The organism is Streptococcus mitis, assembly GCF_946190065.1.
Classification (GTDB): Bacteria; Bacillota; Bacilli; order Lactobacillales; family Streptococcaceae; genus Streptococcus; species Streptococcus mitis_DE.
On the sequence record NZ_CAMHZD010000001.1, the window covers coordinates 115,343 to 173,013 of the forward strand.

The window sequence follows — 57,671 nt, forward strand, 5'->3', positions numbered from 1 at the left end:
GACACCAGATAGATTAGACAAAAGACAAAATGGTATACGTTTCAAGGATAATCAAGAGACAATGTTTACTTTAAATACTCAGGATCGTCATGGCATTGTCGTTGTTGGAGATTTACCGACTAGCTTTAAGGAGACAGGTCGTGTCTATGGAAGTGAGGGCTTATCTCCAACACTGACTACAATGCAAGGTGGAGATAAAATTCCTAAAATACTAATTCCAGAACCAATCCAATTTCTAAAAGTCCGAGAGGCAACGAAAAAAGGATATGCTCAAGCAGAAATAGGAGATTCAATCAATTTGGAAAGACCAAGTTCTCAGTATCGTCGTGGTAGAGTTGGAAAAGGTATAGCGAATACGTTAACAACTAGTGGTCAAATGGGAGTAGTAGTGGCTAGCTATGAAGGAGAAGATAAACAAGTTTATCATGTAGCCGGTGTCTTGATAGATGGACAATTTTACCGTCTGAGGATACGACGAATCACTCCTAAAGAGTGTTTTCGCTTGCAGGGATTTCCTGATTGGGCTTTTGAAGCTGCTAGAAAAGTCTCTAGTAATAGTCAGCTCTATAAACAAGCTGGTAATAGTGTAACCGTTCCTGTGATTGCCGCAATCGCAAAGAAATTAAAAGAAATAGAGGAAAAAGATGAAAGCGTTAAATAAAGAGTCAATACTATATTGTGATGAATTAGAAACAGAATTACATGATGCAGAAATGATGCAGTTGGATGAACAAATATTTTTGATGCCCAATTATCCATGTGAGTTTGAAGTAAAATTTTTAGATTATTACCATAAAAAACATAATTACCCACTATTTTATGAATCCTATCTTCAAAACATTATGGAATTCCTTGAAAGTCAGGATATAAAGAACGGAGCTGATGCTTTTGTAGATGATAATCAGAATCTTGTTTTTGTTTTATATGGGCAAGGCTATCGAGCCGAGGGAAAAGAGGGAATACTTACAACCCAAGTAACTGTAAAAGCTTATGATGAAGACAAGAAACCGATTAACTTCTCCAATTTATTAGATTCCTTAATCGTCTCAGAATATCAAATGGAACCGAATCTTTGGGAGGTCTCCCATGATTGATCTCTATCTAAGTAAAAATAACCATAGAAATCAACTTCTTTTAGAATTCTTCCAAAACTATGGCATTGAGGTATCCTGTCATTCGATTTCTGAAATGACAAGGGATAAATTAATTGAGCTGATGAGCTATTCTTCAGATTGTTTTGAGTTTTTATCTCCCAATTTATTACGATTTAAGAACCGTGACAATTTAAGATTAACGGATTTCATTGAAATGATATTAAAAAATCCTGAACTAACCATCAGACTTCCTCTTGCGGTTTCAAATAAGAGAGTTTATCCAAATCTAAATTTGGAGGAAGCTAGAGCTTTATTGCCAAGAGATACGAAACAATTGATTTACATGGAACAAACACATTATTTATCTAGTTAAAGGAGAAGCAATATGGCTGAACGATTTTGGGAGAACTTGTCCATTATTTTGGCTGAAAGAAATATTAGCTGGATTGAGTTAACCAGAAAAATGTTTGCGGGAGAGTTTCACTATCCAAGTGAATTGAATCGTTTGTATCAAAAGATTCGCCACTATAAGATGGAACAACGAATGCCTCAAAGTCCATGGGTAGAAAGGATTGTGCAGGTATTAGATTTAGATTATGAAGATTTATTTCGGAGGTAACTATGAAAAGAATAATTCCAGTTTATATATTCCAACAAGTAAATGTCTTATTGGTATCTCTATACTTACTGAAATTTTTTTGTATCGGTGAGTTAACTATACTACAGATTCTCTATGGTGCGTCACTCATTTCATTTTTATGGATATATGGTCAACGTAAAAAAGCGCATAAGGTCAGTATGAAATCTAGGATGAAATGGCTTAGTATTGGATTAGCTATCCTACTGATTATAAGTCTATGTTTTAGCTTAATCCATGCGCAAGGAAGCACGAATCAAGCAAACTTAATTGGCCTACAACATCAGGTTCCTTGGTTTTCATTTTTATTGTTCTTAATCAATGCGAGTATGGTTGAAGAATTTTTGTATAGAGAAATTTTATGGAACTTGGTTAGAAAATTAGATATTCGAGTTGCTTTGACAAGTGTTTTATTTGCCTTAGCTCATCATCCAGGAACCATTCTAGCTTGGTGTTTGTATGTTTCATTGGGAATGTTTTTAGGGATGGTGCGCTATAAATCGGACTTATGGGGCAGTATGGGTCTACATTTGGTGTGGAATCTACTAGTTTATAGTTTGCTGCTTGTTTAAAATAGGTGGTCTGTCTTACTTATAGATTCAGTTTGAAATAAAAAACTAAATAAATTGATTTTAAAGAAATAAAATGCTAACATATATAGAAGATGTTAGCATTTTATTTCTAAGAAAGGAGAATGATATGGTTGATAAAAGAGAGAAACTGATGAACTCTTTCAATCAGTATGGTTTTTTAACTTTTAAACAAGTAATAGATGAAAATTTACACTACAAAACCTTATTAAAAATGGTTACAGAAGGAAAAATCGATGCTGAAGAAAAAGGCTTATATCGCTTACCTGATATTTATTTAGATGAGTGGTTTGTCCTTCAGTATCGATTTCCAAAGGGAATCTTTTCTTTGGAGACAGCACTTTGGTTACATGGTTTATCTTTGACTATCCCTTTTAACATGACGATGAGTTTTCCTTATGGTACGAATACCAAAAACATTAAGGAAGCAGATATATGTCCTATTATTTTACGTTCTCACTATAGTGAGGGAATTATTGAAATAGAGCGTCTTCCTGGTCAATTTATTAAAGTTTATGAAGTTGAACGAGTTTTGGTCGAGTGTCTAAGACCAGTTCATCAGGTGGATCTTCAAATTATTGCACCAGCATTTAAGAAATATTTTCAACAGAATCAAATTCATTTACACAAATTATTTTATTATGCCCAGCTATTTAAAGTAACTGATAAGTTACAATCTTATACGGAGGTGCTATCTTAATGTTTTCAAATGCGAATAGCTTTAAAGCAAAAATCAAAAATATTTCAAAAGATAAGGGAATTCCAGCTCAACAAGTACAACAACATTATTTAATTGAGCAAGTGTTAAAGCTGATTTCTACTAGTTCTTATAGAGATTCCTTCATTGTAAAAGGAGGGTATCTAATAGGTCAAATGATTGGACTAGACAAGCGAACTACAATGGATTTAGATGTCACTCTGAAGGGAACCGAAATGAGCAGAGAAAATTTGATTGATATATTTGAAGAGATTCTTTGTTCTAAAACTGATGGTTTTTCATTTTCAGTAGATAAGCTAGAACCTATTCGCCAAGATGATGAATATGGAGGATTTTCATTAAAATTAAATGCAACTTTTGATACATTAAAGGAGGTTGTTTTTATTGATATTACTACTGGTGATAAGATCACACCAAGAGAAATTACTTATTCAATGACTTCTATCTTTACTAATGAAAGCATCAAGATATGGACATATAATCTAGAGACTGTACTTGCTGAAAAGTTAGAAACAATCATCAGTAGGGGATTAGCTTCGACACGCCCACGTGATCGATATGATCTTTTCACCTTGTATAAACTTAGAAAAGAAGAGATTAATCTAGAAGTATTAAAAAATGCACTTGAGAATACGGCAGAAAAACGTAAAAGTAAAGAAACTATTTATAATTGGGAAGAACAAGTGAGAGGAATTGAAATTTCTGATTATCAGAAAGAGCTATGGATTCGTTATCAACGCCAATTTAAGTATGCTAAAGATGTCTCATTTGATAACTCTGTTCAGGTTATTAGGGAAATTATGCAACAAATATTTTAGTACAAAAGTAACTCATTCGTAAAGCAGTGAGTTGCTTTTTTTATTCCAACAACCTCAAAAATGTGATAAAAATTTCAACTACTCTTGTCTATAATAAAGCTACCTGTTCTTTGAAAATTGAATCCACTCCGTCTTGATTAGCGTGCCTGTGTAAGTAGGGACTGAGAGTATTTCCCTGTGAAGGGCAACTGGCACAAGACGTGTGTGAGAATTTTCTAACAGACACGGAGTTTATCGTTACCAGACTTAAACGATGCGACAAACTAGATAAAGGAGTTAATCATGAAGGTAGTAAACTTGTATGATTTGAAACAAATGGGAAATAAAGGTGGTTGTACCATCCAATTGATTCATCACTTTCCTTTTGGTATGGGCTTAGGACATCTCAAAAAAGACTATATTGAATTTAAACGTGTTGGTATCATTGATGGGAAAGCAGTAGAAGTTACTCTTCGAGAACCTTATTCGAGAGATTTACTGCAGGTTGTCAAGTCGATTAAGCAACGTCAGAAATTGATAGCTTATCGTTATAAAGAAGGAAAACTGCTATTTGTGAAGAAGGAGGGCTCGGATGTCCTCTGAACAACAGGAACGAATGGCAGTTCAATATGCTGAGCGTAGTCTTTTATTTACTGTCAAAAGTCTCTTAAAGATTCTAGAATGGTCTAGACGTCAGGCTTTAGCACAAGACTCTGCCTATAAGATAGGGGTGCAGAAATTAGAAGAATTGCTACAATCTCCCTATGCGATTGATACGATTAATCTGAAAAAAGATTTTTTAGACAAACCAATTGATATAGAGAAATTTAAAGCTTTTTTAGAAAAAGAAGAGATTCCTTTAGCCATCGCTTGGCAAGGGGATTCTCTACATTTCTACACGAAAGACCGTTCGATTCTGGATAATCATTTAGACCATCTGTTAGAAAAAATGGCTAATGATCCGGAGAAATTAGATGATTTTACCATGGATAAGTCATTGGACGATGCAATTGATGAGGCTAAATCCCAAATTACCTTTAGACAAGAAGGAGCCGTCAAACAGAAAGAGATGGTGAGATGATGTACAGTGGAAAGAAATTCCTACTATTCTCACTGTTAGGTATCTTACTAGGCTATCTTTTTCATCGTTTGACGCTTTTGTATGATTCCTATACTGGAAATACCTTAGATAAATGGACTCATCTTCTAATGGAAGGTCAAGATGAAGTTCTTCAGTCGCCATGGAATGTTTCTTTTACTGGAAAATCAAGTGCTTTTTTTCTATTAGGCTTTGTGATGATGTTGCTGGTTTATCTCTATCTAGAGACTGGTAAAAAACAATACCGAGAAGGGGTAGAATACGGGAGCGCCCGTTTTGGAACTCTAAAAGAAAAGAAGCTCTTTTACGGCAAGGAATTTTCTCATGATACGATCTTAGCACAAGATGTTCGTTTGACATTATTAGATAAAAAACCACCTCAATATGATAGAAATAAGAATATTGCAGTGATAGGAGGTTCAGGAAGTGGGAAGACATTTCGCTTTGTGAAACCCAATCTGATTCAGATGAATAGTTCTAATATTGTAGTGGATCCTAAAGATCACTTGGCCGAAAAAACAGGCAAACTCTTTTTAGAACATGGCTACCAAGTAAAGGTGCTTGATTTAGTCAATATGAAGAACTCAGATGGCTTCAATCCTTTCCGCTATATAGAGACAGAAAATGATTTGAATCGCATGCTGACAGTTTATTTCAATAACACCAAAGGCTCTGGCTCCCGTAGTGATCCATTTTGGGATGAAGCTTCTATGACTTTGGTACGAGCTTTAGCCTCTTACTTGGTCGATTTCTATAATCCACCCAAAACAAGAGAACAGCTCATTGAAGAAGGTCGTTTGAGTCAAACAGAATATCAAAACTTGTTGAAACGTCAAAAAAAAGAAGTGGAAGAGCGAAAAAAACGAGGGCGTTATCCAAGTTTTGCTGAGATATCAAAACTCATTAAACACTTATCCAAAGGTGAGAATCAAGAAAAAAGTGTCTTAGAAATTCTATTTGAAAATTATGCTAAAAAGTATGGGACTGACAATTTTACCATGCGAAATTGGGCAGATTTTCAAAATTATAAAGATAAGACTCTGGATTCTGTTATAGCTGTAACCACTGCTAAATTTGCCCTCTTCAATATTCAAAGTGTCATGGATTTGACCAAAAGAGATACCCTTGATATGAAGACATGGGGCAAGGAAAAATCAATGGTTTACTTAGTTATCCCAGATAACGATAGTACCTTTCGCTTTCTTTCAGCTCTCTTTTTTTCAACGGTATTTCAAACCCTAACAAGACAAGCAGACATTGATTTTAAGGGTCAATTGCCTCTTCATGTCAGAGTTTACTTAGATGAGTTCGCAAATATCGGAGAGATTCCAGATTTTGCTGAACAAACCTCAACAGTCCGCTCTCGTAATATGAGTCTCGTTCCCATTCTTCAAAATATTGCCCAACTTCAAGGGCTCTATAAAGAAAAAGAAGCTTGGAAAACTATTTTGGGGAACTGTGATAGCTTAGTCTACTTAGGTGGGAATGATGAAGATACCTTTAAATTTATGAGTGGCTTACTCGGTAAACAAACCATTGATGTTCGAAATACGAGTCGTTCCTTTGGCCAGACAGGTTCAGGATCCCTTTCTCATCAAAAGATTGCTCGTGATTTAATGACACCTGATGAAGTCGGAAATATGAAACGGCATGAATGCTTGGTTCGAATTGCCAATATGCCTGTCTTTAAAAGCAAAAAATACAATTCCACTAAGCATCCAAACTGGAAGTACCTAGCCAATCAAGAAACCGATGAACGGTGGTGGAACTATCAAATCAATCCTTTGAATCAAAGACAAGAAAATCATCTTGAAGGCCTTAGAATTCGTGATTTAACTTTTGAATCTAGTTTAAAATAAAAATAGAAAAGAGGAAATAGATGATTACGCATTTTAAAGGTTTTGTTTATGGAGTAGACGCAAGTGCCATGTTTGCACAAGCTATGTCTTTGTTACAGAAGGGATTGATTGCGGTTGGTGCCTTTCTCGTTGTTGTGGGGATTGTCAACCTTGCAACCAACATTAAAGATGGTGGACCAGGTGTTCGGAATGCCATTCTTGAAATTGTCGGTGGTGTTATGGTCGGGGCTGCTGGAGCCTTTGTAACCCAGATTTCAATTTAGGAGGATAAACAATGACATGAATCTTAGTTTAGTCTCACCCTTTGTTTACCTTGCATCTGAAAAAATATCAGCTGAAAATTTATTTGAAGGATTTAATGTGGATTTACAATCTACGGTAGATCTGATTAAATCTCTATCTAGCTATAATCCAACCGTTTGGACTTATATGTCTAGTATTACTAAAAGTGTCATGCAGCCTCTTGGAGTTGCGATTTTATCTGTTGTTCTCATCCTAGAATTTTCGAAGATGGCAAAGAAAATTGCTAACTCAGGAGGAGCGATGACCTTTGAAGCATTAGCGCCGATGTTGATTAGTTATATTATGGTCGCAGTGGTAATTACCAACACTACCGTCATTGTAGAAGCCATCATCGGGATTGCGAGTCACGCCATTGAACAAGTGGCCTCGATTGTGGCTCACGGTGGGGCAAAGTATGATACAATCTCTGGATTAAAAGGTTCAGGATTTATTGGCCGGATGATTGTGGGATTTTTCGCCCTCCTCATTTGGCTAGTTCGGATAGTAAGTGCAGCCATGGTTAATCTTTTGGTATCTATTCGATTTATTCAACTCTACCTTATGATTCCATTTGCCCCTCTTACGATTCCAACATTTTTAAGTGATGAGTGGAAGTCTATTGGTATTGGCTATTTAAAAAATATTATGGTCTATGCGGTACAAGGGGTTCTTATTTTTCTGATTGTTTCTCTTGTTCCTTTGTTTGAATCTGCTGGGAAAATAGCTGTTTCAAATGGTGCAGGAGTCTTGCAATCTCTTGCGATTATGTTTGGTAGTTTAATACAAGCTATCTTACTGATTATTGCCCTCGTTGGTTCTCAACGTACGGCTCGCTCAATCTTAGGTATGTAATTAGATAAAGGCTAGGAAGTGATTGCTTCTTAGCCTTTTTAGAAAGGAAAGTCATGAATACACGTGTCTTTAAAGACATCTCAAAATACCAACACAGGGCTTGGTTAGGTTTCACCACAAGACAAATCATCTTTGTTTTACCAGCCTTTATTGTCACAATTATTGTTTTGGGCTTGAATCTCTTTTTCTGGCAATTTGGAGATTGGTTTGTTTACGGTTTTGTGTTTGCTTTTACCATCCCCCTCATGCTTTTTGGAGTCTATAAACCCAATGATTTATATTTTGAACATTATTTGAAATACCGTCTTCATTTTGAATTAACGGTTCCCCTACGCACAATTACAGGAAAGAAAGGATCTGAACATGAAAAGAAAATCAAATACATTAAAGAAACAAAAAACTTCAATGACTAATAAAAAGGAAAAAGTTAAAGATAAAAAAGAGGAAGTGTTACCATCTACGGCTAATACTCTTTCCTATCAAGCCCTGTATCAAAATGGTCTGATGCAGGTGAAAGAAGATTATTTCTCACAAAGCTATTTACTTGGTGATGTCAATTACCAGACCGTTGGTTTGGAAGATAAGGGGGCAATCATTGAGAAGTATTCTGATTTGATTAACTCTTTAGACGACCAAACCAACTTCCAATTGACCATCTTTAATAAAAGATTGAATTTAGAAAAGTTTAGACAAAGTGTTTTGTATGAGGAAAAAGAAGATGGATATGATACCTATCGTAAAGAATTGAATCGGATGATGAATCAGAATTTAGACAGTGGTGAAAATAATTTTTCAGCTGTGAAACTGATTAGCTTTGGTAGAAAGGATTCTAATCCCAAACAAGCCTATCGTTCCTTGTCCCAAATAGGAGAATATTTCAAGAGTGGTTTCTCAGAAATTGATGCACGATTTGAATCCTTGGCTGGAGAAGAGCGTGTCAACTTGTTGGCCGATATGCTTAGAGGAGAACACCATCTTCCTTTTTCTTACCGTGATTTAACGAGATCTGGTCAGACAACTCGTCACTTCATAGCACCTAATCTCTTAGATTTCAAAAACAAGAATTACCTACAAATCAATGACCGCTTGTTGCAGATTGTCTATGTCAGAGACTACGGTATGGAGTTAGGAGATCAGTTTATCAGAGACCTCATGCAAGGAGATTTGGAATTGATTGTGAGCCTCCATGCTCAAAGTTCGACCAAGGCGGATGCCATGAAGAAACTACGAACAAAGAAGACCTTGATGGAATCCCAAAAGATTGGGGAACAACAAAAACTTGCTCGTACAGGTATCTATTTGGAAAAAGTAGGTCATGTATTAGAAAGCAATATCGATGAAGCTGAGGAACTCTTAAAAACCATGACAGAGACAGGAGATAAACTATTTCAAACAGTCTTCTTGATTGGTGTTTTTGGTCAGGATGAAGAAGAACTTAAACAAGCTCTAGACACGATTCAACAAGTGGCCGGCTCAAATGACCTAATGATTGATAAACTTCCATATATGCAAGAAGCAGCCTTTAATAGTTTGCTGCCATTTGGTTGTGATTTTTTAGAGGGAGTATCACGGAGTTTATTAACGTCCAATGTAGCAGTGAACTCACCTTGGACTTCAGTAGATTTACAAGACCGTAGTGGGAAATATTATGGTATCAATCAAATCTCAAGCAATATTATTACTATTGATCGCAGCCTATTAAATACACCGTCTGGTCTGATTTTAGGAACATCAGGAGCTGGGAAAGGGATGGCAACCAAGCATGAAATTATCACGACTAAAATCAAGGAATCTGGTGAAAATACTGAAATTATCATCGTGGATCCAGAAGCAGAATACAGTGTCATTGGACGGGCTTTTGGTGGAGAAATGATTGATATTGCGCCAGATTCCCAAACCTATCTCAATGTCCTTGACTTGTCTGAAGAAAATATGGATGAAGATCCTGTAAAGGTAAAATCAGAATTTCTTTTATCCTTTATCGGCAAGTTATTGGATAGAAAAATGGATGGAAGAGAAAAATCGATTATCGACCGAGTCACCAGACTCACCTATCAGTCATTTAAAGAGCCTTCTTTGGAAGAATGGGTCTTTGTCTTGAGCCAACAACCAGAAGAAGAAGCGCAGAATTTGGCACTTGATATGGAACTGTATGTCGAAGGTTCTCTTGATATTTTTTCTCATAAGACCAATATTCAGACAGGATCTAATTTCTTAATCTATAATGTTAAAAAGTTAGGAGACGAGCTGAAACAAATCGCTCTTATGGTAGTGTTTGATCAGATATGGAATCGTGTTGTTCGGAACCAAAAATTAGGGAAGAAGACCTGGATTTATTTTGATGAAATGCAGCTTCTCTTATTAGATAAATATGCCAGTGATTTCTTCTTTAAATTGTGGAGTCGTGTCAGAAAATATGGAGCTAGTCCGACTGGGATAACCCAAAATGTCGAAACCTTATTGTTAGATCCAAATGGTAGACGGATTATTGCAAATAGTGAATTTATGATTCTCCTCAAGCAAGCAAAAAATGACCGAGAAGAACTAGTTCAACTCTTAGGTTTGTCAAAAGAACTTGAAAAATACTTAGTCAATCCAGAAAAAGGGGCAGGACTAATAAAAGCTGGTTCAGTTGTCGTACCTTTTAAAAATAAGATTCCTCAAGGTACTCAATTGTTTGATATCATGAGTACGGATCCTGATAAAATGGCTTCTAATTAAGGGGAAGGTAAATGAAGGATAAAAGAGAAATCATACGTGCCCGAAAAGCATTTAGAAGAAGCCTAAAAGATGAGAAAAAATTCTTTAAAAAAGGAAAGAAGGAGGTGAGGAAACAGAAAAAAGATTCCGCTGTACTGGATGAAAAAGCATGGAAAAAAGAGATAAAGCAAAAGCTAGAGGAGATGAGAGAAGCTTCAAAGGCTAGAGTAAAACAAGCAAATGAAGACTACAATCATATTCTTCAAAATAGTCCTCCATCTCTTTTGAAACGGAAAGAATTAAGAGACAGACGATTACCACATGCTAGGAAACGATTGAAAATAGCCAAGAAGCAATTTAGAGAAGCCAAGGTAGAAGCAAAAGAAGAAAGAAAAGAGAGTCGTAAAGAAAGAAAAACCAATCAAAAATTTCTCTACGGTCAGGAATCGAAAGCAAAATCTAATTTTTTCTTTCAAGGGAAGAGTTTAGAAGAATTAAAAGCTAAGAAAGAAGTCAAGGCAGCAAAAGAGAATCTAAAATCGACTAAACAAGCCTATAAGTCCAAAAAAGTCAGTAGGAAAGCCAAAACTTTTCTTTATGTCCTTGGACGTGAAGGTGGAGAGTTAGCTTCAGAAAATGAAGATTTAGAAGGCTATCGCACGCTACAAGAGACCATTAGAAAAGGAAAACGTTACAGTCGCCTTTCTTATAACCTTGGAAAAGCTAGTGTCAAACCAGGACAAGCAACAGGTCGTTTTACCAAGAAAAGACTGACCAACACAAAAGAGCGATACCATCATTTTAAGGATGGAAAAGGATGGAAACTAGCGAAAGATAATCCAAGTTCCTTTAAAAATCGGTTTCGAAAATTAAAGAAACAAGGTCTTACAAGTGTCCGAAATATCTATCAAAAACTAAAAGCAGCCTTTTCCTTCTTTACATTTGCGGCTGGAAATCCTGTAACCTGGATAGTTGGAGGAATAGTCTTTCTTCTTTTACTTATGATGAGCTTCTTTTTAGGATTTTCATCTGCTAGTTTGATTCAACAAGATGAATTTGAATTAACAAAAGCTTATACCCACCTAACTTGGGAAGACGCAGAACATACTCGTACAAATGACAAAGGAATTACCTATTACACAAAAGTTGATGATGTGATGGGGTATATGAACTTTAAATTCCATGACTATGAGTTAAACAAACCAGTTCACTTATTTAGTTCCGAAACTTACAAGGATTATCTGTCTACTTTGTGGCATGATTTAAACGATGGGGATGATTTGAAATCCATGCAAGACCTTTATGAAACTCCTAAGTATAAACTATCGAAAGACGATCAAGAGGAAATGAAGGAACTAAAAGAAGAAGGTGTCTATGCTTCCATGCAGGAATTGGACAATCCGTTTGAGGGACAAAGCAACGAAGATAGTTTAACCATGACTTATCGTTATGGATACTATGATTTAGACGGAAAACCTACTCTTCAGGAGTACATTCTATTAGAAGCGAAGGCTCACCAAACGATTGTCGCACCAATGGATGGGATCGTATCACTAGATGGTGACAATATAATTCTCACTAATGGAAAAGGAGAGAATGAGAGTCGATTGACCTTGTATTCTATTCATAATGGCCGTGCGATTGAGGGTACAAGAGTCCTAACGGGTGATATTATTGGTGAAACATCAGACGATACAGGTTTGAAAGTTTCCTATCAAAAGTATAAGAACAAGAAAGAAAAATTGGTGTATGTCAATCCGCAATTTTATTTTCCCAAAGTCATTCAACTTCAGACAACTATCTTACCTGCCATTGGTCAGTTTGGTGGGGATGAGTTTGAACGAGCAAAACATATTTATGAGTTTTTGAAATCTCAAGGAGCAAGTCCCCAAGCTATTGCGGCTATTTTAGGAAATTGGTCGGTAGAATCTTCTATCAATCCTAAACGAGCTGAGGGAGATTATTTATCTCCTCCAGTTGGCACTACCGATTCCTCATGGGATGATGAAAACTGGTTAGCGATAGGAGGGCCAGCCATTTATGGTGGTGCTTATCCTAATATTCTTCATAGAGGTCTAGGTTTAGGGCAATGGACAGATACCGCAGATGGGTCAACACGTCATACAGCCTTGTTAAATTATGCACGCACCCAAAATAAGAAATGGTATGATTTAGACCTCCAACTTCATTTTATGCTTCATGGGGATAGTCCTTACTATCAAAGTTGGTTAAAGGATTTCTTTGGAAATACGGGCAGTGCAGCCAATTTGGCCCAACTCTTCCTTACCTATTGGGAGGGAAATTCTGGTGACAAACTACTAGAAAGACAAACCAGAGCAACGGAATGGTATTACCAAATTGAAAAAGGCTTTAGCCAAACAAATGGAGGACAGGCAAAGAGTGACCCGCAATCCCTTGAAGGGGTTCGTGGGGACTTGTATGATCATTCTGTTCCTGGTGGTGGAGATGGTATGGCCTATGCCTATGGACAATGTACATGGGGTGTTGCGGCTCGTATGAACCAGTTAGGATTAAAGCTAAAAGGTAGAAACGGAGAGAAGATTTCAATCATTAATACCATGGGAAATGGTCAAGACTGGGTTGCGACAGCTTCAAGTCTTGGTGGGGAAACGGGCTCTACACCAAGAGCAGGTGCTATTGTTTCTTTTGTAGGAGGTACACATGGTACACCAGCCAGCTATGGTCATGTGGCTTTTGTAGAGAAGGTCTATGATGATGGTTCTTTCCTTGTGTCTGAAACCAACTATGGGGGCAACCCTAACTATACCTTTAGAAAAATCTCTCAAGCAGATAGTGCCATCAGTTTTGCTTATACGACCAAATAGAAGAGTTTACACTTGAAATTGTAGCTATTTAAAGATACAATATGTCTATAAATGAGTGGTCGGCTCATGGTCAATCTGATAGTAATCTTGGACATAAGGGCCAAGCGGTGGCGGACACCAGAACAAAATCCGATAGCAATCTTGGACGTACGGGCCAAGCGGTGGCAGACACCAGAATAAACCGACTGATTAGGTGGCTTACAGGTTCAGTAAGTCATCTTTTTTATTTGAAACAAAGTATAAATTTCTAATTATCTTTTTATATTTTCTTAAATGCTCGTAAAGCCTTATTCTATGTGCTTTCGAGTATTTTTACTGTAGGAAGATACTTCACGTTTCTTTGCATATTTCCTCATGTCTTAGCTGTCAGAAGTGGTAAATAAGTAGTAAATTCATTTGTACTACTAAGCAACAAGACGCTCCTGTTGCTTCTCTTTATTCAAGCGTTTCATTTCTGCCATTGCAGAATCGAATGTTGCATGTGCGTAATAGTTCAGCGTCATGGCTATATTAGCATGTCCCATAATGTACTGTAATGCCTTTGGATTCATTCCTGCATTTGCATAGTTGGTACAGAATGTATGTCGCAAACTATGTGGAGTGATGTGTGGCAATTTATCCTCGTTATACTTATTGTATTTCTTAACAAGACCTTTCATCATGCCGTTGTAATCACTTGCCACTTTTGGATAGTTCTTTCTATTAAGAAAGAGGAAATCACTATATCCATCAATCTCAACACGCTTATCATTCTTTCGATTCGCTAACACTCGCTTAAATGCTTGATAGGCTTCTTCAACCATAGGAACTTGACGTTCGCCACTTTTGGTCTTTGGTGTTTCAATGTAGTACCCAATTTCAGTATCTCTCAATAGCTGATGGTCTATATTGACAAGACGATTCTCAAAATCTAAATCTGGAAGTGTCAAACCACCAAACTCTGAAATACGAAGACCTGTTTTTAAGAGTATCAGAATTTCATCATAATTTTTGCTGTAGGTTTTATCAGCTTTTGCAAAGGCTAACAGTTTTTCTTCCTGTTCTTCTGTTAGTACGGTCTTAGGGACAGTATCATCATCAAGAACTGCTTTCAGTTGAAAGTCAAATGGATTCTTCCGAACACAATCATCTTGTATAGCAATATAGAATGAAGCCTTTAAAGAACGTTTGTAGTTATTGATGGTTTGATAAGCATAACCATTTTCACTCATTCTAATAGCCCATTCTTTAGCGTCTGATGGCTTAATACTGTCAATACTTCTTACACCTAACTTGTCTTTCTTCAAAATATCCATAAGATATTTGCGTCCAGTTTCAGTGTTTTTTCTAACCTTTGGTCTTTGAGCGTTCTGTTTTGCGTAAAGCTGGCAGAGTGTCATTTTCTTTCCTACAACATCAATACCATCATGAATGTCTTTCTGTAACTCTGCGATTTTCTCTCTAAGTGAGATACAATCACGCTTTCCTGCTGGTACTCGGTCTGTAGCCACAAGTTTCCACGAGTAAACAAATTGCGGTTCTCCAAATGAATCTATATATTTGTATAAGTATCTTCCGTCTTTTCGTTGGCTCTCTCCAGTCTTTAAGATTCGACCTTTATTGTCACGTCTTTTTTCTGACATGGCATTTGCTCCTTTCCTTTATGGAAAGAGCCTTGATACGACTTAATACTATTTTATCATATACAAGACCCTTTGGCGACGCTAGATTGCGTCCAATGTATCTATAATTTTTTCAAATTGTTTTCGTTTAATCTGAATACGATTGCCATTCATAATCAGCCAATTTGCATTTTTATTTTCCTCTGCCAAGCGTCGTAGCTTGTTTTCGCCAATACGAAAATATTTTGACGCTTCTTCAATGGTTAGGGTATAACGTTCCCAAATAGGAATGTCAGTCTGCTTCATAAAATCCTCCTTTCCAAATCACTTATTTGGATTTCATAAAAGTTGTTTTACCAGCAATCGAACAGCTTTAGCAAAGCTCACGGGAGTTCCACCCCTGCATGGTTCTCATGTAGCCATACTCATTGCCTGCGACGGTTTTATCACGCTCGGACTATTGACTGTATGGGAGTATCATTATCACGATAAGAATGTCGTTGCAGGCAATCCTGCTAAAGATTGCTTCTCGGATCACTAACATGAATCGCTCGCTATCTTTATAAGATAGGTCATGGCGGTTAGTTCCGTTGGCTCTTTTCTTATCGAAACGTATTCGATTACTTTTATTCAGTTTTCAAAGAACAATGGCTCGTTAGCCTATCAAAACACATTGAAAGCTCAATATGCTTTGGTGGAATAACAAACCTCCCTGTTCGGGAAGCGTGGAATGGTTTAGCACGCTTCCACGAAAGGAGAGAGGATATTACTTAATTTCAAATGACAAAATCTTTGTAATCAGTCTGGTTTCCATTCTTCCACGTAAGACTTCATCAACGACCATACTTTGATTGCCATATTCATCTTTCATAAGTCGTAGGGAACGCTTCGTTATGTACCCTCTGTAATGATGTAGAATCTGGTTAATCGCTTCGGTATCGCCATCTGTTGCCTTTACAATGAGAGGAAAGGGAATCATAGGATATTGTGTTTTCATTCTTCAAATTCCTCCATAAACTTTTTAATTAAGGCTAGTCCACTGGTTCTATGCCGATAGACAGTAGAACGGTTCAATTTCAACAGGTCTGCAATTTCTGAATCGCTCATGTCCATAAAGTAAAACAGCAGTAGAATTTCACGTTTCTTGTCTGGCAACTCACGTAATGCTTCACTCAACAAATCATTTTCAACGCCTACTGATAACCCATTGAGTGTAAAAATCTGAAAGTCAGTTGAATAGTTATCTGTTGTCGCAAACTGGCTAACAAGATAATCGCCAACATCCGAAAAGGACACCTCACGCTTTGCAATCCTTGAAAGATAAAGCATATAATTCTTTCGCTCGTCTTCCATAGCACGTTTACAGATATAGTCAAACTGATTTTCTATTGTGGTCTGAAAAGAAGATGGTTTCATGTTTCTCACCCCCTTTCTGTCTAGGAAAGGAAGTGAGCCTTGCTCGTTTATCTCCTTTCACTCTTAGTCCCAATGTGAAAGGGGGATTTGTTGCATTACTGATAAATAAACTTTGTAAAAAAGTTCTGAATAGCCAAAAAAGCATATAAACAGATTTATTTCTCTGTTTACATGCTTCTGTTATTCTATCTATATGATTTATAAAACCACATTGGTGGACGTACTTATCTATTGCAGATAGACGACTTTTTTTGACAAGAACCCAATGTAAGGAAATTTATTGTATATGATGTACTTCATGGCGACGTTGACCTCCAACAAACCGCCATTTGGAAGTAATATACAATATTTTAACAGCGTAAATAGCACTACCATATAACGGTTTTTTTTATTGGCGTTTAGTAGTGCTTTTTATTAAATATAAACCTATAAACCATATAACACGTTTTTCTATACCTGTTTTTAATTCAGTAGGAACAATAAAATGTATAGAGGTGGTCTACTATGCGTAAAAAAGAAGATAAATATGATTTTAGAGCCTTTGGTTTAGCCATTAAAGAAGCTCGATTGAAACGAGGTTTAACTCGTGAACAAGTGGGAGCATTGATTGAAATTGACCCACGGTACTTAACTAATATTGAAAATAAAGGGCAACACCCCAGCATACAAGTTCTTTATGACCTTGTATCGTTACTTCATGTTTCCGTTGATGAATTTTTCTTACCTGCTAATAACTTGGTAAAAAGCACCCGACGATTACAGATAGAGAAATACATGGATAGCTTTACAGACAAAGAACTATCCTTAATGGAATCTTTAGCCAGCGGTATCAACGAAGCAAGAAACATCGAAGACTAATTAAAAGAATCCATACATAACGGAAAGAGCCGATAAAATGAGATTGTATTAATCTCATTTTATCGGCTCTGCGTCTTTGCGTCTGGCTCTGTAATCACAGTTACTTTGAACTGCTTTATTTCAATTAAATTTTCTTGTCTGCATTTCGGACAATAGAGGGGGAATTTTTTTAATTCAGTATCTTCCCTTATCTTTAATCGTGTTTTATTTCCACATACAGGACACAATATCCACTTGTAGTTTATAATAACTATCTCCTCCTTTACACTTTAATTCAAATCTTTATTAAAAAATATTTCATCTTATTTAACAAGAAACCATATTTATATAACAACATAAAATACACTAAGTTATTTTATTGAACATATATCGTACTTTATCTATCCGACTATTTGGACGACGGGGCTGGCAAACAGGTTCACCGGTAGTAACATGGTACCCTTTTAACTCTGTTAAACAAACACTACGTCCATTTGTAAAGAAAGTTAAATCACTACGATATTCTTGAATACACCGAGCAGGGATTTCTCCACTAAGAATGACCTCATTATTTTTCAATTGAGTGTCTACGATGTTCGCACAATATTTAGGAGCATCGTTGTATGCTCGTGAAAGATATTCCTGTGGCGCATAAATTTTAAAACTAAGATATGGCTCTAACAATTCTGTTCCAGCTTTTTTTAAGACTTGTTCCAATACAATAGGAGCAAGCATCCGAAAATCTGCTGGGGTACTAACAGGGCTATAGTATAAGCCATACTTAAAACAGATTTTACAGTCCGTCACATTCCAACCATACAATCCTTGTTCACAGCCATAGCGTATCCCCTCCATAACTGCATTTTGAAACGATTGATTTAAGTATCCAAGAGAAACCGAGCTCTCATACTGTACTCCGCTCCCTAATGGAAGCTGTGCTACAGATAGACCAATGGAAGCCCAGAAAGGATTCGGTGGAACTTCGATGTGAATGGTATACTCTGCTTTTTTTAACGGTCTTTCCATATAAATGACTGTAGGCTCTTTTATTTCTATCTCCACATGATACTTTTCTTGCAGCAGAGCACAAGTCACTTCCATTTGTACTTTCCCTAAGAAAGAAAGTATGATTTCATGTGTCGCAGAATCCACATAATATCGCAGAAGCGGGTCACTGTCGGAGATTTCTAAAAGTGCATCAAGTAACATTTCCCTTTGTTGAGGTTTGCTCGGTTCAACAGTCGTTTGCAGCAGAGGGAGGGGATTTTCAATTCTCTCTCTCTGTGGCAATAGCTTTGTATCTCCAAGAACACTATTTAACTTCAAAAACTCATTCTGCAAAATAACAATTTCCCCGGAATAAGCCTTATCGATTTTACATAATTCACCATTTATTGAAGTATACATTTCTGTAATTTTTATTTTTTCCTTTTCCGATATTCTAACCGAATCTCGCAAATGCAGTACGCCACTATAAAGACGTATATATGCAAGACGCTGTCTTTTTTCCGAATACTCAATTTTGAAAACTTTTCCGCAAAGTTCAGACTGACCTCGATGTGTTGATGAATAAAATTTATTAGTAATAACTTCTATAAGGTTATCAATCCCTATATTACTTTTTGCACTTCCATGATAAAGAGGGAACAGAGAACAATTCTGAAATCTTATGCTTTCCTCTTGTTCGAGTTCCAATGCTTCTAATGATTTACCGGACATATATTTCTCTAAAAGGTCATCGTTTCCCTCTATTACCGTATCCCATTGTTCAGATTCGGTAAAGTTCGTCACACACATATTAGGATACAGTTCTACCTTCTGTTTGATTACAATTTCGGCAGAAAGTTTCTCTTTAATATCCTGATAAACCGTTGATAAATCAATTCCATTTTGGTCAATCTTATTGATAAAAAAGATTGTGGGAATCCCCATTTTCCTAAGTGCATGAAATAATATACGAGTTTGTGCTTGTACGCCATCTTTTGCAGAAATCAGTAGAATTGCCCCATCTAAAACTGATAATGAACGATATACTTCTGCTAAGAAATCCATATGTCCTGGCGTGTCTATGATGTTCACCTTCGTATTTTCCCACTGAAAAGAGGTTATTCCTGTCTGAATTGTAATTCCTCTCTGACGTTCTAAAAGCGTATTATCCGTCCTCGTTGTACCTTTGTCCACGCTTCCTAATTCTGTAATCGCTCCACTGTTATATAATAAGCTTTCTGTTAAGGTAGTTTTTCCCGCATCAACATGAGCTAAAACTCCAATATTAATAATTTTCATGTGATTTTCCTCCATTCAAAAGCCCAAAAGGGCATAAAAATCCCAGTGATAAATACTCTTATCACTGGGATTTTTATGCATAACCATAGGCATACAAAGCATACAGATATTCTCCGGATACTTTAGAATCACATGATAAAGGTATTCTTAAACTGGGTACAAAAAACTAAGCCCTCCTAAAAAAGGACATCCAATTATTTGTTCCCACTATCAAATTGACAGTTTATTTAAGAATACCTTGCCGCATATTTATTAACTCCTTTTAAATAGATACTTAAATTATAGCACGTAAGAGCATATTTGTAAAGGAATCTCCAATTTTTTATCAAAGAGAGTACGTGATTACAAAATAGCTGTAATAATGTACCAATATTTGTTATTCTATAATCTTCCAATTACTCCCGTTCTTTTCAAGTACCAAATCAAATTGAGATACCTGCGTTGCTTTGGTCTGCTGGTCGATATACTCCACTGTCAGCGATACCGTGACTTGATTATCCTTACGATTGTGAATAGGATTTACCAGTTCTTGAAAGATGTACTCTTTTCCGATTGGTTTTAATATCCCGTCATTCACATAGTAGGAAAGTTCACTGGCTGTCGCTGTAGGATAGAGCTTGAAGAACGTCGTTAAAAACTCATTGATTTCATTGGTTGTAATGGAATCAACCGTCCCCTCACTTTCAATGGCTTTTGGTTTATAACTTGATTTCTTAGGTATGTTGGTAATGGTCGGATTCTTAACCAGTACCATATTTCCAGAACCATCTACATAGACACTCACTATATAAGCAGAGTGGACGGTCTTTGTATTTTCTCCCTCTGTAATGAGCTGGTCTACACTGTAGGTTACATTAAACTCATTGTCGCCAGTTGGCTCTACCGTCCATATCTGAAATCCTCTTACAGAAGACGATACAGGAATATCTTTGCGTACTGTATCAACATTGAGAGCTTGAAGTTCATCTGTCAGATAGCCTTTTAGACTTTCCATTCGATTATCAATGGACTTATCGGATTGCTCCCATGAATAGTAGACTTTCGCAAAGTTCTCTACAAAATTTTCTACATGATGAGTATCAACGTATTCCTTTTCTATGATAGTTGTTTCGTGAATAGTATGAGTATCTATAGCTGTAAAGTGCTTGAATATCGCAAAGCTGAAACTAAGCCCTAAAAGTACCCACAAGGCAATCACAACCTTTTTATGAGGATTGACCTTATAGTAGACACGAGGTTTCTTTTCCTTTGGTATCTGTTTTTCTTTATTCTGATTTTTTCTAAATTTCATCATTAAATCTTCCTTTCTCATTGTTTGATTCGTCCTGCTCCCACTAAATGCTGTTGCCAGTAGGGGCTTGTTAAGTCGGCATAACCGATTGGGTCGCCTGCATGAAACATACGGTTATTGCCAAGGTATATCCCAACATGAGTAATATAAGAGCCAGCGTTATAGGTAGAATGAAAGAAAACCAAATCGCCAGCTTGTGCTTCCGATAGTGGGATATGCTGGGTCACATCATATTGCTGTTGTGCGGTTCGTGGTAAGTTAATTCCAGCTTTTCCATACGTCCATTGTGTCAGTCCGCTACAATCAAAAGAAGTAGTCGGGGAAGCTCCACCGTAAACGTATCGCCAGCCCTCATATTTCAGTGCTTCGTCCATGATGGCTTGTACCGTATCATCATCAAACTCTGTTGTGACAAGATACTGCGTTACCAGTTGCACATAAAACATATTGCCATAGTTGTATCGCCAGCCCCCATTGATAGGTATGGCTATGGGATTGGGGTAAGACACTTTTTCGCCACCTGAATACTCTTTTGAGAAACTTTGAGCCAGTTCAAAGGTATATTTATTTCCACGATTAGCCACATACCCTAAGAAACCACCACCATAATTGTAGGACTGGATAACCGATTCTAAATCTACACTGAGCCTTTCGCTACTGGCTAATAATTCACTGAAATACTTCACACCTTGCTTAATGGATTCTTCTGTACTCAATGAATTAGGTGGAAGACCGAGGGATTCCGAGGACTGCATAACATCTTCCGCAGTACCGCCCGATTCCACCTGTATAATCGCAAGAAGTATGTTGACATATTCTTCAACGCCATATTCTTTGGCATATTTTTCTACCATAGGCTTATGAGCCAGCACTTCTGCGGAAACATTCACACCTCCATAATGAATATTGGAAATTCCGCTGTCCTGTTCATCTGAAAATAAAATGGCAACAAACAGAAGCAGTGAGAAGACCATCAAGAATAATCCAGAACCACCAATCACTAAAGTTTTCAACTTCATGGTTTCTTACCGACTTTCTTAATGGTGGCGGTTTTGATTGGTGGTCTACTTCTTGTATTTTGTAGTGGTACTCTTTGAACAGTAGACGGACGTTCTTTTGTGATTGGACGTTGTGAAGTTCTATCTGCTGTAGTGGTTGAAGTTGCTGGCTTTTGAACGGTTTTTTCTTGAACGGTATTGCCTTGGCGTTCCACTTTTGGACTTGAAAAATCGGACTTAACTGCTGGACGCTCTTGTTTGGCTTGTTGAGATTCCTTATATGAAGTCTGAATATTAGACTGTTTTGAGGTCTGTTCATCATGATATTGTTCTTGTCTTGTAGTCGGTCTTTCATGAACAGAAGAAGCAGGCTGTTTTTTCTGTTTGACCTGTTCCATTTCAGAGCGACGCTTCGCAATGGTTTTTCGCCTTTGTTCCTGCTGTTCCTTGCGTCCACTGGCTCTGTCCGCTTTGGTTTGAGAAATACTACTGGTTAAATCACGGACATTCTCTTTTACTTTGGATTTTCCTTGATATACTGCATATCTTGCATTGGTCGGCAAATCTTTAACCTGTTCTTTCAAACCACTAGCAGTGTCTACCATTCTGTCTTTAGTATCAGCTACTGTACCGATGGTTTGACCGATACGTTTTCCAAGTGTTGATTTTTCCTTTCCGTCTGGTCGGGAGTGATCTGCTTGTGTCCTTGCAGAACTCCCCGAACCCGACTGTCCTTTTTTACCTGTAACAATGGCAGACCCAGCCCCTAGAGTAGTCATGGAACGTCCAAGTTTCCGCTGTAGACGGTGCATGTGAGCGTGCATAAGCATACGAGGTTTTCTCATCACACGACTTCCCACACTTTGAGAATCGTTACTCTGTAGAGAAAACATACTCATTAAATCGCCCAGCTTGAAGTAGATTCCTGCAAAGGTCACAATCTGTAGAAAAGCAATCAAAAAGAACGGATAACCAGCCGATAAGGTATAGAGCATGGTTGAAATACTAAATGCTGTCGTAATAATCAATGTGATTCCAGCTCGTGTCAAAATGGTATTAAAGAGCTTTGTTATGGCTCGTTTTGACATACCATCAAATGATGGAATCATGCTTAAAATAAAGCTCACAGGCAGAAACATAGCATAGATGATAAAAAGTACCTGCGAGAAAATCATGATTCCTGTTAATAGGAATACAAATATGGAAATCCCAATATTGAAGACAAATAGGAAGAAGACTGTACCTAAACGGTTAATGGTCTTTGTAATGGTTAGATTGGTATTGCTTCTGTCTTCAATTTCTTCCGCAACAATTTTTTCTCTGTCTTCGCCATTGTTGGAATCTGGGCTGGTGGAGAGCAGGCTTTCCACACGGTCAATACCGATACTTTCAATGTCTGAACTGTTGTATTGAAGCAGTAGCCACGGTTGCTGAACCTGTATGGAAAACAGGCTATCTCTGATTAAGTCCACGCTGTCCTTGCCTTGACTATCGGAATGGGGCATGACAATCTTCGTGCCAAGTGATAAACTGGCATTACTGATGTCTGATGAAAAGTCATTGATTTTTTTAATGTAGTCGGGAGCGTAGGCAATAAAGGAAGCCGATAGGATAAACACCAGCACAAAATTCATAATGGCATGAATTGCCTTTGTGGTTTCTCTCTTTATCAGTCCCGTATAGGCAACATAAACCCCAAGAACCAAAATCAAGAGTAAGAGGAATCCAACATAGAAACCCTCTGTTGAAAATCCGTTTGCACTCACACCAGCTAAGGTCTGCATATTCTTACCAATGGAATCTGCTGTAGCGGAAATGAAGTCTAAGGAATAGGCTTCCTGTACTAAGTAACCTGTCGCATTGGAAACATACAAACTGATTGTCCAAATAAAATTGGTAATGGCATATAGTCCATACATGACCTGTTTTCCAATCCCGTCCGACCAGTTCCACGGAAGCCAGCCCCAGCTATTATCCACATAAAAATCCAGTTGATAGTTTTCAAGTGGGTATCGGCTGTATTCATTTGCCACATTGACCGTATCATCTACCAAGCCCGCAGCTTGAACCACCGTTCCCAGCATGGCTAAAAGAAAAATGGCAATCACAAGTGTGAAAGCCACTGTCATTGCCACTTTACCTAGACGTTTCAGCGTCCAGTTTGATTTTATTCTGTTTACTATTGATGGTTTCACATTTACACCTCTTTTCGCACAGGTGGTCTGGTATCAAAGGCATGGAGCAGTTCTTCAAATACAGGGTGGAACTGTATCACACCGACACGACCATATAAATCACTGATAAGGCATTGCCCGTTTTCCAAATCACGCAATCGCTTCTGATTGTTTTCGTCCTCTGGGTCTACACCAAAAAAGGCTAAGGTCTTTTTAATCTCGTTAAGGTCAGTGGAACGAAATGCAAATTTTAAGCCGAGGTTATTTTTCAGTTTTTCATCTAAGAGGTCGTCTGTATTTTGGGTCACGAAATATACCCCAGCGTTCATAGCACGACCAGCCCGAACCAGCTTCATAGATAGTGTTTTTCCTTGTGCTACCTGTAAAAAGCTCCATGCTTCGTCTAAATCTACAATCTTGAAAATGCTTCGGTCTGTATGGATAAAGTCTAAAGCAAAGGTACTAATGACAATCAGCATAGCAACGGATAAAAGCTCCATAGTGGTATATTCCTCAAAGGAAGTTTCCTTGTCGGGAAGTACCAAGTCCGCAACCTGTATAATGTTCAGTTGTTTTTCTAAGCTGATAGACTGCTCCACATAACCATTACTGAATAATAAATGTGCAAAGTCATAGTCTGTAAAACTTTCGATATGGTCGGCTATACTGGTACTTAGTGGCGTATTCTCAACCCGTAATTCCTCAATCACTTTCATCAACCCTCGTACTTCACTATTGGTTACTGCACGAATGGCTTTTCTAAGGATTGGGAAGCGTTCCCCATCACGAGAGGAAATCCCCGTAAGGAATGTCAGAATATCAATAGCCAGTGATTCAGAATCTTTGGGATTTTTCATAATCACATAAGGGTCAAGTAAGCCTTTGTTTTTCTCATCAGAAGTCAGAGTGACGATATTGATTTCATGGGAAATCTCTGGCAAGGTTTCTTTCCATCTGCCACGTTCTGCTTTTGGGTCTACAATCACTGCTTGTGCCCCATAAAGCACCGCATAATAGACGATAAGGTTATTCGCAAAGGATTTACCACCACCCAGCGAACCAACAAAAGCCGACGCTAACGCATTGGTTACTGAACCCTTAACCCCTTGACTGGCAAGAGCAGGTTTCAGATAGACATTGCGTCCAGTATCTAAGCTGTAGCCAACATAAATCCCCTCATTTTCCCCCAGCATTTGAGTAGCACCAAAACCTAAACCAGCGAGGAAATCAGAGGTCACGTATTGAATATAATCATTCATATAACGCTTGCTGGCAGGTAAAAATTCTTCATGTAAGCCGAGCATATCCCCAAATGGTCGTACCAGTTTTACGCTTAAATCGTCATAAAAATCTTTCACTTCATTACAACGACGTTTGAGTTCGTCAAGATCATTTGCTGATACCCTTACCACATAAGACAGCTTGTACATAGATTCCTTGCTTTGGTCTAAATTGGTTTCCAGCTCATTCACACTTTCCAGAGCTTCCGCCACATTGGAGCTGGTTTCATTATCACTTTGCCAAGCGTGGTTATCCAAGTCTTTCAGTTCTTTCTTTTTATTGCGGACAGTAGATAGGGCTTTACGATTCGCTACAATTTCCACATTCATTGACGTATCAATCGGGAATGTAAATTGCTGTTGCTGGTAGTAGAAGATTTCAGAGGACGGGAAGTCCAGTTCTCCGACAATGCTGTTAATGGTAAAGTAAGCTACATAGACGGTTTCATCTTCCTGCTGGATTTTCAAATATCGCTGTTTTTCTTCCACCAAACAGCGAGTAGGCTTAATCAAGTCATAGTATTTAATCAGCGTTTCATTATCCAGCTTTTTCTTTGATAGATGGTACTCATACTCTTCATAGGCAGTGCCTGTCTGTCCGTAAAGGTGTTCAATCAGATAGCCGAAGTCGTCCTTATCTAACCTGCGGATTTTGAAACGACGAGAGATTTTATTTTCTAAGAGCTTTTCCATCTTCTGAAAACGCAGAATTTCATCATTACTCATACTAACAAAATCGCCCATCAGCTTATGGTTCACATCATAGACAAAATCAGACAAAGCATTTTTTGCTTCAACGGTAAGACTTTTCATAGAAAACTCCTGATCGTTGAGAAGCAACTTAAAGCCGATAAAGAAACGGTAGTTCACTTGATTTTCGCCAATCATGGATATTAAAGCGTCTGTCTGTTGGTCGATTTTGTCATAGGCAACCGCTTTGAGCTTGCCAGTGACTTCATTTTTGGAACGCTCTTGTGCAGAACGTATGCTGGATTCTGTACTGATTTGTAAAGCATGAATTTTGCCATCACGATTTTGTGCGATAAGCTGTCTGAAAGAATCATGCACTTGTATTTTCTGTTCTGGACTTAGAAATGAGTAATTGTAAGGAACAAGCTCATAGTAAGCATAACATTCCCCGTCTTTATTCCAGACGAGATTGTTTTCAATGTATTTAATTGGATATGCCATAAAATTCACTCCTAACTGCTGTAATGGCTTCTTGTGGCTGGTTTCTGCCAAGCGTTACTTTTTTTCCTGCATAGGTCAGCTTTGGTCGCAGTGCATAAGCAATGACAGACTTCAAAAATCCATAAGGCTTTTTACCATCAAAAGTTTTTGTAGACATAAACCATGTGAAAGCCACAGGAATCCCAAAGTATTTGAGAAATGCTCCCTCTATCATGGAAAGAGGGGGCAAGTTGCCAAGTATCATCACTGCAAAGAGTGACACGACAAACCATGTCATTTGCGTAAAGGTTATGGGAAACGGAAGTCTAAAATCATTGATAGAATACAGTACCTTTTCCACAGACCAGATACTGGTATAGCTTCGTATTTTCTTCATGTAATCAATCCTTTCATAAAAAATAGGGGTAGCTGATTGAGCCACCCCGTAAAATAGAAAATCTGCCAGTAGTAATGTACCGACAGATTTAATAGACGATTTCAAAAATCCCATGATTGGTTGAGATAAACGTTCCTGAAAGGTCTAAATCCCGACCATAGGCTTGATAATCAATATAGTTTTGAAGACTAGCTGGTACTTCGCCTAAAGCACCCGTTTCTTCAATGTAGTAGCGTGCCACGTCATACATATCATCACAATCGGAATGAATGATAATATCCTCTTGATGTTCGCTTAGTTCTTCAATGCTTGAAAAATGAGTGAGCAGAGCAGATAGCTCCGATTGTAATTCTTCGGGTAATTCCGATACCATTTCCCATAGTCGATTGAGTTCGCCAATGGAAGTGTATTCGTCAACCGTAAAGGGTAACTCGTAGTCATGAATGGCGTATTCCTCATATTCATCATTCAAGCCGATTTTCTCTTTGACTTCCTCAAAGTCAATGGGAAAGGTAAACCACGCACCGACCAATTCGCCCTCATTGTATTTGCCTAAATTCGCAATATAGACTTGCATATCGTCCATATATTCACGTCCTTTCTTTGTAGAGATTCAAAAATCCCTACCGCACTTCGTTTGGTGTACCATTCCTTTGCGGAACATAAGAAAACCACTTATATTCCACAAAAGAACGGTTTTATTTAAGCACCAATAATGCGATTGAATAGCTCTAGTAAAATGTCTTTTACTCCAGCAGCGTTGAAGACTAAGCCAACCGCAATAATCGCAATAATTAAAAAGCCAATCAGTTTGCTAAACTCACGCTTGAAGCCAAGATACAAGCCAATCACAACGATTGCTAAAAGCACCAGTGATTGAGCGTTTGATAGAAACCAGTTATAAAGGTTTTGTCCAAAATTCATAAAAATGTTCTCCTCTCTATATTCAATGAATTTGTATTTGAGTTATTTTTTTGTTGTTATCACGTCCTGTTCTTTTACTGACTGTTGCTTCAAAATCTGCTTGTGTCGGTCTGTCAGTTTCGCATGGTCGAGAATGTCTTTTACAACCTGCGTCTGGTTGATTTCATCAAGTTTAATCGCAACCTTTAAGGTCGGGGCAACTTGATGAGATAGCCAGTTCAGCGTCCTTTGGAAGGAGTAAGGCTCTGGTTTTGTGGTTAGTTTTAATCGTTCACGATTGTTCCCAATAAACCAAGCCCATTCTTCATTCAGTTTCCAATCAGAACGAGGTTTGGAATCGTCTTTATCTACAAAACGGATATACCGATTGATAATTTTAAAGGCGGTATGCTCTGGATTGTCATAGACGAGTAAATCACGGACTGCATAATAGGCACGCTCATTTTTCAATCGAATCTCAAAACGGTTTTTTACTTCTGCGTCTTCAATGGGAATATCATTTTTCTTGTACTGCTCGTAGTCCTTTTCATAGATACAGAAATAAACTTCACTTTGTAATGAACCGATATAGAGGGTGTTTCCCATACATTCCTTTTCCTCTTTGCGTACCAGTTCGCCACTGCGATAGCTTTTAAAACTGCGGAAGACGGAGATACATTCTTCCTGTTGGCACTTTTCAGTGAGTACAGGGATATTCAAAATCCCTGTCTTATCGTTAATGGCAAGGTCAAGGCGTTTCATCACACCGCCAGCCACCAAAACGTCCATAAAGAACTCATACCAGCTTCTTTGTTGTGCCAGAAGATAGCTTTCAAATTGTCTGCACCCACGACCTTTCAATTCCACCAGAACTCCTTTGTCCAGTTCATGGGAGCAAAGGACGAATATGTCGCCTAAAGCATAATGCTCTGAATAAGAATAGAAACCATAGTCCTCATGAAGAAAATAGGACAGTTTCAGTTGTAAGATGTTTTCGACCACCTGCTGTACGTCTGTTGTCGGAAAGCGAATCCTTACATAATCAAACAGCATTTCAAGGGGAGCGTCGGGATTGAAGCGTTCCAGAGCTTCCCAAAGGGACTGCTGTAAATCCTCTGATGGCTTGACTTTTCCTGTTTCAATATCGCTTAGATACTGCCTTGTAATACCAGTCGCAACAGCTAAACGGTTTTGAGATAGTCCATAAGCCAAGCGTTTTTCTTTTAAATGCTGTAACCAAGTTTGTTCATTCAGTAAAAATCCCTCCAATCAAAAAGGCGTATGTCAACTTTTAAAGCCCATTTGACATACGCTGAAATTTTGTAAATCCCTTGTAACCAAAGGATTTTCTAATGTTTTTTTTATAGTGTATAAATCCAAAATAAGTTTTTCTCTTGCGTTTGTAGCTCATATTCGTTAGAATAATGGTGTAGATGAGTGGTCGGCTCATGGTCAATCTGATATTAATCTTGGACATAAGGGTCAAGCGGTGGCGGACACCAGAACGAAATCCGATAGCAATCTTGGACGTAAGGGCCAAGCGGTGGCAGACACCAGAATAAACCGACTGACTAGGTGGCTTACAGGTTCTGTAAGTCATCTTTTTTACTTTGATAGTAACGTTTTATCATTTTCAGGAGAACGTAGTTTAGGCTCGTTCTCTTTTTTGTTGTGATACTTCTTTCAAGGAATATTTGGTAGGATTGGAGTGAAAAAAGATTAACTAGGAAAGAAGGAAGTATATGGAAGCAATTTATCAACGTGATTCGGATCAAGATGGATTAACTGATGCTCAAGAATTAGCGCTAGGAACCAATCCTCTTAGCGCAGATTCTGATGGTGATGGTCGTTCAGATTTAGTGGAAGTAGAAGAAGGAACCAATCCCTTAGAAAAGGATTTAAAAGACATAGACCAAACAAATATAACTGAACCGTCTTCAGTATTTATGGAAATGAAACAAAAGATTTCAGATATGATGGAGAGTCACTACAAGGAATTTATACAGGCTCTGATTAGTATTGAAACAGGGATTGAAAACCAACAAGACCTTGAAGACTTATATACTTACTACATGAGAACAGATGCCGTTTCTCTTTTGTCTAGTGATTTAGAAACCAGTCCTCAAAAGGTTGAAATGGAGATAGAGTTGTAGGGGAATCATGTGATTCTCCTATTTTCGTATAGATGAAAGGAGCGAGTATGGAAGTAATACAATTATTGGCTATGTTTCGTGGAACAATTCCAAAAGATAGTGAGAAAATGGACCTATTTCTTCGCTATCAGGCGCAACATTTTGATGAGAAATGGCAGGACTTGGTAGAAAGTTTTTTGGCTGAAGAGGGCAAGATAGAAGAGATACCTCATGTCTATTCGTTTGATCAAGATATTGTTTCTTTCCTAGAGGCCAGTTCTGAAAATAATGACCAAGATTTAGAAAGTTACACAAGAAGTTTTGGACAAGCGGGTCTAGATAAATTATCTCAATTAAGTAATTTTGAGAAATACTTGGTGCTAGAAGTCGCAATCTATAACCTTTCCACTCGATTTTACATCCAATCTGAAAAAGAAAAACTAAAACAACTAAGTGAGCTTGTATTTCATCAGAATCAGGATGTCAATTTAGTCAATGTCTATCGGGTTGCGAATAATCTATCTGACCGCATTAGTAGAGATATAGAGGAGTTTCTTCTAATGGTTGATTCCAAAGAGGTTAAAAAAGAAGTTCTTGAGATTCATTTTGAAGGAAAAGAGGGAGATGTTCTAGCCTATTTGGGTTCAGAATTAATGGCTACTTTAGATACCGTTACGGATCTTGTCCATCATGAAGAACAATACCAACAACTCCCACTGACACAAAAGCTGAAGATTATTACTCACTTTGATGATGTAAAAGCTAAAATCGAAAAGTCTAAGCAAGTAGAGGAAGTTTTATCTCCTTCAAGTGATATTGAACAGGAAATGGAAGAAACGAACTCTTTTTCTAATGTCGATAAAATTGTAGAAGAAGCTTTGAGGGAATATTCAATCGGTTCACAAGTAAGTTATAAAGGACAAGTATTTCAGTTGGTTTCGATTGAAAATGCACACTTAAATGACTTAGTTCGCCTAGAGCTATTCAATGATTCCAACCAGTTGTTTGAAGAAAATCCTATCTTATACTTGAACAGTTTGGAAGAGATTGAACAATTATTGTCTCATGTAGAACTTGAAAAAGAAGATTCAGAGATTGAGATTGAATCACCAAGTGAAAGTCAGGAAATAGATTTGTTTTCCTACCTGGAAGAAGAAAATGAAAAGGATAAGGAAACAGAAACGCTTATTGTAGGCATAGAAGAGACGGATGTCCCTGTTCTAGATTTTGTTTTTCCAGATGATTTAGAGGACTTTTATCCTAAGACAAATCGAGAAAAAATTGAAACGAATATCGCCGCAATTGAACTTGTTAAAAGATTAGAAAAAGAGGGACGACAAGCGAATCCAGAAGAACAAGAGCTACTCGCCAAGTATGTCGGCTGGGGTGGTCTTGCCAATGAATTTTTCGATGAACTTAATCCAAAGTATGAAACAGAACGTTTAACTCTTAAGAGTTTAGTAAGTAAATCAGAGTACTCCACTATGAAACAAAGTTCTCTCACAGCCTATTATACAGACCCAATGATTATTCGCCAGATTTGGCAAAAATTACTGGATGATGGTTTTGAGGGAGGGAGGATATTAGATCCTTCTATGGGGACTGGGAACTTCTTTGCGGCTATGCCTAGAAGTATACGAGAAAAATCAGAACTTTATGGGGTTGAATTAGACAGTGTGACAGGCGCAATCGCAAAACAACTCCACCCCAATACCCATATTGAAGTGCGAGGATTTGAAGAAGTTCCCTATCAAAATAATAGTTTTGATTTAGTCTTAACGAATGTTCCTTTTGGAAATTTTCGCATTGCCGATAAAAACTATGATAAACCTTATATGATTCATGACTACTTTGTCAAACACTCACTTGATTTAGTAAGAGACGGAGGACAAGTTTCGATTATCTCTTCTATCGGAACAATGGATAAGCGGACAGATAATGTCTTACAAGAGATTAAAACTAACACTCATTTTTTAGGGGGAGTTCGGTTGCCAGATACGGCTTTTAAAAAGATTGCAGGTACTCGAGTAACCACAGACCTCCTCTTCTTTCAAAAGAATCAAGCAAAGAATCTTAATGAAGATGAGCTTGTCTTTAGTGGTTCTATTCCCTTTGAGGAGGATAAGCGTGTCTGGATCAATCCTTATTTTGATGGGAAATACAATACACAAGTTTTGGGTCAATATGAGGTACGTAATTTTAATGGAGGAACCCTCAATGTTAAGGGGGAATCAGAAACATTAGCTACTGACATAATGAAAGCATTAGAGAATGTAGAAGCACCTAAACCAATTGACAATTCTTTGAAAGCACCTGTTTTTATCCAAGAAGAAGTGGATAATTCTATCCCAAGTCGTATACGAGAGGACTTAGCGCTCTATTCTTTTGGATATGAGGGAAATCAAATTTATTACCGAGATACGCATGGCATTCGGAAAAGTTCAAAAGTAGACGAAATTAGTTATTATGTAGATGAGAAGGGAGATTTTAAAGCTTGGGACAGTTCTTTGTCTGAACATAAAATAGACCGATTCGTGCAACTTCATTTGACAGATGAGGAAGCACTAGATGTTTACAAGTCAGAAGAAGCGAGTAAAAGAGGGAAATATAAGGGACTGTTCAAAAAAACTGTCTTTTATGAAAGCCCCTTATCGGATAAGGACATTAGTCGCATTAAGGGCATGGTTGATTTGAGAGAGACCTATCAATCCTTAATTGAAATTCAACGTCATCCAGATTATAGTCGAGCTGATTTTCAGGAATTGCTTGGCAAATTGAATCATGACTATGACCGCTTTGTAAGTCAATTTGGATACTTGAATGCCTCAGTCAATCGTAACTTATTTGATAGTGACGATAAGTATTCTTTACTAGCAAGTTTAGAAGATGAATACATTGATTCTAAAGATCAGAAAGTAAAATATAAAAAATCTTTAGCCTTTGAGAAAGCATTGGTTAGGCCGGAGAGAGTGATTGCAAGAGTTTCAACGGCTTTAGATGCCTTAAACTCTAGTTTATCGGATGGTAGAGGGGTTGATTTAGACTATATGGTATCAATTTACCCTGAACATAGCCAAGCTGCTATTTTAGATGAGTTAGGAGACCAGATTTTAATGGATCCAGAAAGCTATTTAAGAGGAGAAAGAAAATATCTTTCTAAGAACCAGTTTTTATCAGGAGATATTCTCAACAAGATAGAAGTAGTTCAACTATTAGTGGAGGAAAACAATCAAGAATGTGACTGGTCTCATGCTTTAGATTTGTTAGAATCTGTTCGTCCTCCACGGATTCATCTGGCAGATATTGAGTTTAAAATAGGGTCACGTTGGATTCCTCAATCCGTTTATGGTAAATTTGCCTTTGAATGTTTTACCAATCGTGAATTTGAATTGTCTTCGCCTGATGTTGAACAAGTCATTGAAGTGAATCCTGTCGATGGGCAGGTTCATTTAAGGACATCATTTGCTTATCGCTATCCAAGTGCCAAAGATAGTAGTCTTGGAGTTAGTGGGTCACGTTATGATACAGGAAGAAAGATTTTTGAGAATTTACTTAATTCGAACCAACCGACTATTACTATGACTGTTACGGAAGGAGAAAAGAAAAAGACCATCACAGATTTGGAGAAAACCTCTGTTCTAAGAGCAAAAGAGCAGCATTTACAAGAACTCTTTCAAGACTTTGTCTCACGGTATCCAGAAGTCCAACAAGTCATCGAAGAAAGTTACAATCGTCTTTATAATCGAACGGTTAGTCGAGAGTATGACGGTAGCCATCTAGTCATTGATGGCTTGGCACAAAACATCAGTCTTCGCCCTCACCAAGAGAATGCCATTCAAAGAATCGTAGAAGAAAAAAGAGCCTTATTAGCTCATGAGGTAGGTTCAGGAAAGACCTTGACAATGCTTGGTGCTGGGTTTAAATTAAAGGAGTTGGGGATGGTTCATAAGCCCTTGTATGTGGTGCCCTCTAGTTTGTCTGCTCAATTTGGTCAAGAAATCATGAAATTTTTCCCTACTAAAAAAGTCTTTGTGACTACTAAGAAAGATTTTGTGAAGGCGAGAAGAAAACAATTTGTGTCACGTATTATTACAGGAGATTACGATGCCATTGTCATTGGGGATTCTCAATTTGAAAAAATCCCTGTCAGTAAGGAAAGACAGATGAATTATATAGAGGATAAACTCAATGAACTACGAGAGATTAAAACACATTCTGAAAATAAGTATACCGTTAAAGAAGCAGAGCAATCAATTAGTGGTCTAGAGAAACAATTGGAAGAACTCCAACGCTTTAATCGTGATAGTTTTATTGATTTTGAGAACTTAGGAATTGATTTTCTCTTTGTGGATGAAGCACATCACTTTAAAAATATTCGTCCGATTACTGGACTTGGAAATGTAGCAGGGATTACCAATACAACGTCTAAGAAGAATGTGGATATGGAAATGAAGGTGCGACAGATTCAGGAAGAACATGATTTTAAAAACATTGTCTTTGCGACAGGAACTCCTGTTTCCAATTCTATTAGTGAGTTATATACTATGATGAACTATATTCAACCAGATATATTAAAACGCTATCAAGTTGATTATTTTGACTCTTGGGTAGGTGCTTTTGGAGAAATTCAAAACTCTATGGAATTAGCTCCTACAGGGGATAAGTACCAACCTAAGAAACGATTTAAAAAATTTGTCAATCTACCTGAGTTGATGAAAATCTACAAAGAAACAGCTGACATTCAAACACAAGATATGTTGGATTTACCTGTTCCAGAAGCTCATATTATCCCTATTGAGAGTGAGTTAACCGAAAACCAGAAACTCTATCTAGAAGAATTGGTTATGCGTTCAGATGCGGTCAAATGTGGAACGGTTGATCCGAGTCAGGATAACATGTTAAAGATAACGGGCGAGGCACGGAAACTAGCTATTGATATGCGTTTGTTGGACTCTAGCTATAGTCTAGCAGACAATCATAAACTGCTTCAGGTAGTGGATAATGTTGAGAGAATTTATCGTGAGGGAATGGGAAATAAGGCTACTCAGATGATTTTTTCAGATATTGGCACACCTAAGAAAAAGGATAATGGCTTTGATGTCTATTCTGAAATAAAGGCTCTATTAGTTGATAGAGGAATTCCTAGTAAGGAAATTGCCTTTGTACATGATGCCAATAGTGATGAAAAGAAGAATAGTTTGTCTCGAAAGGTCAATGCAGGAGAAGTACGGATTCTCCTTGCCTCAACTGAAAAAGGAGGAACAGGTTTAAATGTTCAGAGCAAGATGAAAGCAGTTCATCACCTGGATGTACCGTGGAGACCAAGTGACATTCAGCAACGCAATGGACGTATTATCCGACAGGGAAATGAAAACAAGGAAGTGGATATTTACCACTACATTACTAAAGGTTCGTTTGATAATTATCTATGGGCAACTCAGGAGAACAAACTCCGCTATATTAAGCAGATTATGACTTCTAAGGAGCCGATTCGTGCTGCAGAAGATATTGATGAACAGACTATGACAGCTTCTGATTTTAAGGCGCTAGCAACAGGTAATCCTTATCTTAAATACAAGATGGAACTAGAGAATGATCTAACTCTATTAGAAAATCAAAGACGCGCCTTTCAACGCAGCAAGGATCACTATCGTCACACAATCTCCTACTGTGAAGAAAATATGCCCATTCTTGAGAAACGATTAAGCAAGTATGAAGGCGATATTCAACAGTCTGAAATATCGAAAGACCAGGCATTTTCTATGACAGTAGGCAAGCAAGCTTTTGATCAACGAGCTGAAGCAGGGGAATCCCTACACCGTCTTATCCGTCATAATCAAGCTGACAGCAAAGAATTCCGAACCCTAGCAAGCTATCGAGGATTTGACATTAAAATGCTTAGTCTTCCAACCAATCAACCTCTTCCTGAAACCTTCTCTGTTAAGATTGTAGGAGAAAATCAATATTCTGTCAGTTTAGATTTGTATTCTCCTTTAGGGACAATTCAAAGGCTTCAGCATACGATTGATCACATCAAGGAGGACCAAGTGAAAACTCAGAACTTATTGGATGAATTAAAGGATAAATGGACTACTGCTAAAGTAGAAATTGAGAAAAATTTTCCAAAGGAAGAGGACTATCAAACAAAAAAGGCCGAATACGATGTACTCGCGCCATTGATTGAAACAGAAACGGATTTAGATATTATTGATCAGGCCTTAAGACAATTCCACGAAAAAGGAAAAGAAAAGCAAGAACAACTTTCTTTTGAATTAGATTAAAAAATAGATACAAATAGCGGACAAGAAAAGAAAAACGCGGTAAAATAAAGATAGAAAAAAGCGAGGTAACGATTATGATGGAAGATACCTATTATCAATTAGAAGAGGCTTTGGTACAGGGATTTCAAACGCCTGAAGAATACCAAGCCTACAAGGAGCTAAAGGAACATTATGAGGAAGTGACAGGCGATTACAGCTTTTCTATACGAGAACTTACTAGTCAATTGGAAATCTCTCTTCAAAATCATCGAAGTGTGGACTTTGAAGAAGATGAAAAAGAGGAGTATTTGGATTTAGTTCAAAAGCTAGAGGAATTTGATTCATCTCTTGCCACCCATTATCGTCAGTTGATTGATTAGGAAGGAACAAGTCATGAATGATTTACTCCTTATCCCAGTAATTTTTTTAGCAGTAGGAGGAATTCTCATTCTTTTATGGAGACTCTTTCTTATTGCCAGCGGACTTTTCCTGATTGGTTTTGTCAGTTTTCTTATTTTCGTGGAGGTCTATGGAATTTATTTGTTCTTTACTGAACCTAGTTTATATTTTGATGATATCAGACAACATGGTTTAACTAGTTTTACGTCTATGTACCTTTTCATCAATCTGATGTTGGTTCTAGGATTCAGTTGGCGCTTCATTAACTCCATAAATAAGAAAAAAATGTGAACTTTTTAGATAGTCAAAAGACTTTATCTGAATCTAAATTCGGATAAGGTTTTTTATTTACCTTGATTCTTTCATATACATCATAGCTAAATTGGAGTAATAATTTATGAAAGTCATTATCCTCACTATTATTACTTGTATTTATGGCTTGTTTATGTCGTTCAATATGAGAAAGAGCTCTTCTCAAATTTTCTTCTTTTAATTTGTTCATATTTATATTATAAACTGAAGACAGCTAATTTTGATATTTTTCTCTGAACTGTACGATTTTGCGCCTGAAATGTAGAAATTCCCTTTCGTTGTGATGTGATAAAACTTACAAGTTCTTTTTGTTATTCTTGACCTAGTTTTTATAGAAAGAAGGTCTAAGATGTTAAATAAAGTCAAAACTAAAGCCTTAATTAGTGTTGGAGCAGTGGCTGCAACTAGCTTTATTCTCATGATGGGATATACTGCTGGTCAACATTCTACTGCTAAACAAAGTCGCAAAGAAATCGAATTGGCTGCAGCTAAACTTGTAGAGGACAAACAAGAAGAAGATAAAGCCAGCATTTTGTCATCGGATACTGTAAAAGAATTTTTGACGCAGTACTATACGAAAGAAAAGCTCGGAGAAAATAATACACGTATTCAACCTTATATGACTGAATCGGCTTATTCTCAAGAATTGTCAAGTCAAAATGATGCCATGAACCAAGTGTATAAGGATTATATTTTGGATTATCATTTTGAAAAAGCAGATATCTTTGTCAATCAGACTACGAATCAAGCCATTGCCATGGTCTCTTATAATGTAACCTATGTATCTGATTTAAAGAATGCCAACCAATCAAAGACCAATCAGACAGAAACCAGAACGGTTAAGTTGTCTTATTCGAAACTACCAGGTAAGTTATTGGTCAATCAAGTACAGGTTTGGAAATCTGGGTTAGATGATTTGGATAAGGCTACTCCTAAAACTTTGGAAGAATCCTCATCTGTTCCATCACTGCCAAATACTACAACAAAATGATGATATTGCATGGAAATAGAAGAATGTAAGCAAATTTCAATTCTTGATGTAGCCAATCGTTTAGGTATCTCCTTTAAACAAGTTTCGAGCAGTGTCTATGAACATCCTGAACATGATTCATTTCGGATTTTTTCAACTACCAATACTTTTAAATGGTTTTCAAGAGATATTCAAGGTGATGTCATTGATTTTGTTCGACTTGTTCAGGGAATTTCCTTTAAAGAAGCTCTAGCCTTTCTTTCTGAAGAACCTTTTCAAAAAGAAGCTGTTCAAGAAAAAAGAGAGAGACCATTTTATTATCCTTTAAAGAGAATAGAAGATTCTAACTGTAGTCTGGCCAGATATTACTTAACAGAATGTAGAGGAATTTCAGAAGAAATTGTACAAAGGATGATTCAACAAGGTTTGATGGCACAAGCCAGTTGGAAAACAAATGAAACAGTTGAACCTGTTATTGTTTTTAAAAGCTTTAATCATCGTCACATACTACAGGCAGCAAGCCTACAAGGGATTTATAAGAATCCCGCTCTTTCTAGAGAGAGGTTAAAAACGATTCTAAAAGGAAGCCATGGACATATTGGAATATCCTTTGACATTGGTAAACCAAATAGACTGGTCTTTTGTGAATCGTTCATCGACTTGATGAGCTATTACGAACTTCATCAACAAAATCTATCTGATGCTCGTTTGGTATCTATGGAGGGATTAAAAAGGTCTGTTGTTGCTTATCAAACTTTACGACTGATAGCTGAAGAAAATCAGAAGTTGGAATTTTTGGATACAGTAATACCTTCAAAGTTATTGTCTTTAATCAATACAATTCGTGATACCACCAGCTATTTTGATAATCATCCTGATTTATTGACACTTGCGGTAGATTGTGATGATGCAGGAAAAGATTTTTCCGATAAGTTATCTCAAGCTGGATTGCCTGTTTTACTGGATTTACCTGATAATGAATCTGGGAAAGAAAAAATAGACTGGAATGATGTCCTTAGAGAAAAGAAATCAGATTTACAATTGATACTTGAGTCTGCAAAAGAGACATTGAGGAATCAACCAGTAAGACAAACCTCTCAATGTTTAGAATTGTGATAACAAAATCAAGATGTTCTAGCTAAAATTAGTATGAAGGAGGATCGTATATGACCATAATCGAACGCTTAGAAGAAAAGGTCACTAGGCAAGAAAGCAAGGTAGCAAGAGAAACAGAAAAACTAGCTGCTTACAAAGAGCAACTGGAGACAGCGATGTTTGCGACGTTCAAAAGGCGTCAAAGCATTAGTCACATGAGTTTTGAAGAAGCTCTTGACCATGCCTTTGGTAAAGAAAGACAATTCGATGATTCTGAATTTAGAAAGGATGAAATGAGTGAATGACAAAAGATTGGAATTTTAATCAACCATTAGAAAGTAAATCAGAAAATCAAGAAGATCCAGATAAAATTGCGGCCTTATTTGGAAATCATCAAGGAGGTAATGATGTAAATTATGAAGCAGCTTTTCAAAAGCGTAAACAAGCACCTGTGACGGAATCAAATTCCTGTTCTAAGCCCAAAGTTACAGAGATTAGAACAGGAAAAGAGACAGATATCACTACAAGTTATCAGCAACATCTTAAAAGACTGATTGCGGATAACAATAGCGATATTCAAAGTAGTCAAAAGAAAATTGAAGAGCTACATACTTTGATTGACACAAAGAATAAAGACAATAAGAAATTGCAGTCCATTTATGATGCGATTTCGGAATTACACTAAGCAGTCCTGATAGGCTGCTTTTTTTGAGAGGTTATAGATGTTTACAACATTTTTTAAGAAAAATCACGACAATAGTGATGTATTTAAAAAGCTGATTCATAGACTATCTGATATGTCTGTCCAAGATCTTGAAAAAATAGACCGACTACTAGATATCATTTTCACTCCAGAACAAGAATCAGAACAACTAAAAACAGAAACAACTTATAGGGAAGAAACTTTGGACGACACATTAAAAAAAGCTAAAAATCAACTTCATAAGGAACAATTGGAGAAGAATTTAGAGAGATTTAGAAAAGATGGAAGGAAGTGAATAGTTTTATAAAATTTTCTTTTACTTGAATAAAGTCTTGTGTTATACTTTTAGTATAGACTAGATAAGGAAGTAAATATTTTGGACTTGACTACCAAGCAGGAAAAGCAACTAGGTCAGACTCAGTGGTTTCATGCTACATTATTGAGACATTTAGAATCCTTAAAAAAAGGAATCGATGTTAAATTTAATTTAGGAAGTGAGCTAGACTTTGGACCTGGTTTCTATATCACACCTGACTTTGAACAAGCTAGAAAATTTATTAACAAGCAAGTTGAAGTATTAAATCGAAGCACTTCTAATAATAATATTTTTGACTCAGAAGAAGAAGTAGGAATTATAGTAGAATTTCGTATTTCAAATTTTATAGAAATTTTTAAGAACCCTGACTATCATTGTCACTATTTTGCAAAACATAAAAAGTCAGAGTCAGATTTAGATTTTGCGGAATTTGTCGTTCAAAATCGGGAAAATCCAGATGAATTACAACACCATTTTGATTTTATCTATGGTGTTCAGACTGATGACAATCCAACCCAAGCTTTAGCTCGTTTTCGTCAGAATGAAATTACAAAAGAAGAAATGCTTGCTGAGTTTAGAAAACCCTATTCTTTTAAACAATTATCCATTCACAACCAATCTTTTTGTGATATAATGAAAATAGAGAAAGTTTATCAATCAAAGACAGGAGAGGAGTTACAAAAATGGCAGTAGTATCGTTGGAAAATAATATTAAACTATATAGTTCAGAATTATTTCAAGCACTATTAAAAGCCTCTAATTATAAATTGGATGAGCGTATTGCTCAGACTGTTGCAGAAGGCTATGCTCGTAATCTAGATTATTCTGATCCTGAACTGATGCATGTTGGTGTAACTTCGGTTGCTAACAACCTGCTTACAAAAATTAAACAAGAGTATTTTATTGTATAGTATTTTGAAAAGCCACCGAAAAAGGAATTACTCTTTAAGGTGGCTTTTTTAGAAGTAAAGTTTAGGCTAGAAAAACAACAAAAAATGCACCAATTTTGGTGCATTATGCTTTTTTATGCTATAATTGAATTATAAAAATAAAGGAGTTTGCCATGATTGGAAAGAACATAAAATCCTTACGTAAAACACATGACTTAACACAAGACGACTTTGCCCGAATTGTAGGAATTTCTCGAAATAGCTTGAGCCGGTATGAAAATGGAACGAGTTCAGTCTCTACGGAATTAATTGACATCATTTGTCAGAAGTTTAATGTATCTTATGTCGATATTGTAGGAGAAGATAAAATGCTTAATCCTGTTGAAGATTATGAATTGACTTTAAAAATTGAAATTGTGAAAGAAAGAGGTGCTAATCTACTTTCTCGACTCTATCGCTATCAAGATAGTCAGGGAATTAGCGTTGATGATGAATCTAATCCTTGGATTTTAATGAGTGATGATCTATCTGACTTGATTCATACGAATATCTATTTAGTAGAAACTTTTGATGAAATAGAGAGGTATAGCGGCTATTTGGATGGAATTGAACGCATGTTAGAGATATCTGAAAAGCGGATGGTAGCTTAATGGAAATCCAATATTATACTGATAATGAATTCAAACATGCTTTAGCACGGAATCTTCGTTCTCTGACAAGAGGAAAAAAGTCCAGTAAGCAACCTATAGCGATTTTGCTTGGAGGGCAAAGTGGTGCTGGCAAGACTACAATTCATCGTATTAAACAGAAAGAATTTCAAGGAAATATTGTTATCATAGATGGCGATAGTTTTCGTTCTCAGCATCCACACTATTTAGAACTTCAGCAAGAATATGGCAAAGATAGTGTTGAATATACTAAGGATTTTGCAGGAAAAATGGTGGAGTCTTTAGTAAGAGAATTGAGTCATTTGGGATACAATCTTTTGATAGAGGGAACTTTACGAACAGTTGATGTTCCAAAGAAAACAGCACAACTCTTGAAAAATAAGGGATACGAAGTACAATTAGCCTTGATTGCGACAAAGCCTAAGCTGTCCTATCTGAGCACTCTTATCCGATTCGAAGAACTGTACGCTATCAATCCAAATCAAGCACGCGCAACTCCAAAAGAACATCATGATTTCATTGTAAATCATCTAGTTAATAATACACGACAATTGGAAGAACTAGCTATCTTTGAAAGAATTCAAATTTACCAACGAGATAGAAGTTGTGTATATGATTCAAAAGAAAATACAACTTCAGCAGCAACCGTTCTTCATGATTTACTATTTGGAGAGTGGAGTCAGGTAGAAAATGATATGCTTAAATCTGGAGAAGAAAGATTTAAAGATTTAACTAATTGAAATGGTTGTTAGAACACAAATTTTAAAATATAGTCTACTTATAACTTTTGTTAGTTGTTTTAAGGTGGGCGAAAATTTTTTAGAACCAAAAAACGCATAGTCTCAGGTGTTGAAAAACTTGAAATTATGCGTTTTCTTGTGGGAAGATTTACTCCATTTTCTTCAGGAATTGAGATTTTGCCCATCTCTTTTTATTATATTTAAGGATATTTGAAAGATGTATTTTAGAAAAACAATTATGGAGTTCTTAATACGGAATATAGTATAAATGCTGATTAAAAGTGAAGTTTTATATGTTTTTTGCTTTTGTTGAGTATAAAACTATTAACTAAAGTCGAACTACAAAAATTAATTTAAGATGAAGTGAACTGTAGACTTTGGAAATGTCTCTTACTCGATTTCAGAATGAATTACTGATACGGGATTAAAAGAACTAAGTATTTCTTTTTGTTTTGAATGAGATACGTGAGTATAGATTTGTGTGATTGATATAGAACTATGTCCAAGAATTTGTTGAATATATCGAATATCTACATCACTATCTAGAAGCATTGTCGCAAAGCTATGTCTAAACATATGCGGTGTAATAGTTCTAGAAAAGTTATTTTGTTCAACGATTCTCTTTATTACTAAACGTACACTTTGCTCTGACAATGGTTTAAGTGAATGTTTCCCTGGGAACAAGAAATCATTGGATTCATTTCTTGTTTTATTTATATATGTTTCTAATAAATTGAATGTTTTTTGATCTCCTAAAAATAGGATACGTTCTTTCTTACCCTTTCCTATAATATGGAGTGTCTTATTGGAAAGATTAATATCTTTGAGATGAATGTTGCAAAGTTCAGAAATTCTGATGCCTGTTGAAAGTAAAAGTGAAATAATTAGTAGATTTCTTTCAGCGTGTTGTTTTTGATAATCAGTTTTAGATAGAACTACTCTCTGCTCTAAATATAAAAAAATACTTTTCAGAATGTCATACGGAATCGTTTTAGGCAATATTTTTTCAGTTCTAAATTGAAAACGCAATTGATTGAAGGGGTTCTCTTCAATTATGTTCTGGTATTTTAGATAGTTATAAAACACCTTCATACAAGCAATTTTTCTTCTTAATGTATTCGTTTTTATGTTAGATTGTGTCAAGTGTTCTATATAGGATTCGACATTATCATAGTCTGAGTTATAAAATTGCATAAGATCATTCTTATAAGCGCGAATCGTGTGTGAACTCAAACGCTTATGAGTTTTGCAATAATCTAAGTAATTAGAAATAAGTTTATAATCCATAAAAATCTCCTTTATCAATAATCATGCTATTATAAACCTATTTGAGTGCTTTGTATAGTGATAATAAATTGTTATCGGTAGGAGAAATTTATGGGAAATAGTGATAAAATAAAAATTTTTTTGAGTAGACCTAATCCGTTTACTGAAAACCAAGATTTTTTTATCAATGAAATTGTATCGTTATTAAAAAGACATAATTTCGAATGTATTACATTACAAGCTGCAGAATATACTCCATATGAAGTTATGGTATCACTACGTGAGATGATACAAAGAAGCTATGGCATGGTTATTTTAGCAGTTGGTCAAACATATATATCTGAAGGAATTCGTAAAAAAGATGCTGAGGATAATCCTAGATTTTTCGAATCAAAAGAAATCCACTTAGAAAATAAGTGGATTACTAGTGTGTATTGTCAGATTGAAGGAATATTAGCATTAACTTTTGATCTGCCTATATTGACAATTCCTCAGGAAAAATTGACAAGAGAAGGTATTTTACATCAGGGTGAATACTCAATTACATCACCTGAATTTACCTTAGACTCAAAGGAAAAAATTCTTCAATTTGTAGAATCCTCTGAGTTTAGAAAAAGTTTTGATAAATGGAAACAAATGGTTATAGAAAAATATGAATTCATCAAAGGGGGAGAATTAGGTTATAAATAGTTAGTCCATAAGCTTTAACTTAATTCTTTCTAAATCTTCCCTTAAGAGCTTTCTTCCCTCATTTATAGTATTACTTTGTCTCTTGGTTTCGCCATAAACTTTGTCCGATAATGTTTCAATAATTCCGGAAATATATAGAAGCTCTTCTCGGTTAGATTGTAACCAGATATCATCATACATACTAGATTTTCTAATCAAATTTTCTAATGAACCTAATATAATTTTTGCTGTATACTTTGCAGTATAGTAGTGTTCTTTTAAAACTTCGGTATCTGTTTCAACACTTACAATTTTTAACAACGTAGCACAATAATTTCTAGCACAGTATATATTGTTATCTTCAAAATTCATACCCAATCTATAGTAATTTATAGCTGACAATAAATCTCTTTTATCATTTGTAATATAAAATATTCGTAAAAATATCGCACCATATATCCCTAAAATTTTATGGTAAGTAGTGTTGTTTATATCAAGATAAGTATTAATTTTTCTCTGTGCTTCTCTCAAATTATCTAAGGATTTTTCATCTTTTTTATATGCTGATAACAAGTAGCCCGCTAAAATTTCATCATCGACATACCCTTTTTCTAAAAGTTCTTTATATAAATTTTCTGCTGTTACATACTCTTCGGCATCTTTAAATTTTTTTGCTATTCTTGCTAGGTCCATAAAGGAATTTTGAGATGTTTCTATAGAAATATTATTACTTTCCTCCATAGAATTATTTCTTTCGACAATTGTATATAAGTTATTTTCAAATACCGGACTATCTATAAATCTTTCGTCACTATTTATTGCAGAAGTAATGTACTCTGTGAGTATATCTTTCACTCGAACAACTTCATCAAGTTCATTCACTTTGTCAGAATCATATCTAATTTGAGGTAGGTGAGAAATATCAAAAAAATTAATTTTAGCAGTATGATTATCACATAGGATAATTGTAGATTTAGGTCTCATTGCATGGCGCAGTCCTAATTCATAAATTGCATTTTGATTTAACGTAGTAATGTCAGCAATAACAATATCAGCTTTGAATATACCTTCAATAAATGTTTTTGTAATATTTTGAGTTGTATATACCTCATCAGCTCTAAATCTATTCTCTCCATGAATTGAAGTTAACTCTTTATTTAAAATAACAGGTTTAATAATATTTGAGTATACAGCATTTAAATCAACCTCAATATTTGTATTTGGAATTTTTTTTGTGTTAAATCCCATTACAACAAAACAACTAGTCATTTTTTTACCTCTCCTACCGATAACAATTTATTATCACTAGTATACCATAAATTCATCTTTAGTAGCTTGATTTGTGTAATGATTTTTGTAGTTAAAATTAAATAGCAAGCTATAAGATTGGTCAACTATAACTTAAAACACTTTAAAACACTATTTTGAAATTATATCTAATACTTTTGAGTTAATTACACACTTACAACAATGAGATATTTGTATAGTTTGAAGGAAATAAGTACAAATTTATTAGAAAATCAAAATTTCATAGAATTAGTACGAAAAATTTCAATTTTAAAATTGTATTCTCTAATGATTTTGAATCAATCTTTTTTTATTTCTAAATGTTATAATAGTATTATCAAGTTAAAGGAGACTACCATGATTGAAGACAATATAAAATTTTTACGAAAAATACACGGCTTGACACAATCAGAATTTGCGCGAATTGCATGAATTTCTCGTAATAGTCTGAGTCGTTACGAAAATGGAACAAGTCCCATTTCAATGAAACTGATAGATACTATTTGACCTAAATTTAACGTATACTATGTCGATATTATTAGGTAAAAGAACATACTAAATCTAGTAGAAGATTATTGAAATTACTTTGAAGATATAGGTTGTCAAGGAACGTGGAACAAACCTTATAACTCGCCTTTATTGTTATCGAGATAGGTAAGATATTGCTTTTGATGATGAGAGTAACCTGTGGGTTTTAATAAGTGATGACTAGTAACGATTTTTGAAGAATTGGTTTCTGACAGTAATTACTTAGATGACATTGATCTGATGTTGCAGACATCAGATCAACGTATGATAGCTTGATGGGGATTCAGGGCTATACAGATGAAGAGTTTAATCAGGCATTATATTGCAATCTTCGCCCACTAAGTAGAGAAAAGCAGGTAAGTAAGAAATCAATAGCCATCTTGCTTTGTGTTCAGAGTGGATTCAAATAGAGATGGAGAGATTAATAAATATTAAGGAACTACTTTCACAATTTTAAATTTCACTTGCGAATATATTTTATAGATATTCTTAATCTACCTACATTCGAAACTTAAATCGTACAAAGATTAGGAATTATTTGAAGTTTTAAAGGAGAAAACAAAATGAGATCAGACTTAATTTATTTGGACATTAGTCAAGAAATTGAAGAATCAGAAATTTGGAAAAAATTATATGCTCAATTGCTTGATAGTATACCACAAGATTATGACCAAACAATTTATATATTTCAAAAACCTATGTTAGTATCTGAAGACAAAGAATACTATAAGATGGGCATTACTCTTGTAATTCAAAATACAAGTATTATCTCTGTTAATTGTAGTAGTAATACTAATGATAAGGAATTATTTGAAGAATACTGTGACGACATAATTGATGATATAAATTCTTTAGCTTCTGAGAAATATCCACAATATTTTAAGTTATTAGGAAGAAAAAGAAAATGGATGAAGCTATTTAAAGTCTATAATTATGATGAAGTTGAGGAAATACAATTTTTTAATCTTTCCACTAAGTCAGAATCTAGAAAGATTAAAATTTTATCTTCTTTAATTATCGGTAGTATCAATGATTTTGACAATTTTGATGTTGATATATTAGAAAAAGACAATTTAACCGTACTTGAAGCCGTTAAAAATAAAATTACTTTGTTTGATACAAATCAGACGAAATTTGTTTATCAAGAACTAGACGAAAAAAAGACAGTTCGTCTACAGGGGCTTGCAGGTTCCGGTAAAACAGAGTTACTACTCCATAAAATCAGGAAGAAGTTTGTTGACGAACCTGATGCTAGAATTGGGGTAACTTGTTATAATAAAGTATTAGCAGATAGCCTCACAACTAGAATTATTGACTTTTTTAATACAATGAGGGTTACGGAACAAATTTCATCTAAGCGGTTATTTATTGGTCATAGTTGGGGAAGTAAAGGATATCCTAATTCAGGATTATATGCAAAAATTTGTTCAGAATATGGGATTGAATTTAGACGTTTTTCTTATCAAATAGATACATCTGATATTTGGAAAGAGGCAATCCACCATTTAGAACAAATTCAGTATGAACCGATTTTTGATTATTTGTTTATAGACGAGGGACAAGATTTTGATGAAGAATATATAACGCTTTGTGAAATGGTTACTGCTAAAAAAGTTTATATTGCAGGTGATATATTACAAAATATTTTTTCAAAAAATAGCATGATGAATACAGATGAAACTGATTATGTCCTGAATAAAGTTTATAGAACAGATTCTAGAACGATTTTATTTTCTCATGTTCTGGGATTTGGATTATTAGAAAGCGTTGCTGTAAGATGGCTTACTAATAGTGAGTGGGAGTTATCTGGCTATGACATAAATCTAGAAGGAGAAGCTAATCAATATAGATTGAAAAGAAAATTTATAAATAGATTTGAGGGTAGCAAGGATCTTGAAACAATAAATTCGATTGAAGTAGAGTGTGTAGAGGAGCATACTCCGGATTCAATTGTTTCAATAATTAAAAACTTAAAAGGAATATATAATGACTTAGCTCCCAAAGATCTAGCTATTATTTTTACTCATTATTCCGAAAAGAGTACTAAAGACTTTGCCTTGGATCTTGGTAGAAAAATAATAAAGGAATTTAATTGGAACTATGTCCTTGTTCCACGTGAGAGGCGTGTGCAAGTTGATGATGAGGTTACAATCACAAATATTAACCACGTAAAGGGGTTAGAATTTCCGTTTGTAATTATTATAGACAACCAAGGATTAAATCCAATAGATGACTTTAATGCGACAATTGAAATTAGAAGGCGCAATGCTTTGTATATGTCGTTGACACGTTCATTTGTTACTTCCTATCTAGTTTTATCAGACGGTAATATTTCTGGTGATTATATAAATAAATTAAAAGAGGTTTCAATAAAATTGAAAACTGACGGTGCAAGCTTACTTGTTAAAAAACCCGACTCGATTATTGAAGAAAAATTGTTATATGGTGTTGATAGTAAATTAATTCGTACCCAAGAAGATATAATTCTAGACTGTATTGAAGAAGCACAAGTAGACTCAAAATTTAAGGCAGATATTTTTGATATAGTCTTAAAGAATTCTGAGGTTAAAAATGGAACAACTAATAAATCTATAATTATGGAGAAAGTTAAATTGGCTATAAATATTATAAAAGGTTAGTTTATTATAGGTGTGTAAATGAGGTTTTTAAAATATTATGGTGATATACTAAAAATAAATATAGATTCTCTAATAAATGTATATGCAGATTTTAAAAATTTAGAAATAATCGATTCAAGAAATAATTTAAGAGCAATTAAAGAGAGAATAAATAATTGCTATTTTATATGTAAGAATGAATTGATTTATATTGTTTTAAAATTGTATCTTTTTCTATTGGATGGAAGAGAAGCAGGGGTTCAACCTGATGGAAAATTTTTTGAATTTGTATTTTTAGAAAGTAAAGAGCGAGTTGTATTGAAAACTAGAGATATAGTTACAAATGAAATAAAAATTATGTCTTTGCATTCTCCGTTCATTATTGATAATAATGAGTATAATGGTCAAAAAATTTTAAAATCTCGTTTCTATACAGACAGGATAATTTCAACTTCAGAATTAATAGTTTTAGTGTCGTACTTTGAGGAAAGTATTTTTCTTGAATATGAGAAAAAATCTCTATATACGCAACTAGAAATTATTGAAAAAATTCAAAATGATTTAAAAAAATTTACAGAAGGATATGCAGATATTGATTTGTATCTTATTTCTGAATTAGTTGGCGAATTACAATTTTTAGATACGTCTTATTTAAGATATGATATAGATTTAAGTAATAGTTTGCAAGTTGATTCTTCCTTTAAATTAAATAAAAGTCGAATCGCATATCATCCTCCCTATCATATTGATAGTGATTACAGAGAAAAATCAAATTATAAACTAGGATTTAGTAGAAAAATATCTGATACTGAGTTTTTAAATATTTTTCAACTACGAGATTCGCCTGCTAAAATTATAGTTGAAGATTTTGATAAGTATGGAGCTTTAGAAAATGATGTCAGAAAATATAAGAATAAATTAGATTTTAATGACCCAGAAATAAAAAGGAAATACATCAGAAAGTAAAATACTGAGTTATTCTCTTGATAATTTAATAATAATAATAGCTAGATGTATGATTGAAATAGTGGTATCTGAGAGCTTCGGCTCTCTTTTTCATATTCTCTTTTAAACAGTGTGATACCTTTTCCAAATCTTCCCTGTTATCCTAATATCATTCATAGAAAATCAAATTGTGATTTTCTACTGGGGGTTTGGGGGCGAAGTCACCAAGTTATCTTATCGTTGGCTGTCAAAACTGGAAGGTTTTGATTGGTTGACGATATGATTTTTGGGATATTGTGGACACAATATCTGAGCTCGCAAAGCCTTACAAGATGCTAAATTTTGTTTTTATAAGTTTCCCGTGGTTGACACGGGGTCGGGAATTATCCGACAATCGATGAAAGTGAGGAAGTAGTGTGCCAGAACAATACAGAGACATTCGCAAAGAGGTTAATTTGACTGCAAATGAATTAGAAATGATTGACATAATGATGAAAAATAAAGGATTTGAACACTTTTCTTCATTTGCCAGAAACAAGTTACTGGAGAACGAGTTAGAAATGACTGCTGAAAAGTGGTTCACCTTCTGGCAATCTCAAAAGCTGGAACAAATCAGTCGTGATGTTTATGAGATTTTAATTTTATCAAAGGCAGAACATCAAGTCACCCAAGAACATGTATCCATTCTCTTAACCTGTGTGCAGGAATTGATTCAAGAAATAGGGAACTCCATTCCTCTTAGTCAAGACTTCCGTAAAAAATACATGAGGTAGGCACATGGAAAATCGTTACCGAACTAAGCTAAAGAAAGTTTTCCTATCTGATAGCGAATTGAGTCAGTTGAAACATTGCATCGATCAAAGCGGTTGTCAATCTTTTTCAGAATATGCTCGACGAACCCTACTTGACCCTGGTATGAATTTCATCACCATTGATACAACTGGTTATCAAGATTTGATATTTGAGTTGAAGAGGATTGGTAATAACATCAACCAGATTGCCCGAAGTGTCAATCAATCTCAGTTGATTTCAAGTGAAGAATTGCAAGACTTGAAAAAGGGAATCGATGACTTGATAAGTGAGGTAGAGAAAGAGTTTAGTGTTCAAGCAAAAAAGTTGAGGGAGTTTTATGGTCATCACTAAGCATTTTGCTATTCACGGAAAGAGTTATCGCAGAAAAATTATCAAGTATATTCTTAATCCTGATAAAACCAAGAATCTTGCATTGGTATCGGACTATGGCATGAGAAATTTTCTGGATTTTCCTAGCTATGATGAGATGGTGCAGATGTATCATGAAAATTTTATCAGCAATGATACGCTTTATAATTTTCGGCATGCTAGGTTAGAGGAAAAGCAACGAAAAATTCATGCCCATCATATCATTCAGTCTTTTTCTCCAGAGGATCATCTCACTCCTGAACAAATCAATCAGATCGGCTATGAGACAATGAAGGAGTTAACCGGTGGCAAATTTCGTTTTATCGTTGCGACTCACGTTGATAAAAATCACCTCCATAATCACATCATTATCAACTCGGTTGATAGTAATTCGGACAAAAAACTCAAGTGGGATTATAATGTGGAACGAAATCTTCGAATGATTTCAGATAGATTTTGTAAAATTGCAGGGGCGAAAATTATAGAGAATCGCTATTCCCACCAGCAGTTTGAAGTTTATCGTAAGACCAATTACAAGTACGAACTCAAACAACGACTCTATTTTTTGATGGAAAATTCTACCGATTTTGAGGATTTAAAAAAGAACGCTCCATTACTACATATGGAGATAGATTTCAGTCACAAGCATACCACCTTTTTTATGACGGACTCAACTATGAGACAAGCGGTGCGTGGTAATAAACTCAATCGCAAGCAACCTTACACAGAAGAATTTTTCAAGAATTACTTTGCCAAAAGAAAAATAGAAGAGCTTATGGAATTTCTTCTACCCAATGTCGATAACTTAGAAACTCTGATAAAAAAAGCAAAACTATTTGGATTAAATATCAGTCCTAAGCAAAAGCATGTTTCTTTTCAATTTGCAGGAGTAGAGGTGAAAGAGACCGAACTAAATAAGAAAAATCTTTACGATGTAGAATTTTTCAAAGATTATTTTGAAAAGAGAAAAGAATTGAAAGTTCCAGAACTTAAGGATTTAGTTCAAATTTATCAAGAAGAGAAAATCTCCAAAGAAAAAGAACTCCCAAGCGAGGAGAAGTTTTGGGAGTCCTATCAAGAGTTCAGGAGAAACAGGGACGCTGTTCATGAATTTGAGGTAGAGTTGTCATATAATCAAATCGAAAAAGTAGTGGATGATGGAATTTACATCAAGATCAAGTTTGGTATTCGTCAGGAGGGCCTTGTCTTTGTACCTAACATGGAGCTAGATATGGAAGAGGATAAGGTGAAGGTTTTTATCAGAGAAACTAGCTCCTACTATGTCTATCACAAAGATGACGCCGAGAAAAATCGCTATATGAAAGGTAGAACGTTGATTCGCCAATTCAGCTCTGAAAATCAAACAATTCCATTCCGCAGAAAAACGACTGTGGAGATGATTGAAGAAAAGATTGAAGAAGTGGATGCTTTGATTAAGCTGGATGTGGAAAATCAATCTTATGTCACGATTAAAGACGAGCTAGTGCGTGAACTAGCAGCGTCTGAGTTGAGAATCAATGTTTTGCAAGAACGAGTGATAACCTTAAATCAAGTAGCAGAATATTTACTGGCTTCAGTTGAAAACAAGCAAGAAATGAAGTTGAATCTTTCAAAATTGAATATAACTGAAAAAATTGGCATTGATGTTGTTGAGAAGGAGTTGAATGAGTTAAGTATACAGATAGCATTAGAGAGCGATAGATATGAGAATACCGTATTTAAAGTGAATAAGTTTATCAATCGTTTGAGTAAGAAAATTTCAAAAGAAGAAGGGATAGGTTTTCAAAAATAACTTATCTAGTAATTGTTTATATATAATTTGTATCTTTTGGTTTATAAATTTGTATTTAAAATTTAATCATGTTACAATTGAAATTGAAATCGAATAGAAAAGGAAAATGCAAACGTGGGCACACTATTAGCAACAAGATTAAAAAATAGACGAAAAGAATTAAAAATGTCTCAGCGAGAATTGGCTGAGGGGATATGTAAACAGGGACAGATTAGTCGATTGGAGAATGGAGAATTTACTCCAGGAGCGGACTTTTTATATGCTCTGTCTAAGAAGTTAAAAGTTAGTATAGATTATTTTTTTAATGAGCAGATTGGAGAGGAGATTGATGAGCTATCAGAGTTTAAGAAGTTAGCCCAGACATTTATCACAAATCGAAATTATGAATCTTTGAAATATATATATGAATTAGAGAGTGTAAAGGTACATCGCTTGTCTCTAGTAGATAAGTTTTATATGGAGTGGATAAAATCTCTTATAGATTTTTATTTCTACGGGCAAAAAGAGGAGGCTGTGGCAAGATTGGAGAAGGTACTGTCTCAGTTAAGTGTAACTGACTTGACCTACCTTCAAGTTACAAATACTCTATTCAATTTTTATTATGATATTGAAGATTTAGAGAGTTTTAATGAAATTAGAGAAAAGTTAGAGTATCAAGTAAATCAACTAAAGTTAAACACAATCGAAGAATTAAACCTTTCTATTAAATTTAATTATAATGTTTGTCGCTATCTATGGTTGCAGAATAATACTGAAGAGGCTATTACTAAAATCACAGATACGATAAAGCAATGTAAGACGTATAGAACAACATATCTTTTGGCTGATTTGTATGTATTGATGGGAAATGTCAGTAAGAATTTTTCTTCTAAAGTTGCAGTAAAAGAGTACTTTGAAACGGCTTATTTCCTATATAAGCTTGAGGGAAATATGTCAATGGCTCTTAAAATCGAGCATTACATTGCAGATATAACAGAATAGTAAAGACGATGTTCAATAAAGCATCGTTTTTTTGATCTAAAAAGATACAAATATGTATTTAATAAAAATAAATAAAAAAATATTATGAAAATAATTGACATAATAACATCGAAGTGCTAAACTAAAGGCAAAAAATAAAAGGGAAGAACGCTGTGAATATAAATAAGAAAACGTTTTATACAATTACTTTTGGTGAGTTTATATCAAATGTTGGAGATAGATTTCAGAAAATTGCTTTTCCAATCTTAATTTACCAAGAATTTCATTCGTCTTTTGCAATGGGAGGAATGGTGATTATTGAATTGTTACCTCAATTCTTGTTGGGATTTGTTATGGGTTACTTATTAGATAATTTCAATAAGAAAAAAATACTATTATGGTCTACATTAATACCTGCATTATTATGTAGTGTAATACCGATATTATCTAAATATTCAGTTTCTATATTTTTTTACTACGTTATTGCATTTTTGATACCTTTATTTTCGACACTTTTTCAAACGGGATTCTCAGTCATTACTCCAGCTTTATTTGAGAAGGAAGAATTACAAAAATATAATTCTCAATTTCAAGGTGTACGAACTATTTCAAAATTAATTTCTCCAGCTCTTGCAGGGGTATTAATGTTAAAGTTTAATATTAATAGTATTTTTTTTATAAATAGTGCTTCTTTCTTATTGTTATTTCTTTCAATACTAATTTCATATATTCCAGATCAAGAACACAAGGAGAATGGTAATGATAATATAAAAGAAATTTTTGTAGGTTTTAAAGAGAACTTTACAAATATTAAGTTGAGGATTTCTTTACTCTTTACTATAGTTGTGAATATCGCTATGCTAGGCTTCAATGCAACGATTATTTATTATTTACAGGATCAATTAAAATTATCAAATAGTCTTGTTGGGATTGTTTACTCCATTGCTGGATTTGGTAGTTTGATAGCAGTAACCCTTCTTTCTACTTTTTTGAATAAGAAGGACACCTTTATCTTAATGAATATATCAATGGCAACTATCCCACTTGTCATTATGGCAAGCGGAATAGTAGAAAATTGGATTTTTTTTGGAATTTGTTACTCAATTTTGAGTGGACTAATTACAATAGCTTCTGTCTCAATTACAACAATACAGCAACAAGAAAGTACTGAGTATAATATTGGTAAAATACTTTCTAGTTCTTTTGTAATAGCTACCATTTTTGCACCTTTTGGAGGGATATTAGCTGCTTATTTTAATTGGCTTTTAAACCCGAGATTAAGTCTAGTTATTTTGGGATTACTAAGTAGTTTATTGGTTATTCTTATAAAGAGTTATGAAAAAAAATTAAGGGGAGATAAATAAAATGAATGAATTAGAAGTTAGATTTGGATTAAACAATGAGAGAGATTATAATAATGCTATTTCATATTTAGAAAAATATTATAAATTTAAGAGTGAAAATAAGCAAGTTGATAAATATTTTAAAACGAAAGGAAGAGAATTTGAAAAAGATGAGGTAGGTAGCTTTATCTACAGAATTCGCCAAGAAGATGATAATAAAGCATGTGTTCTCACAAGAAAAGATACGATAAAACAAGGAATGTGGAGTGAAAGTGAAATAGAGTTAAAATCTGAAAAATTAGAATTTGTAAGAAATATCTTGCAAGATGGATTTTCAAATATTTTCACAATAAGTAAACATAGAAAGACTTATCATGATGCATTAGAAAATAAAACGATCAATCTAGATAAGATTGATGGTCTTGGATTTTATCTTGAAATAGAGATTTTAGGAGATTTTTCAAAAGAAGATTATAATAATTTTTATGATAAAATGTGCGGAGAGTTCTCGTTTTTAAATTCAAAAATAGAAACAAAGGGCTACGTCCAATTAATGAGAGAAAAAAATGGACGTAATTGAAATTATCAAACAGCTTTATTCTTATGCTCAGGAAAATGGATTTCAAAAACTAAAAGAAGGTAATGTTGTTAGACCTAAAGGGTTAGAGCCTATTTTTAATATGTCTGCTATTTCATAGCATATTAGTTTATTTAAAATACCATCTGAAACTGGTTGCGTGGAAAAACATGTAACAAAAAATCTATCATGTTTTTCAAATAAATTAGATGGCGTCTGTAAATCAAGTAGTAGAACATTTACTGGCTTCAGTTGAAAACAAGCAAGAAATGAAGTTAAACCTTTCAAAATTGAATATAACCGATAAAATAGGCATTGATGTTGTTGAGAGGGAGTTGAGTGAGTAAAGAATCCAGATAGAATTAGAGAGCGATGGTTACGAATAGGTAACATTTAGATTTGATATGTTTATTAATTGCTTAAATAAAGAAAAATTTGTGTATCTAAATAGCAGAGATACTTAAAAAGTGCACAAATTACTCATTTTAAATGTTCTAAAATTTGTTAAAATTATGGAAAAAGGAGGAATACATTATGTGTGATATATCTAAAGCTAGCTGAAATTTTTTAGTGAGAATATTAGTGTTGAAGAGCAGTTGAATAGATTCGTACTTTTTAATTCAGGAGATAGTCTCTTAGATTGGAAAATGTAGTCGATGATTTACATGTTCTCATGAGTGTACTAGAAATCATGTTCACTGTTAGAAACTAAACATAGATTTCCTTTGTTTATTATTAAAAACATAGAACAAAAATATTAACAGATGTAAAGATATTATCAGGTCAGCTAAAAGAAGAGTTATTAAAAGAGGTTGGTTGAACCTTGATAAAGGAGGATCGGATGGAAGGAATTATTGGAACGCTTGAATTTTATGCTCCTGTACTTGTATTAGGAGTAGTCATCATTGGTATTGTATACTTTATGAAAAAACGAAATGATAAAAAATAGTGTATAGATTGGTTTTATCACTATTATTTCTAACCAATGCTCTTGAGGAGTATTGGTTTTTATTGTGCCTTAGAAAAAAAACAAGAAGTCTCAATTACGATTCAATTCTGCACGAAATACTCATGAAATAGATTTTTCTACAAGCTATAATAATTATATAAAAGAAATGGAGGAAACGATAATGCCACAACTAGTAGTAACAGGATTAAATAAGACATTTGGAGAAGGAGAAAGTTTAGTTCATGCCTTATCTGATATTTACCTTTCAGTAAATAAGGGTGAATTTTTAGCCATTATGGGGGCTAGTGGTAGTGGAAAGACAACTTTATTGAATTGTATATCCACTATTGATAAACCTGATTCGGGTAGTATTGTTTTTGAAGATTTTGATATGATTCAAGCAAAAGAAAGCCAATTAGCCGATTATCGCGCTAAGAATATCTCTTATATTTTTCAATCTTATAATCTGGTAGAAACCTTAACTGTTTATGAAAACGTAATTTTACCACTTCAAATTCAAGGAAAATCCATTAGAAAATATCAAAAGAAAATTAATGATGTTTTGGGTAAATTATCTATTCAAAATTTAAAAAATAAATTTCCAAATCAATTATCAGGTGGGCAACGTCAACGTGTCGCAACAGCTAGAGCGTTAATAGATGATTCCAAACTCTTGATTGCAGATGAACCGACAGGAGCTCTTGACTCTGCTAACTCAGAAAATCTCATGTCCCTCTTACAAGAAATTAATCGAATGTTTGAAATAACTATTCTACTTGTTACTCACGATCCTGCTGCTGCTAAATATTCGTCTCGAATGGTTCTTCTCAGTGATGGACAGATTATCGATGATATTGAGCGGAATGGATTATCAAACGACTTATACCTAGAAGAAATATACAGACGAACAAGATAGGAGGGGAGCTATGTACCCAAAGTTAATTTTACGCAATGTGTTTAGAAACTTACAAACCTATACGATTTATTTTTTAAGTCTTGCTTTGATTTATAGCCTTTTGTACGCCTTTAATGCTCTTCCAAGTCATCCTGTCATGCAGAGCTTATCGGGTGCGAAAGAAATGTTGACGACAATCATGAGCCAGTACATGGGACTTATTTCATATTTGATACTCGGTACTGTCGTCTTTCTTATTGTTTACTCTACAAATTTTGTTTTAGGAAGACGACAAAAAGAGCTCGGGTTATATTCAACACTTGGAATGAAAAAATATCAAATTATCGGAACGCTATTCTTTGAAACGAT

At 35.2% G+C, this 57,671-nt stretch carries 59 protein-coding genes and 2 pseudogenes (2 of these 61 running past the window's edge); 42 read left to right on the top strand and 19 right to left on the bottom strand.

Annotated features, from left to right (window positions below):
• The 15 genes from dcm to OCF96_RS00625 form a co-directional block, all read left to right on the top strand.
• Nucleotides 1–661, top strand: partial view of a DNA (cytosine-5-)-methyltransferase gene (gene dcm / locus OCF96_RS00555; RefSeq protein WP_261444649.1) — the end only. Its footprint begins 698 nt before the window's first position; the window shows 661 of its 1,359 coding nt (coding positions 699–1,359); its start codon lies off the left edge, out of view; the stop codon is at nt 659–661.
• The gene (locus OCF96_RS00560; RefSeq protein WP_061643130.1) at nt 645–1,094 is read left to right on the top strand and encodes a hypothetical protein; all 450 of its coding nucleotides are present in this window, start codon (nt 645–647) and stop codon (nt 1,092–1,094) included. The genes dcm and OCF96_RS00560 overlap by 17 nt, the downstream gene beginning before the upstream one ends.
• Nucleotides 1,087–1,467 (top strand): thioredoxin domain-containing protein, encoded by a 381-nt coding sequence (locus OCF96_RS00565; protein WP_048787847.1) that lies wholly within the window; start codon nt 1,087–1,089, stop codon nt 1,465–1,467. Before OCF96_RS00560 ends, OCF96_RS00565 begins: the two co-directional genes overlap by 8 nt.
• A 12-nt stretch (nt 1,468–1,479) precedes the next feature.
• The gene (locus tag OCF96_RS00570) at nt 1,480–1,713 is read left to right on the top strand and encodes a hypothetical protein (protein ID WP_000840776.1); all 234 of its coding nucleotides are present in this window, start codon (nt 1,480–1,482) and stop codon (nt 1,711–1,713) included.
• A gap of 2 nt (nt 1,714–1,715) precedes the next feature.
• On the top strand, nt 1,716–2,303 hold the full coding sequence (locus OCF96_RS00575; protein ID WP_261444650.1) for a CPBP family intramembrane glutamic endopeptidase: 588 nt from the start codon (nt 1,716–1,718) through the stop codon (nt 2,301–2,303).
• 127 nt (nt 2,304–2,430) lie between these two features.
• Entirely contained in the window at nt 2,431–3,021 is a 591-nt protein-coding gene (locus tag OCF96_RS00580) for a type IV toxin-antitoxin system AbiEi family antitoxin domain-containing protein (protein WP_000227922.1), read from the top strand.
• The gene (locus tag OCF96_RS00585; protein WP_261444651.1) at nt 3,021–3,857 is read left to right on the top strand and encodes a nucleotidyl transferase AbiEii/AbiGii toxin family protein; all 837 of its coding nucleotides are present in this window, start codon (nt 3,021–3,023) and stop codon (nt 3,855–3,857) included. Before OCF96_RS00580 ends, OCF96_RS00585 begins: the two co-directional genes overlap by 1 nt.
• Nucleotides 3,858–4,139: 282 nt before the next feature.
• A complete protein-coding gene (locus OCF96_RS00590) occupies nt 4,140–4,439 on the top strand; it encodes a hypothetical protein (protein WP_261444652.1) in 300 nt (99 codons plus the stop codon).
• Nucleotides 4,429–4,917, top strand: coding sequence for a hypothetical protein (locus OCF96_RS00595; RefSeq protein WP_261444653.1), 489 nt, complete (start codon nt 4,429–4,431; stop codon nt 4,915–4,917). The genes OCF96_RS00590 and OCF96_RS00595 overlap by 11 nt, the downstream gene beginning before the upstream one ends.
• On the top strand, nt 4,917–6,794 hold the full coding sequence (locus OCF96_RS00600; protein WP_261445188.1) for a VirD4-like conjugal transfer protein, CD1115 family: 1,878 nt from the start codon (nt 4,917–4,919) through the stop codon (nt 6,792–6,794). Before OCF96_RS00595 ends, OCF96_RS00600 begins: the two co-directional genes overlap by 1 nt.
• Before the next feature lie 20 nt (nt 6,795–6,814).
• Nucleotides 6,815–7,057 carry a hypothetical protein gene (locus OCF96_RS00605; protein ID WP_000627865.1) on the top strand — a complete coding sequence of 81 codons (243 nt, stop codon included), beginning with the start codon at nt 6,815–6,817 and terminating at the stop codon, nt 7,055–7,057.
• Between the two features lie 16 nt (nt 7,058–7,073).
• The gene (locus tag OCF96_RS00610) at nt 7,074–7,928 is read left to right on the top strand and encodes a VirB6/TrbL-like conjugal transfer protein, CD1112 family (RefSeq protein WP_001054256.1); all 855 of its coding nucleotides are present in this window, start codon (nt 7,074–7,076) and stop codon (nt 7,926–7,928) included.
• Nucleotides 7,929–7,981: 53 nt separating this feature from the next.
• Complete coding sequence (locus OCF96_RS00615) at nt 7,982–8,341, top strand: PrgI family protein (protein WP_001097591.1); 360 nt, start codon at nt 7,982–7,984, stop codon at nt 8,339–8,341.
• Nucleotides 8,292–10,649 carry a VirB4-like conjugal transfer ATPase, CD1110 family gene (locus tag OCF96_RS00620; protein ID WP_247934187.1) on the top strand — a complete coding sequence of 786 codons (2,358 nt, stop codon included), beginning with the start codon at nt 8,292–8,294 and terminating at the stop codon, nt 10,647–10,649. The genes OCF96_RS00615 and OCF96_RS00620 overlap by 50 nt, the downstream gene beginning before the upstream one ends.
• Nucleotides 10,650–10,660: 11 nt before the next feature.
• Nucleotides 10,661–13,474 carry a phage tail tip lysozyme gene (locus tag OCF96_RS00625; protein WP_261444654.1) on the top strand — a complete coding sequence of 938 codons (2,814 nt, stop codon included), beginning with the start codon at nt 10,661–10,663 and terminating at the stop codon, nt 13,472–13,474.
• Between the two features lie 404 nt (nt 13,475–13,878).
• On the opposite strand, the gene OCF96_RS00630 is transcribed toward OCF96_RS00625, so the two are convergent.
• The 4 genes from OCF96_RS00630 to OCF96_RS00650 all read right to left on the bottom strand — a co-directional run bounded on the left by OCF96_RS00630 (nt 13,879) and on the right by OCF96_RS00650 (nt 16,491).
• Nucleotides 13,879–15,096: a tyrosine-type recombinase/integrase gene (locus OCF96_RS00630; protein ID WP_001291561.1), complete on the bottom strand. Its 1,218-nt coding sequence runs from the start codon at nt 15,094–15,096 to the stop codon at nt 13,879–13,881.
• 81 nt (nt 15,097–15,177) lie between these two features.
• Nucleotides 15,178–15,381: an excisionase gene (locus OCF96_RS00635; protein ID WP_000814511.1), complete on the bottom strand. Its 204-nt coding sequence runs from the start codon at nt 15,379–15,381 to the stop codon at nt 15,178–15,180.
• 460 nt (nt 15,382–15,841) lie between these two features.
• The gene (locus tag OCF96_RS00645) at nt 15,842–16,072 is read right to left on the bottom strand and encodes a helix-turn-helix domain-containing protein (RefSeq protein ID WP_000857133.1); all 231 of its coding nucleotides are present in this window, start codon (nt 16,070–16,072) and stop codon (nt 15,842–15,844) included.
• Complete coding sequence (locus OCF96_RS00650; RefSeq protein WP_000804885.1) at nt 16,069–16,491, bottom strand: sigma-70 family RNA polymerase sigma factor; 423 nt, start codon at nt 16,489–16,491, stop codon at nt 16,069–16,071. The genes OCF96_RS00645 and OCF96_RS00650 overlap by 4 nt, the downstream gene beginning before the upstream one ends.
• A gap of 504 nt (nt 16,492–16,995) precedes the next feature.
• On the opposite strand from OCF96_RS00650, the gene OCF96_RS00655 reads away from it, so the two are divergent.
• Nucleotides 16,996–17,349, top strand: coding sequence for a helix-turn-helix transcriptional regulator (locus tag OCF96_RS00655; RefSeq protein ID WP_001227347.1), 354 nt, complete (start codon nt 16,996–16,998; stop codon nt 17,347–17,349).
• Between the two features lie 59 nt (nt 17,350–17,408).
• On the opposite strand, the gene OCF96_RS00660 is transcribed toward OCF96_RS00655, so the two are convergent.
• The 12 genes and pseudogenes from OCF96_RS00660 to OCF96_RS10275 form a co-directional block, all read right to left on the bottom strand.
• Nucleotides 17,409–17,576 carry a cysteine-rich KTR domain-containing protein gene (locus tag OCF96_RS00660; RefSeq protein WP_000336323.1) on the bottom strand — a complete coding sequence of 56 codons (168 nt, stop codon included), beginning with the start codon at nt 17,574–17,576 and terminating at the stop codon, nt 17,409–17,411.
• 118 nt (nt 17,577–17,694) lie between these two features.
• Nucleotides 17,695–19,614 carry a tetracycline resistance ribosomal protection protein Tet(M) gene (gene tet(M) / locus OCF96_RS00665; RefSeq protein WP_000691741.1) on the bottom strand — a complete coding sequence of 640 codons (1,920 nt, stop codon included), beginning with the start codon at nt 19,612–19,614 and terminating at the stop codon, nt 17,695–17,697.
• A gap of 15 nt (nt 19,615–19,629) precedes the next feature.
• Nucleotides 19,630–19,677, bottom strand: a pseudogene (locus OCF96_RS10235) (hypothetical protein); the annotation flags it as partial.
• A gap of 313 nt (nt 19,678–19,990) precedes the next feature.
• Nucleotides 19,991–20,926: a conjugal transfer protein gene (locus tag OCF96_RS00675; RefSeq protein ID WP_001224320.1), complete on the bottom strand. Its 936-nt coding sequence runs from the start codon at nt 20,924–20,926 to the stop codon at nt 19,991–19,993.
• Nucleotides 20,923–21,924, bottom strand: a complete 1,002-nt coding sequence (locus OCF96_RS00680) for a bifunctional lytic transglycosylase/C40 family peptidase (protein WP_000769868.1) — start codon at nt 21,922–21,924, stop codon at nt 20,923–20,925. The genes OCF96_RS00675 and OCF96_RS00680 overlap by 4 nt, the downstream gene beginning before the upstream one ends.
• Complete coding sequence (locus OCF96_RS00685) at nt 21,921–24,098, bottom strand: CD3337/EF1877 family mobilome membrane protein (RefSeq protein ID WP_000804748.1); 2,178 nt, start codon at nt 24,096–24,098, stop codon at nt 21,921–21,923. Before OCF96_RS00685 ends, OCF96_RS00680 begins: the two co-directional genes overlap by 4 nt.
• Nucleotides 24,099–24,100: 2 nt before the next feature.
• Nucleotides 24,101–26,548, bottom strand: coding sequence for a conjugal transfer ATPase TcpF (gene tcpF, locus OCF96_RS00690; protein ID WP_000331160.1), 2,448 nt, complete (start codon nt 26,546–26,548; stop codon nt 24,101–24,103).
• Nucleotides 26,532–26,924, bottom strand: coding sequence for a conjugal transfer protein (locus tag OCF96_RS00695; RefSeq protein ID WP_000723888.1), 393 nt, complete (start codon nt 26,922–26,924; stop codon nt 26,532–26,534). Before OCF96_RS00695 ends, tcpF begins: the two co-directional genes overlap by 17 nt.
• An 88-nt stretch (nt 26,925–27,012) precedes the next feature.
• A complete protein-coding gene (locus tag OCF96_RS00700; RefSeq protein WP_000342539.1) occupies nt 27,013–27,510 on the bottom strand; it encodes an antirestriction protein ArdA in 498 nt (165 codons plus the stop codon).
• Between the two features lie 116 nt (nt 27,511–27,626).
• The gene (locus OCF96_RS00705) at nt 27,627–27,848 is read right to left on the bottom strand and encodes a hypothetical protein (protein ID WP_001009056.1); all 222 of its coding nucleotides are present in this window, start codon (nt 27,846–27,848) and stop codon (nt 27,627–27,629) included.
• A 42-nt stretch (nt 27,849–27,890) separates the two neighbouring features.
• Nucleotides 27,891–29,096: a MobT family relaxase gene (gene mobT / locus OCF96_RS00710; RefSeq protein ID WP_000398284.1), complete on the bottom strand. Its 1,206-nt coding sequence runs from the start codon at nt 29,094–29,096 to the stop codon at nt 27,891–27,893.
• A 22-nt stretch (nt 29,097–29,118) separates the two neighbouring features.
• Nucleotides 29,119–29,427, bottom strand: a complete 309-nt coding sequence (locus tag OCF96_RS10275; RefSeq protein WP_474104220.1) for a hypothetical protein — start codon at nt 29,425–29,427, stop codon at nt 29,119–29,121.
• Between the two features lie 142 nt (nt 29,428–29,569).
• On the opposite strand from OCF96_RS10275, the gene OCF96_RS00720 reads away from it, so the two are divergent.
• The 4 genes from OCF96_RS00720 (at nt 29,570) to OCF96_RS00735 (ending at nt 36,909) form a co-directional block, all read left to right on the top strand.
• Nucleotides 29,570–29,980, top strand: coding sequence for a thrombospondin type 3 repeat-containing protein (locus OCF96_RS00720; RefSeq protein ID WP_261445022.1), 411 nt, complete (start codon nt 29,570–29,572; stop codon nt 29,978–29,980).
• A 47-nt stretch (nt 29,981–30,027) separates the two neighbouring features.
• A complete protein-coding gene (locus tag OCF96_RS00725; protein ID WP_261445034.1) occupies nt 30,028–36,240 on the top strand; it encodes a DEAD/DEAH box helicase family protein in 6,213 nt (2,070 codons plus the stop codon).
• 74 nt (nt 36,241–36,314) lie between these two features.
• Nucleotides 36,315–36,599 carry a DUF5962 family protein gene (locus OCF96_RS00730; protein WP_261445035.1) on the top strand — a complete coding sequence of 95 codons (285 nt, stop codon included), beginning with the start codon at nt 36,315–36,317 and terminating at the stop codon, nt 36,597–36,599.
• Nucleotides 36,600–36,612: 13 nt separating this feature from the next.
• On the top strand, nt 36,613–36,909 hold the full coding sequence (locus OCF96_RS00735) for a DUF5966 family protein (RefSeq protein WP_261445036.1): 297 nt from the start codon (nt 36,613–36,615) through the stop codon (nt 36,907–36,909).
• A 13-nt stretch (nt 36,910–36,922) separates the two neighbouring features.
• Here the strand turns inward: OCF96_RS00735 and OCF96_RS00740 are convergent, their stop codons facing one another.
• On the bottom strand, nt 36,923–37,120 hold the full coding sequence (locus tag OCF96_RS00740) for a hypothetical protein (protein ID WP_081720561.1): 198 nt from the start codon (nt 37,118–37,120) through the stop codon (nt 36,923–36,925).
• 159 nt (nt 37,121–37,279) lie between these two features.
• Between OCF96_RS00740 and OCF96_RS00745 the strand changes: the two genes are divergently transcribed.
• From OCF96_RS00745 to pezT, 9 genes are all read left to right on the top strand, one after another.
• Entirely contained in the window at nt 37,280–37,921 is a 642-nt protein-coding gene (locus tag OCF96_RS00745) for a hypothetical protein (protein ID WP_033607223.1), read from the top strand.
• 9 nt (nt 37,922–37,930) lie between these two features.
• The gene (locus OCF96_RS00750; RefSeq protein ID WP_261445046.1) at nt 37,931–39,016 is read left to right on the top strand and encodes a toprim domain-containing protein; all 1,086 of its coding nucleotides are present in this window, start codon (nt 37,931–37,933) and stop codon (nt 39,014–39,016) included.
• 50 nt (nt 39,017–39,066) lie between these two features.
• The gene (locus OCF96_RS00755) at nt 39,067–39,300 is read left to right on the top strand and encodes a DUF5965 family protein (protein ID WP_000152419.1); all 234 of its coding nucleotides are present in this window, start codon (nt 39,067–39,069) and stop codon (nt 39,298–39,300) included.
• Nucleotides 39,297–39,680 carry a DUF5945 family protein gene (locus tag OCF96_RS00760; RefSeq protein ID WP_261445048.1) on the top strand — a complete coding sequence of 128 codons (384 nt, stop codon included), beginning with the start codon at nt 39,297–39,299 and terminating at the stop codon, nt 39,678–39,680. The genes OCF96_RS00755 and OCF96_RS00760 overlap by 4 nt, the downstream gene beginning before the upstream one ends.
• A 37-nt stretch (nt 39,681–39,717) precedes the next feature.
• Entirely contained in the window at nt 39,718–39,993 is a 276-nt protein-coding gene (locus OCF96_RS00765) for a hypothetical protein (protein WP_261445055.1), read from the top strand.
• 81 nt (nt 39,994–40,074) lie between these two features.
• On the top strand, nt 40,075–40,707 hold the full coding sequence (locus OCF96_RS00770) for a DUF3990 domain-containing protein (protein ID WP_261445056.1): 633 nt from the start codon (nt 40,075–40,077) through the stop codon (nt 40,705–40,707).
• Complete coding sequence (locus tag OCF96_RS00775; RefSeq protein WP_000301902.1) at nt 40,698–40,925, top strand: hypothetical protein; 228 nt, start codon at nt 40,698–40,700, stop codon at nt 40,923–40,925. Before OCF96_RS00770 ends, OCF96_RS00775 begins: the two co-directional genes overlap by 10 nt.
• Nucleotides 40,926–41,077: 152 nt before the next feature.
• Nucleotides 41,078–41,554, top strand: a complete 477-nt coding sequence (pezA, locus tag OCF96_RS00780) for a type II toxin-antitoxin system antitoxin PezA (RefSeq protein ID WP_261029171.1) — start codon at nt 41,078–41,080, stop codon at nt 41,552–41,554.
• Nucleotides 41,554–42,312 (top strand): type II toxin-antitoxin system toxin PezT, encoded by a 759-nt coding sequence (pezT, locus tag OCF96_RS00785; RefSeq protein ID WP_261445059.1) that lies wholly within the window; start codon nt 41,554–41,556, stop codon nt 42,310–42,312. Before pezA ends, pezT begins: the two co-directional genes overlap by 1 nt.
• Before the next feature lie 390 nt (nt 42,313–42,702).
• On the opposite strand, the gene OCF96_RS00790 is transcribed toward pezT, so the two are convergent.
• Complete coding sequence (locus OCF96_RS00790) at nt 42,703–43,599, bottom strand: tyrosine-type recombinase/integrase (RefSeq protein WP_261445068.1); 897 nt, start codon at nt 43,597–43,599, stop codon at nt 42,703–42,705.
• Nucleotides 43,600–43,689: 90 nt separating this feature from the next.
• Here OCF96_RS00790 and OCF96_RS00795 point away from each other — a divergent pair, with 90 nt between their 5' ends.
• Nucleotides 43,690–44,268: a hypothetical protein gene (locus tag OCF96_RS00795; RefSeq protein ID WP_049532747.1), complete on the top strand. Its 579-nt coding sequence runs from the start codon at nt 43,690–43,692 to the stop codon at nt 44,266–44,268.
• Here the strand turns inward: OCF96_RS00795 and OCF96_RS00800 are convergent, their stop codons facing one another.
• Nucleotides 44,269–45,516, bottom strand: a complete 1,248-nt coding sequence (locus OCF96_RS00800; protein WP_049532746.1) for a hypothetical protein — start codon at nt 45,514–45,516, stop codon at nt 44,269–44,271.
• 375 nt (nt 45,517–45,891) lie between these two features.
• Between OCF96_RS00800 and OCF96_RS00805 the strand changes: the two are divergent.
• The 12 genes and pseudogenes from OCF96_RS00805 to OCF96_RS00860 form a co-directional block, all read left to right on the top strand.
• Nucleotides 45,892–46,338, top strand: a pseudogene (locus OCF96_RS00805) (helix-turn-helix domain-containing protein).
• A gap of 287 nt (nt 46,339–46,625) precedes the next feature.
• Nucleotides 46,626–48,701: an STM2767 family DEAD/DEAH box helicase gene (locus OCF96_RS00810; protein ID WP_261029176.1), complete on the top strand. Its 2,076-nt coding sequence runs from the start codon at nt 46,626–46,628 to the stop codon at nt 48,699–48,701.
• 18 nt (nt 48,702–48,719) lie between these two features.
• On the top strand, nt 48,720–49,646 hold the full coding sequence (locus OCF96_RS00815; RefSeq protein ID WP_261029177.1) for a hypothetical protein: 927 nt from the start codon (nt 48,720–48,722) through the stop codon (nt 49,644–49,646).
• 395 nt (nt 49,647–50,041) lie between these two features.
• Nucleotides 50,042–50,398, top strand: coding sequence for an SAG1252 family conjugative relaxosome accessory protein (locus OCF96_RS00820; RefSeq protein ID WP_001115085.1), 357 nt, complete (start codon nt 50,042–50,044; stop codon nt 50,396–50,398).
• Between the two features lie 4 nt (nt 50,399–50,402).
• Nucleotides 50,403–50,768, top strand: a complete 366-nt coding sequence (locus OCF96_RS00825) for a MobC family plasmid mobilization relaxosome protein (RefSeq protein WP_000431635.1) — start codon at nt 50,403–50,405, stop codon at nt 50,766–50,768.
• Nucleotides 50,755–52,578, top strand: a complete 1,824-nt coding sequence (locus OCF96_RS00830; protein WP_061862967.1) for an SAG1250 family conjugative relaxase — start codon at nt 50,755–50,757, stop codon at nt 52,576–52,578. Before OCF96_RS00825 ends, OCF96_RS00830 begins: the two co-directional genes overlap by 14 nt.
• Before the next feature lie 114 nt (nt 52,579–52,692).
• The gene (locus OCF96_RS00835) at nt 52,693–53,559 is read left to right on the top strand and encodes a helix-turn-helix domain-containing protein (protein WP_000537000.1); all 867 of its coding nucleotides are present in this window, start codon (nt 52,693–52,695) and stop codon (nt 53,557–53,559) included.
• A gap of 152 nt (nt 53,560–53,711) precedes the next feature.
• Nucleotides 53,712–54,902 carry an MFS transporter gene (locus OCF96_RS00840; protein WP_261445095.1) on the top strand — a complete coding sequence of 397 codons (1,191 nt, stop codon included), beginning with the start codon at nt 53,712–53,714 and terminating at the stop codon, nt 54,900–54,902.
• 1 nt (nt 54,903) lies between these two features.
• Entirely contained in the window at nt 54,904–55,461 is a 558-nt protein-coding gene (locus OCF96_RS00845) for a CYTH domain-containing protein (RefSeq protein WP_261445097.1), read from the top strand.
• Nucleotides 55,448–55,579, top strand: a complete 132-nt coding sequence (locus tag OCF96_RS00850; RefSeq protein ID WP_261445098.1) for a hypothetical protein — start codon at nt 55,448–55,450, stop codon at nt 55,577–55,579. The genes OCF96_RS00845 and OCF96_RS00850 overlap by 14 nt, the downstream gene beginning before the upstream one ends.
• Nucleotides 55,580–56,588: 1,009 nt before the next feature.
• The gene (locus OCF96_RS00855) at nt 56,589–57,323 is read left to right on the top strand and encodes an ABC transporter ATP-binding protein (RefSeq protein ID WP_261445100.1); all 735 of its coding nucleotides are present in this window, start codon (nt 56,589–56,591) and stop codon (nt 57,321–57,323) included.
• Nucleotides 57,324–57,333: 10 nt separating this feature from the next.
• Nucleotides 57,334–57,671, top strand: partial view of an FtsX-like permease family protein gene (locus OCF96_RS00860; protein ID WP_261445103.1) — the start only. It continues 1,681 nt past the right edge of the window; 338 of the gene's 2,019 nt are visible here — the first part of the coding sequence; its start codon is at nt 57,334–57,336; its stop codon lies off the right edge, out of view.

What these genes read in the sequence shown, in the direction of transcription:
- OCF96_RS00740 (WP_081720561.1), bottom strand. Translation starts at nt 37,120, where the DNA reads ATGAACAAATTAAAAGAAGAAAATTTGAGAAGAGCTCTTTCTCATATT.
- OCF96_RS00700 (WP_000342539.1), bottom strand. Translation starts at nt 27,510, where the DNA reads ATGGACGATATGCAAGTCTATATTGCGAATTTAGGCAAATACAATGAG.
- OCF96_RS00645 (WP_000857133.1), bottom strand. Translation starts at nt 16,072, where the DNA reads ATGAAAACACAATATCCTATGATTCCCTTTCCTCTCATTGTAAAGGCA.
- OCF96_RS00735 (WP_261445036.1), top strand. Translation starts at nt 36,613, where the DNA reads ATGAATGATTTACTCCTTATCCCAGTAATTTTTTTAGCAGTAGGAGGA.
- OCF96_RS00760 (WP_261445048.1), top strand. Translation starts at nt 39,297, where the DNA reads ATGACAAAAGATTGGAATTTTAATCAACCATTAGAAAGTAAATCAGAA.
- OCF96_RS00600 (WP_261445188.1), top strand. Translation starts at nt 4,917, where the DNA reads ATGTACAGTGGAAAGAAATTCCTACTATTCTCACTGTTAGGTATCTTA.
- OCF96_RS00635 (WP_000814511.1), bottom strand. Translation starts at nt 15,381, where the DNA reads ATGAAGCAGACTGACATTCCTATTTGGGAACGTTATACCCTAACCATT.
- OCF96_RS00800 (WP_049532746.1), bottom strand. Translation starts at nt 45,516, where the DNA reads ATGACTAGTTGTTTTGTTGTAATGGGATTTAACACAAAAAAAATTCCA.
- OCF96_RS00730 (WP_261445035.1), top strand. Translation starts at nt 36,315, where the DNA reads ATGATGGAAGATACCTATTATCAATTAGAAGAGGCTTTGGTACAGGGA.
- OCF96_RS00750 (WP_261445046.1), top strand. Translation starts at nt 37,931, where the DNA reads ATGGAAATAGAAGAATGTAAGCAAATTTCAATTCTTGATGTAGCCAAT.
- OCF96_RS00615 (WP_001097591.1), top strand. Translation starts at nt 7,982, where the DNA reads ATGAATACACGTGTCTTTAAAGACATCTCAAAATACCAACACAGGGCT.
- OCF96_RS00565 (WP_048787847.1), top strand. Translation starts at nt 1,087, where the DNA reads ATGATTGATCTCTATCTAAGTAAAAATAACCATAGAAATCAACTTCTT.
- OCF96_RS00620 (WP_247934187.1), top strand. Translation starts at nt 8,292, where the DNA reads ATGAAAAGAAAATCAAATACATTAAAGAAACAAAAAACTTCAATGACT.
- OCF96_RS00625 (WP_261444654.1), top strand. Translation starts at nt 10,661, where the DNA reads ATGAAGGATAAAAGAGAAATCATACGTGCCCGAAAAGCATTTAGAAGA.
- OCF96_RS10275 (WP_474104220.1), bottom strand. Translation starts at nt 29,427, where the DNA reads ATGACTTACAGAACCTGTAAGCCACCTAGTCAGTCGGTTTATTCTGGT.
- pezT (WP_261445059.1), top strand. Translation starts at nt 41,554, where the DNA reads ATGGAAATCCAATATTATACTGATAATGAATTCAAACATGCTTTAGCA.
- OCF96_RS00825 (WP_000431635.1), top strand. Translation starts at nt 50,403, where the DNA reads ATGGAAAATCGTTACCGAACTAAGCTAAAGAAAGTTTTCCTATCTGAT.
- OCF96_RS00680 (WP_000769868.1), bottom strand. Translation starts at nt 21,924, where the DNA reads ATGAAGTTGAAAACTTTAGTGATTGGTGGTTCTGGATTATTCTTGATG.
- OCF96_RS00705 (WP_001009056.1), bottom strand. Translation starts at nt 27,848, where the DNA reads ATGAATTTTGGACAAAACCTTTATAACTGGTTTCTATCAAACGCTCAA.
- OCF96_RS00695 (WP_000723888.1), bottom strand. Translation starts at nt 26,924, where the DNA reads ATGAAGAAAATACGAAGCTATACCAGTATCTGGTCTGTGGAAAAGGTA.
- OCF96_RS00630 (WP_001291561.1), bottom strand. Translation starts at nt 15,096, where the DNA reads ATGTCAGAAAAAAGACGTGACAATAAAGGTCGAATCTTAAAGACTGGA.
- OCF96_RS00855 (WP_261445100.1), top strand. Translation starts at nt 56,589, where the DNA reads ATGCCACAACTAGTAGTAACAGGATTAAATAAGACATTTGGAGAAGGA.
- tcpF (WP_000331160.1), bottom strand. Translation starts at nt 26,548, where the DNA reads ATGGCATATCCAATTAAATACATTGAAAACAATCTCGTCTGGAATAAA.
- OCF96_RS00790 (WP_261445068.1), bottom strand. Translation starts at nt 43,599, where the DNA reads ATGGATTATAAACTTATTTCTAATTACTTAGATTATTGCAAAACTCAT.
- OCF96_RS00580 (WP_000227922.1), top strand. Translation starts at nt 2,431, where the DNA reads ATGGTTGATAAAAGAGAGAAACTGATGAACTCTTTCAATCAGTATGGT.
- pezA (WP_261029171.1), top strand. Translation starts at nt 41,078, where the DNA reads ATGATTGGAAAGAACATAAAATCCTTACGTAAAACACATGACTTAACA.
- OCF96_RS00810 (WP_261029176.1), top strand. Translation starts at nt 46,626, where the DNA reads ATGAGATCAGACTTAATTTATTTGGACATTAGTCAAGAAATTGAAGAA.
- OCF96_RS00595 (WP_261444653.1), top strand. Translation starts at nt 4,429, where the DNA reads ATGTCCTCTGAACAACAGGAACGAATGGCAGTTCAATATGCTGAGCGT.
- OCF96_RS00850 (WP_261445098.1), top strand. Translation starts at nt 55,448, where the DNA reads ATGGACGTAATTGAAATTATCAAACAGCTTTATTCTTATGCTCAGGAA.
- OCF96_RS00795 (WP_049532747.1), top strand. Translation starts at nt 43,690, where the DNA reads ATGGGAAATAGTGATAAAATAAAAATTTTTTTGAGTAGACCTAATCCG.
- OCF96_RS00605 (WP_000627865.1), top strand. Translation starts at nt 6,815, where the DNA reads ATGATTACGCATTTTAAAGGTTTTGTTTATGGAGTAGACGCAAGTGCC.
- OCF96_RS00590 (WP_261444652.1), top strand. Translation starts at nt 4,140, where the DNA reads ATGAAGGTAGTAAACTTGTATGATTTGAAACAAATGGGAAATAAAGGT.
- OCF96_RS00650 (WP_000804885.1), bottom strand. Translation starts at nt 16,491, where the DNA reads ATGAAACCATCTTCTTTTCAGACCACAATAGAAAATCAGTTTGACTAT.
- OCF96_RS00755 (WP_000152419.1), top strand. Translation starts at nt 39,067, where the DNA reads ATGACCATAATCGAACGCTTAGAAGAAAAGGTCACTAGGCAAGAAAGC.
- OCF96_RS00745 (WP_033607223.1), top strand. Translation starts at nt 37,280, where the DNA reads ATGTTAAATAAAGTCAAAACTAAAGCCTTAATTAGTGTTGGAGCAGTG.
- OCF96_RS00845 (WP_261445097.1), top strand. Translation starts at nt 54,904, where the DNA reads ATGAATGAATTAGAAGTTAGATTTGGATTAAACAATGAGAGAGATTAT.
- OCF96_RS00775 (WP_000301902.1), top strand. Translation starts at nt 40,698, where the DNA reads ATGGCAGTAGTATCGTTGGAAAATAATATTAAACTATATAGTTCAGAA.
- OCF96_RS00610 (WP_001054256.1), top strand. Translation starts at nt 7,074, where the DNA reads ATGAATCTTAGTTTAGTCTCACCCTTTGTTTACCTTGCATCTGAAAAA.
- OCF96_RS00570 (WP_000840776.1), top strand. Translation starts at nt 1,480, where the DNA reads ATGGCTGAACGATTTTGGGAGAACTTGTCCATTATTTTGGCTGAAAGA.
- OCF96_RS00585 (WP_261444651.1), top strand. Translation starts at nt 3,021, where the DNA reads ATGTTTTCAAATGCGAATAGCTTTAAAGCAAAAATCAAAAATATTTCA.
- OCF96_RS00765 (WP_261445055.1), top strand. Translation starts at nt 39,718, where the DNA reads ATGTTTACAACATTTTTTAAGAAAAATCACGACAATAGTGATGTATTT.
- OCF96_RS00675 (WP_001224320.1), bottom strand. Translation starts at nt 20,926, where the DNA reads ATGAGAAAGGAAGATTTAATGATGAAATTTAGAAAAAATCAGAATAAA.
- OCF96_RS00830 (WP_061862967.1), top strand. Translation starts at nt 50,755, where the DNA reads ATGGTCATCACTAAGCATTTTGCTATTCACGGAAAGAGTTATCGCAGA.
- OCF96_RS00720 (WP_261445022.1), top strand. Translation starts at nt 29,570, where the DNA reads ATGGAAGCAATTTATCAACGTGATTCGGATCAAGATGGATTAACTGAT.
- OCF96_RS00655 (WP_001227347.1), top strand. Translation starts at nt 16,996, where the DNA reads ATGCGTAAAAAAGAAGATAAATATGATTTTAGAGCCTTTGGTTTAGCC.
- OCF96_RS00725 (WP_261445034.1), top strand. Translation starts at nt 30,028, where the DNA reads ATGGAAGTAATACAATTATTGGCTATGTTTCGTGGAACAATTCCAAAA.
- OCF96_RS00815 (WP_261029177.1), top strand. Translation starts at nt 48,720, where the DNA reads ATGAGGTTTTTAAAATATTATGGTGATATACTAAAAATAAATATAGAT.
- OCF96_RS00560 (WP_061643130.1), top strand. Translation starts at nt 645, where the DNA reads ATGAAAGCGTTAAATAAAGAGTCAATACTATATTGTGATGAATTAGAA.
- OCF96_RS00575 (WP_261444650.1), top strand. Translation starts at nt 1,716, where the DNA reads ATGAAAAGAATAATTCCAGTTTATATATTCCAACAAGTAAATGTCTTA.